General features: G+C 45.9%; 68 protein-coding genes and 1 pseudogene (2 of these 69 only partly in view). 9 read left to right on the top strand and 60 right to left on the bottom strand.

From position 1 onward, the window contains the following. The 18 genes from LKD37_RS00625 to LKD37_RS00540 form a co-directional block, all read right to left on the bottom strand. A protein-coding gene (locus LKD37_RS00625; RefSeq protein WP_302927515.1) for an ABC transporter permease crosses the window boundary here: on the bottom strand, positions 1-434 show its 5' portion. 352 nt of this gene lie to the left of the window's left edge; the window shows 434 of its 786 coding nt (coding positions 1-434); its start codon is at positions 432-434; the stop codon falls past the left edge of the window. After that, the gene (locus LKD37_RS00620) at positions 427-1,353 is read right to left on the bottom strand and encodes an ABC transporter ATP-binding protein (RefSeq protein WP_147574568.1); all 927 of its coding nucleotides are present in this window, start codon (positions 1,351-1,353) and stop codon (positions 427-429) included. The genes LKD37_RS00625 and LKD37_RS00620 overlap by 8 nt, the downstream gene beginning before the upstream one ends. A gap of 134 nt (positions 1,354-1,487) precedes the next feature. Further along, the gene (locus LKD37_RS00615; RefSeq protein ID WP_302927514.1) at positions 1,488-2,405 is read right to left on the bottom strand and encodes a sensor histidine kinase; all 918 of its coding nucleotides are present in this window, start codon (positions 2,403-2,405) and stop codon (positions 1,488-1,490) included. A gap of 5 nt (positions 2,406-2,410) precedes the next feature. Further along, entirely contained in the window at positions 2,411-3,103 is a 693-nt protein-coding gene (locus LKD37_RS00610) for a response regulator transcription factor (protein WP_025529724.1), read from the bottom strand. Continuing rightward, complete coding sequence (locus LKD37_RS00605) at positions 3,096-3,284, bottom strand: helix-turn-helix domain-containing protein (protein WP_025529723.1); 189 nt, start codon at positions 3,282-3,284, stop codon at positions 3,096-3,098. The genes LKD37_RS00610 and LKD37_RS00605 overlap by 8 nt, the downstream gene beginning before the upstream one ends. A 124-nt stretch (positions 3,285-3,408) precedes the next feature. Then, entirely contained in the window at positions 3,409-4,071 is a 663-nt protein-coding gene (locus LKD37_RS00600) for a hypothetical protein (RefSeq protein ID WP_302927513.1), read from the bottom strand. Further along, positions 4,031-6,505: a hypothetical protein gene (locus tag LKD37_RS00595; protein WP_025529722.1), complete on the bottom strand. Its 2,475-nt coding sequence runs from the start codon at positions 6,503-6,505 to the stop codon at positions 4,031-4,033. The genes LKD37_RS00600 and LKD37_RS00595 overlap by 41 nt, the downstream gene beginning before the upstream one ends. After that, positions 6,502-8,619, bottom strand: coding sequence for a hypothetical protein (locus LKD37_RS00590; protein WP_302927512.1), 2,118 nt, complete (start codon positions 8,617-8,619; stop codon positions 6,502-6,504). The genes LKD37_RS00595 and LKD37_RS00590 overlap by 4 nt, the downstream gene beginning before the upstream one ends. Positions 8,620-8,729: 110 nt before the next feature. Further along, on the bottom strand, positions 8,730-10,754 hold the full coding sequence (gene ligA / locus LKD37_RS00585; RefSeq protein WP_302927511.1) for an NAD-dependent DNA ligase LigA: 2,025 nt from the start codon (positions 10,752-10,754) through the stop codon (positions 8,730-8,732). Beyond that, positions 10,754-11,077 carry a hypothetical protein gene (locus LKD37_RS00580; protein ID WP_003501931.1) on the bottom strand — a complete coding sequence of 108 codons (324 nt, stop codon included), beginning with the start codon at positions 11,075-11,077 and terminating at the stop codon, positions 10,754-10,756. Before LKD37_RS00580 ends, ligA begins: the two co-directional genes overlap by 1 nt. After that, positions 11,074-11,331: a hypothetical protein gene (locus tag LKD37_RS00575; RefSeq protein WP_118560436.1), complete on the bottom strand. Its 258-nt coding sequence runs from the start codon at positions 11,329-11,331 to the stop codon at positions 11,074-11,076. The genes LKD37_RS00580 and LKD37_RS00575 overlap by 4 nt, the downstream gene beginning before the upstream one ends. A gap of 66 nt (positions 11,332-11,397) precedes the next feature. Beyond that, positions 11,398-13,584, bottom strand: a complete 2,187-nt coding sequence (locus tag LKD37_RS00570) for a PcfJ domain-containing protein (protein ID WP_215725526.1) — start codon at positions 13,582-13,584, stop codon at positions 11,398-11,400. Between the two features lies 1 nt (position 13,585). Further along, positions 13,586-14,128, bottom strand: coding sequence for a DUF7666 domain-containing protein (locus tag LKD37_RS00565; protein ID WP_006874378.1), 543 nt, complete (start codon positions 14,126-14,128; stop codon positions 13,586-13,588). Positions 14,129-14,153: 25 nt separating this feature from the next. After that, the gene (locus tag LKD37_RS00560; protein ID WP_302927510.1) at positions 14,154-15,104 is read right to left on the bottom strand and encodes a Cas9 inhibitor AcrIIA9 family protein; all 951 of its coding nucleotides are present in this window, start codon (positions 15,102-15,104) and stop codon (positions 14,154-14,156) included. Between the two features lie 306 nt (positions 15,105-15,410). Continuing rightward, on the bottom strand, positions 15,411-17,204 hold the full coding sequence (locus tag LKD37_RS00555; protein ID WP_029465841.1) for a YodL domain-containing protein: 1,794 nt from the start codon (positions 17,202-17,204) through the stop codon (positions 15,411-15,413). 42 nt (positions 17,205-17,246) lie between these two features. Next, positions 17,247-18,404, bottom strand: coding sequence for a hypothetical protein (locus tag LKD37_RS00550; RefSeq protein ID WP_154256118.1), 1,158 nt, complete (start codon positions 18,402-18,404; stop codon positions 17,247-17,249). A 69-nt stretch (positions 18,405-18,473) separates the two neighbouring features. Continuing rightward, positions 18,474-20,747 (bottom strand): SF1B family DNA helicase RecD2, encoded by a 2,274-nt coding sequence (gene recD2, locus LKD37_RS00545; RefSeq protein ID WP_006874383.1) that lies wholly within the window; start codon positions 20,745-20,747, stop codon positions 18,474-18,476. Positions 20,748-20,761: 14 nt separating this feature from the next. Further along, on the bottom strand, positions 20,762-21,829 hold the full coding sequence (locus tag LKD37_RS00540; RefSeq protein ID WP_029465836.1) for a YqaJ viral recombinase family nuclease: 1,068 nt from the start codon (positions 21,827-21,829) through the stop codon (positions 20,762-20,764). A gap of 914 nt (positions 21,830-22,743) precedes the next feature. Here LKD37_RS00540 and LKD37_RS00535 point away from each other — a divergent pair. Further along, entirely contained in the window at positions 22,744-22,944 is a 201-nt protein-coding gene (locus LKD37_RS00535) for a hypothetical protein (RefSeq protein WP_003501914.1), read from the top strand. A gap of 52 nt (positions 22,945-22,996) precedes the next feature. Next, positions 22,997-24,229: a site-specific integrase gene (locus LKD37_RS00530; protein WP_006874387.1), complete on the top strand. Its 1,233-nt coding sequence runs from the start codon at positions 22,997-22,999 to the stop codon at positions 24,227-24,229. A gap of 128 nt (positions 24,230-24,357) precedes the next feature. Here LKD37_RS00530 and LKD37_RS00525 read toward each other — a convergent pair whose 3' ends face one another. The 10 genes from LKD37_RS00525 to LKD37_RS00485 form a co-directional block, all read right to left on the bottom strand. After that, on the bottom strand, positions 24,358-24,834 hold the full coding sequence (locus LKD37_RS00525) for a methionine--tRNA ligase (protein ID WP_148336044.1): 477 nt from the start codon (positions 24,832-24,834) through the stop codon (positions 24,358-24,360). Between the two features lie 185 nt (positions 24,835-25,019). Beyond that, complete coding sequence (locus tag LKD37_RS17810) at positions 25,020-25,772, bottom strand: site-specific integrase (RefSeq protein WP_441447805.1); 753 nt, start codon at positions 25,770-25,772, stop codon at positions 25,020-25,022. Next, positions 25,750-26,274 carry an integrase DNA-binding domain-containing protein gene (locus LKD37_RS17805; protein ID WP_431833255.1) on the bottom strand — a complete coding sequence of 175 codons (525 nt, stop codon included), beginning with the start codon at positions 26,272-26,274 and terminating at the stop codon, positions 25,750-25,752. The genes LKD37_RS17810 and LKD37_RS17805 overlap by 23 nt, the downstream gene beginning before the upstream one ends. A 14-nt stretch (positions 26,275-26,288) precedes the next feature. Then, on the bottom strand, positions 26,289-26,528 hold the full coding sequence (locus tag LKD37_RS00515; protein WP_015518031.1) for an excisionase: 240 nt from the start codon (positions 26,526-26,528) through the stop codon (positions 26,289-26,291). Between the two features lie 10 nt (positions 26,529-26,538). Further along, complete coding sequence (locus tag LKD37_RS00510) at positions 26,539-26,775, bottom strand: excisionase (RefSeq protein WP_015518030.1); 237 nt, start codon at positions 26,773-26,775, stop codon at positions 26,539-26,541. 15 nt (positions 26,776-26,790) lie between these two features. After that, positions 26,791-27,012, bottom strand: coding sequence for an excisionase (locus LKD37_RS00505; RefSeq protein ID WP_015518029.1), 222 nt, complete (start codon positions 27,010-27,012; stop codon positions 26,791-26,793). Positions 27,013-27,109: 97 nt separating this feature from the next. Beyond that, the gene (locus LKD37_RS00500; RefSeq protein WP_015518028.1) at positions 27,110-27,331 is read right to left on the bottom strand and encodes an excisionase; all 222 of its coding nucleotides are present in this window, start codon (positions 27,329-27,331) and stop codon (positions 27,110-27,112) included. A 2-nt stretch (positions 27,332-27,333) separates the two neighbouring features. Continuing rightward, complete coding sequence (locus tag LKD37_RS00495; RefSeq protein ID WP_118670906.1) at positions 27,334-27,885, bottom strand: type II toxin-antitoxin system PemK/MazF family toxin; 552 nt, start codon at positions 27,883-27,885, stop codon at positions 27,334-27,336. Between the two features lie 109 nt (positions 27,886-27,994). Continuing rightward, the gene (locus tag LKD37_RS00490) at positions 27,995-28,579 is read right to left on the bottom strand and encodes an RNA polymerase sigma factor sigma-70 region 4 domain-containing protein (protein ID WP_302927509.1); all 585 of its coding nucleotides are present in this window, start codon (positions 28,577-28,579) and stop codon (positions 27,995-27,997) included. Positions 28,580-29,065: 486 nt separating this feature from the next. Further along, positions 29,066-29,632, bottom strand: a complete 567-nt coding sequence (locus LKD37_RS00485; protein WP_243100309.1) for a hypothetical protein — start codon at positions 29,630-29,632, stop codon at positions 29,066-29,068. A gap of 213 nt (positions 29,633-29,845) precedes the next feature. On the opposite strand from LKD37_RS00485, the gene LKD37_RS00480 reads away from it, so the two are divergent. From LKD37_RS00480 to LKD37_RS00470, 4 genes are all read left to right on the top strand, one after another. Continuing rightward, positions 29,846-30,250 carry a helix-turn-helix domain-containing protein gene (locus LKD37_RS00480; protein ID WP_015518025.1) on the top strand — a complete coding sequence of 135 codons (405 nt, stop codon included), beginning with the start codon at positions 29,846-29,848 and terminating at the stop codon, positions 30,248-30,250. 75 nt (positions 30,251-30,325) lie between these two features. After that, positions 30,326-30,841, top strand: a complete 516-nt coding sequence (locus LKD37_RS00475) for an ImmA/IrrE family metallo-endopeptidase (RefSeq protein WP_227700735.1) — start codon at positions 30,326-30,328, stop codon at positions 30,839-30,841. A 19-nt stretch (positions 30,842-30,860) separates the two neighbouring features. Next, complete coding sequence (locus LKD37_RS17800; protein WP_441447800.1) at positions 30,861-31,271, top strand: DUF1016 N-terminal domain-containing protein; 411 nt, start codon at positions 30,861-30,863, stop codon at positions 31,269-31,271. Next, positions 31,163-31,873 (top strand): PDDEXK nuclease domain-containing protein, encoded by a 711-nt coding sequence (locus LKD37_RS00470; protein ID WP_431833257.1) that lies wholly within the window; start codon positions 31,163-31,165, stop codon positions 31,871-31,873. The genes LKD37_RS17800 and LKD37_RS00470 overlap by 109 nt, the downstream gene beginning before the upstream one ends. Positions 31,874-32,171: 298 nt before the next feature. Here LKD37_RS00470 and LKD37_RS00465 read toward each other — a convergent pair whose 3' ends face one another. From LKD37_RS00465 to LKD37_RS00445, 5 genes are read right to left on the bottom strand one after another with little or no spacing between them, the layout of a single operon-like run. Then, positions 32,172-32,648: a hypothetical protein gene (locus LKD37_RS00465; protein WP_118670908.1), complete on the bottom strand. Its 477-nt coding sequence runs from the start codon at positions 32,646-32,648 to the stop codon at positions 32,172-32,174. A 4-nt stretch (positions 32,649-32,652) separates the two neighbouring features. Beyond that, positions 32,653-32,940 (bottom strand): hypothetical protein, encoded by a 288-nt coding sequence (locus LKD37_RS00460; RefSeq protein ID WP_015518022.1) that lies wholly within the window; start codon positions 32,938-32,940, stop codon positions 32,653-32,655. Positions 32,941-32,945: 5 nt separating this feature from the next. Further along, on the bottom strand, positions 32,946-33,716 hold the full coding sequence (locus LKD37_RS00455; protein ID WP_055056852.1) for an ABC transporter permease: 771 nt from the start codon (positions 33,714-33,716) through the stop codon (positions 32,946-32,948). Continuing rightward, a complete protein-coding gene (locus LKD37_RS00450) occupies positions 33,713-34,438 on the bottom strand; it encodes an ABC transporter permease (protein WP_015518020.1) in 726 nt (241 codons plus the stop codon). The genes LKD37_RS00455 and LKD37_RS00450 overlap by 4 nt, the downstream gene beginning before the upstream one ends. Continuing rightward, the gene (locus tag LKD37_RS00445) at positions 34,435-35,190 is read right to left on the bottom strand and encodes an ABC transporter ATP-binding protein (protein WP_015518019.1); all 756 of its coding nucleotides are present in this window, start codon (positions 35,188-35,190) and stop codon (positions 34,435-34,437) included. The genes LKD37_RS00450 and LKD37_RS00445 overlap by 4 nt, the downstream gene beginning before the upstream one ends. 150 nt (positions 35,191-35,340) lie before the next feature. Here LKD37_RS00445 and LKD37_RS00440 point away from each other — a divergent pair, with 150 nt between their 5' ends. Continuing rightward, a complete protein-coding gene (locus tag LKD37_RS00440) occupies positions 35,341-36,045 on the top strand; it encodes a response regulator transcription factor (protein ID WP_015518018.1) in 705 nt (234 codons plus the stop codon). Position 36,046: 1 nt separating this feature from the next. Further along, a complete protein-coding gene (locus tag LKD37_RS00435) occupies positions 36,047-37,453 on the top strand; it encodes a sensor histidine kinase (RefSeq protein WP_015518017.1) in 1,407 nt (468 codons plus the stop codon). A 42-nt stretch (positions 37,454-37,495) separates the two neighbouring features. Here LKD37_RS00435 and LKD37_RS00430 read toward each other — a convergent pair whose 3' ends face one another. From LKD37_RS00430 to LKD37_RS00350, 17 genes are all read right to left on the bottom strand, one after another. After that, the gene (locus LKD37_RS00430; RefSeq protein ID WP_055194906.1) at positions 37,496-38,119 is read right to left on the bottom strand and encodes a CatA-like O-acetyltransferase, family 2; all 624 of its coding nucleotides are present in this window, start codon (positions 38,117-38,119) and stop codon (positions 37,496-37,498) included. Positions 38,120-38,131: 12 nt separating this feature from the next. Continuing rightward, positions 38,132-38,767, bottom strand: a complete 636-nt coding sequence (locus LKD37_RS00425; RefSeq protein WP_015518015.1) for a GyrI-like domain-containing protein — start codon at positions 38,765-38,767, stop codon at positions 38,132-38,134. Then, positions 38,757-39,266, bottom strand: coding sequence for a GNAT family N-acetyltransferase (locus LKD37_RS00420; protein ID WP_015518014.1), 510 nt, complete (start codon positions 39,264-39,266; stop codon positions 38,757-38,759). Before LKD37_RS00420 ends, LKD37_RS00425 begins: the two co-directional genes overlap by 11 nt. Positions 39,267-39,297: 31 nt before the next feature. Next, the gene (locus LKD37_RS00415; protein WP_015518013.1) at positions 39,298-39,756 is read right to left on the bottom strand and encodes a VOC family protein; all 459 of its coding nucleotides are present in this window, start codon (positions 39,754-39,756) and stop codon (positions 39,298-39,300) included. A gap of 27 nt (positions 39,757-39,783) precedes the next feature. Further along, complete coding sequence (locus tag LKD37_RS00410) at positions 39,784-40,197, bottom strand: DUF3788 domain-containing protein (RefSeq protein WP_015518012.1); 414 nt, start codon at positions 40,195-40,197, stop codon at positions 39,784-39,786. A 28-nt stretch (positions 40,198-40,225) separates the two neighbouring features. Beyond that, complete coding sequence (locus tag LKD37_RS00405) at positions 40,226-40,849, bottom strand: DNA alkylation repair protein (RefSeq protein WP_015518011.1); 624 nt, start codon at positions 40,847-40,849, stop codon at positions 40,226-40,228. 8 nt (positions 40,850-40,857) lie between these two features. Beyond that, positions 40,858-41,190, bottom strand: a complete 333-nt coding sequence (locus LKD37_RS00400; protein WP_015518010.1) for a DUF3795 domain-containing protein — start codon at positions 41,188-41,190, stop codon at positions 40,858-40,860. A gap of 21 nt (positions 41,191-41,211) precedes the next feature. Next, positions 41,212-41,394 carry a DUF4177 domain-containing protein gene (locus LKD37_RS00395; RefSeq protein WP_243272069.1) on the bottom strand — a complete coding sequence of 61 codons (183 nt, stop codon included), beginning with the start codon at positions 41,392-41,394 and terminating at the stop codon, positions 41,212-41,214. 28 nt (positions 41,395-41,422) lie between these two features. Beyond that, a complete protein-coding gene (locus LKD37_RS00390) occupies positions 41,423-41,818 on the bottom strand; it encodes an SRPBCC family protein (RefSeq protein ID WP_015518008.1) in 396 nt (131 codons plus the stop codon). A gap of 18 nt (positions 41,819-41,836) precedes the next feature. Continuing rightward, positions 41,837-42,487, bottom strand: coding sequence for a flavin reductase family protein (locus tag LKD37_RS00385; RefSeq protein WP_242863596.1), 651 nt, complete (start codon positions 42,485-42,487; stop codon positions 41,837-41,839). 25 nt (positions 42,488-42,512) lie between these two features. Continuing rightward, entirely contained in the window at positions 42,513-42,962 is a 450-nt protein-coding gene (locus LKD37_RS00380) for a hypothetical protein (protein WP_015518006.1), read from the bottom strand. 22 nt (positions 42,963-42,984) lie between these two features. Next, positions 42,985-43,179 (bottom strand): hypothetical protein, encoded by a 195-nt coding sequence (locus LKD37_RS00375; protein WP_015518005.1) that lies wholly within the window; start codon positions 43,177-43,179, stop codon positions 42,985-42,987. 51 nt (positions 43,180-43,230) lie between these two features. Then, entirely contained in the window at positions 43,231-44,808 is a 1,578-nt protein-coding gene (locus tag LKD37_RS00370; RefSeq protein WP_015518004.1) for a hypothetical protein, read from the bottom strand. Then, complete coding sequence (locus tag LKD37_RS00365; RefSeq protein WP_055194908.1) at positions 44,801-45,511, bottom strand: ABC transporter ATP-binding protein; 711 nt, start codon at positions 45,509-45,511, stop codon at positions 44,801-44,803. Before LKD37_RS00365 ends, LKD37_RS00370 begins: the two co-directional genes overlap by 8 nt. Positions 45,512-45,522: 11 nt before the next feature. Next, entirely contained in the window at positions 45,523-45,942 is a 420-nt protein-coding gene (locus LKD37_RS00360; RefSeq protein WP_015518003.1) for a hypothetical protein, read from the bottom strand. Further along, complete coding sequence (locus LKD37_RS00355; protein ID WP_055056835.1) at positions 45,939-46,142, bottom strand: helix-turn-helix transcriptional regulator; 204 nt, start codon at positions 46,140-46,142, stop codon at positions 45,939-45,941. The genes LKD37_RS00360 and LKD37_RS00355 overlap by 4 nt, the downstream gene beginning before the upstream one ends. Before the next feature lie 122 nt (positions 46,143-46,264). After that, the gene (locus LKD37_RS00350) at positions 46,265-46,738 is read right to left on the bottom strand and encodes an SLOG family protein (protein ID WP_015518001.1); all 474 of its coding nucleotides are present in this window, start codon (positions 46,736-46,738) and stop codon (positions 46,265-46,267) included. Positions 46,739-46,881: 143 nt separating this feature from the next. Here LKD37_RS00350 and LKD37_RS00345 point away from each other — a divergent pair, with 143 nt between their 5' ends. Next, positions 46,882-47,214 carry a helix-turn-helix domain-containing protein gene (locus LKD37_RS00345; protein WP_243100323.1) on the top strand — a complete coding sequence of 111 codons (333 nt, stop codon included), beginning with the start codon at positions 46,882-46,884 and terminating at the stop codon, positions 47,212-47,214. Positions 47,215-47,315: 101 nt separating this feature from the next. Here the strand turns inward: LKD37_RS00345 and LKD37_RS00340 are convergent, their stop codons facing one another. The 10 genes and pseudogenes from LKD37_RS00340 to LKD37_RS00295 form a co-directional block, all read right to left on the bottom strand. Then, complete coding sequence (locus LKD37_RS00340) at positions 47,316-48,425, bottom strand: HAAS signaling domain-containing protein (RefSeq protein WP_021950634.1); 1,110 nt, start codon at positions 48,423-48,425, stop codon at positions 47,316-47,318. Then, entirely contained in the window at positions 48,422-48,766 is a 345-nt protein-coding gene (locus LKD37_RS00335) for a PadR family transcriptional regulator (protein WP_015517998.1), read from the bottom strand. The genes LKD37_RS00340 and LKD37_RS00335 overlap by 4 nt, the downstream gene beginning before the upstream one ends. 158 nt (positions 48,767-48,924) lie before the next feature. Next, entirely contained in the window at positions 48,925-50,658 is a 1,734-nt protein-coding gene (locus LKD37_RS00330) for a CHAP domain-containing protein (protein ID WP_118670911.1), read from the bottom strand. 102 nt (positions 50,659-50,760) lie between these two features. Beyond that, positions 50,761-50,934, bottom strand: a complete 174-nt coding sequence (locus LKD37_RS17795) for a hypothetical protein (protein WP_302927547.1) — start codon at positions 50,932-50,934, stop codon at positions 50,761-50,763. A 58-nt stretch (positions 50,935-50,992) separates the two neighbouring features. Beyond that, a pseudogene (locus LKD37_RS17790) lies at positions 50,993-51,127 on the bottom strand (cysteine-rich VLP protein); the annotation flags it as partial. Beyond that, complete coding sequence (srtB, locus tag LKD37_RS00315) at positions 51,099-51,920, bottom strand: class B sortase (RefSeq protein WP_118670913.1); 822 nt, start codon at positions 51,918-51,920, stop codon at positions 51,099-51,101. The gene srtB and the pseudogene LKD37_RS17790, both read right to left, overlap by 29 nt. 33 nt (positions 51,921-51,953) lie before the next feature. Next, positions 51,954-54,287 carry a VirB4-like conjugal transfer ATPase, CD1110 family gene (locus tag LKD37_RS00310; protein WP_015517992.1) on the bottom strand — a complete coding sequence of 778 codons (2,334 nt, stop codon included), beginning with the start codon at positions 54,285-54,287 and terminating at the stop codon, positions 51,954-51,956. Further along, positions 54,280-54,645, bottom strand: a complete 366-nt coding sequence (locus LKD37_RS00305; RefSeq protein ID WP_015517991.1) for a PrgI family protein — start codon at positions 54,643-54,645, stop codon at positions 54,280-54,282. Before LKD37_RS00305 ends, LKD37_RS00310 begins: the two co-directional genes overlap by 8 nt. Continuing rightward, positions 54,646-54,816: a hypothetical protein gene (locus tag LKD37_RS00300; RefSeq protein ID WP_015517990.1), complete on the bottom strand. Its 171-nt coding sequence runs from the start codon at positions 54,814-54,816 to the stop codon at positions 54,646-54,648. It abuts the gene before it with no gap. A 10-nt stretch (positions 54,817-54,826) separates the two neighbouring features. Then, on the bottom strand, positions 54,827-54,892 hold the final stretch of the coding sequence (locus LKD37_RS00295) for a VirB6/TrbL-like conjugal transfer protein, CD1112 family (RefSeq protein WP_302927508.1). 771 nt of this gene lie beyond the right edge of the window; the window shows 66 of its 837 coding nt (coding positions 772-837); its start codon lies off the right edge, out of view; it ends in the stop codon at positions 54,827-54,829.

Genomic DNA, 54,892 nt, shown 5'->3' with positions numbered 1-54,892 from the left:
GCTAAAAACAATTTATAGCCTATTCCATAAACTTCCAATGTTCCAAATCCGCAAAGAATTGTTACAATGGTAGAAGCCACACAAAAAACAATTCCAAAGAGAAACAGGACAATAATTTTTGCAAGCACCATTTGCGTGCTGGTTACGGGAATTGTACGCAGATTTTTGAATGTGTCGTTGTCGCGTTCCATAAAAAACAGGATAGCGGCAATCACACCGATAATGCAGGGCAGTAAAAACTGGATACCATATCCTAACACCATGTTAAATAGTCCGTCGAAAGCATCTGCCTGATCCGTATATCGCTCCATCATAGAGGGCGTTGTCATCAGATAAGTCAGCGGGATTGGAAACAGGAAAGCAGCCAGAATAATCAGCGGAATAAATTTCTTCCGTTTCAATTTCAAAAATTCGCATTTGATTAGTTTAAGCAATTCCTTCGCCCCCTGTCACACGCTTGAAGTAATCTTCAAGACTTTCTTCACAAGTATGCGCCTCTGATACCTCCAATCCGTTTTCTACAAAGGCAGTTACAATTTTCCCCACAGGCAGATCAAGGTTGTGCAGGCGCAGATTGTGGTCGTCCTGTATGGAAAAATGGTTTTCATGGAAAATGCGTTCCAAAATTCTTGCCGCCTGCGCAGTATCAGAGAGTGTAAACCGGATATGCTTACTGCTTTTTTGTTCCAGCTCAGCAAGGCTTTCTTCTTCCAGCAATGCGCCGTGGTCGATAATTCCAATATCGTCAGCCAGCAGGGAAATTTCCGAAAGAATGTGACTGGAAATCAAAATGGTTTTTCCTCTTGCGTCGCAAAGCTCCCGAATAAAGGATCGTACTTCTGCAATACCGATGGGATCGAGACCATTGATCGGCTCATCCAAAATTAAAAGTTCCGGATCGTGCATCACAGCAAGGGCGATGGCAAGCCGCTGCTTCATACCAAGAGAATACTGTGAAAAGAGTTTTTTATCTTTGTAAGGCAGTCCTACCAGATCCAGGGCATCTTTGATAGCATGATTGTTGGGTACGCCCCGCAGGGTAGCAAAGATACGCAGGTTCTCTGTGCCGGTCAGATTTGGGTAAAAGCCAGGGGACTCAATCAGACTGCCAATACGGGGCAACAATTTCTTTTCATTCCCCTGCAAGGGCTTTCCCCAGATTTTGACCTCCCCGGAAGTCGGCTTCGTTAAGCCCAACAGCATTTTCATGGTAGTGGTTTTTCCGGCTCCGTTTCTGCCCAGCAGACCATAAATTCTCCCACGCTTCACATGGATATTTAAGTCAGCCACACTCTTTTGCGAGCCGTATTGCTTCGTCAGATTTTTTGTTTCAATGATTGTATTGATGTCCATATTCAAAACCTCCTGTTCTGTAAGGTATTCTATCACGCCAACCTTGCATTAACCTTGCCGCAACCTTGCATTAACCTTGCAATTTGAAATCCGGCAAAATGACAAAGGCTCCCGCCATAAAGACGGGAACCCGCTTAAATCTCCAAAGGAAAAAGCAACATAAATTCAGTCCCTTTTCCCGGTACGCTTTCAACTGTTATGCTTCCACCCATCTTTTCTACAAGCTGGTGGACAATAGAAAGACCAAGACCGCTGCCTTTCTCAGAGCGTCCTTTATCACACTTATAAAGCCGTTCAAATATGTGTTTCAAATCTTCTTTCTCAATTCCCACTCCATTATCCGCCAGCAACAATTCCATGTTATTTTCCTTCTTTGACAGGACAATTTTGATTTTGTCCGCATGACTGTGAGCAATTACATTTTGAATGAGATTATTGATGATCCTCATATAGCTGTCCATATCCAATCTTACCCGAACAGGCTGTTCAGGAATATCAATGTCATAATCGACCTGTTTATCCTCAAAAATCGGTATCCAGTCGATCAGGATATTTCTTGTCAGCTCTGCGGTCTCAAGACTCTGGATCTCCAAAGCAAACTCGTTGGAATTTAACTTGAACCAGTCAAAGAGCACATCAATATATTCTTTCAGATCATGGGCTTTCCGGCGGGCGGTTTCAATATAATCATCCCGGTCTTTTCCTGTGACCAGTCCTTTGTGTGCAGCGTCAAGATAGCCGATGAGGGTTGTAAGGGGTGTCCGAACATCGTGGGAAAGGCTCGTCATAAGCTGGCGGTTGGTTTCCTCTGTCTGCTGGACAATCGAAAGTCTGCTTTCATAGGACACAACGATCTCATTGATTTCATAGGCAAGAGGTGCTGTCAATTCATTTGTTGCAGACAGAATACGCCGGTTGCCATTTCCATTTTTCACATCAACCAGCGCATCGGTCATTTCTGCGATTTGCTTTTTTACGCGCCGAACGAGAACGATGGAAGTCAGCACAGCCACAACAGCAATCACAATGGACAAGAAAACGATGATTTCCATACCAGCTACACCTCCTTATTAAAGCGGTAGCCAATCCCTTTGACCGTCTGGATATACTTTGGACTGGAAGGATTGACTTCTAATTTTTTACGAAGCCGGCTGATAATCGCCATGATATTGCTGTCATCATAGAAATATTCTTCGCCCCAAACTTCCTCATAAATCTGCTGTTTTGTCAAAATTTTACCTTGATGTTTTGCACAGTACAGGAGCAGATCAAATTCCTTTGGCGGAAGTTCAAAAGTGCCGTTTGCCGTCGTAACAGAACGATTTTCAAGGTCAATCTGCAATCCGTCAAAATCCAGTTTTTGCATGGCTCCGGCTTGCTGATTAAAGCGGGTGTAGCGGCGAATGAGGGACGCAATACGGGCAATCAGTTCGTCCATATCAAACGGTTTTGTCAGATAATCGTCCGCCCCGGCCCGTAAGCCCCGCACTTTAGAAATGCTGTCATTTTTGGATGTAAACATCAAAATCGGCAGGCTGTTCTCTTTACGGATTTCTTCCAGCGTTTCAAAGCCATCCATACCGGGCATCATCACATCCAGCACCACAAGCTGATACTCCTGTTCTTTTAATTTCTGCAAGCCCTCTTTTCCGGTATTACAAAAATCGGCTTCTATATGTTCTGTTTGTACGCTGCGTTTGATCAAAGCGCACAGTTCTCTGTCATCATCTATAATCAAAATTTTATTCATGGTTCAGCTCCTTCCCTTGTTTTGTCCGGCCATCAATCGGCTTCTCTGCGGTTTTAGGGATCAGCCAAACACCAGCCATTTTCACAGCACCGTGGATACGCCCACCGGCACAATAATAATTTACCCTGCGAGGTGTCACGCCCCACTGCCCGGCGGCCTCTTTTAGTGTCATATAGTCCATTTTGTACCTCCATAGGATAGATTATAGTTCTTTATCTCGAATAGTACAAGCTGACTATTGTGATTATGCTTACATAAAGAGCCGCAGATCATCTCCGACCTGCGGCTCCGTTCCTATTAACCTGTTAAGTATGTATCCCGTATTTCGCCGTTTGGATGTCCTCTTCACCATGCAGGATTACTCCGCCGCAGGTCTTTGTGCCCTGTACCATGTAGCCCTCAAAAAAGAAGCTGTAAGGCAGGTAATCATCTGTCAGGACGATGCGTTCGTAGTTGTACCAGTTAAAATGCTGATCCAGAAACTTCCCCAGTTTGTGCCGCAGGATAGGATTCTCCACTACGGCCTTGAGATTTTTCCGGCTGTGAAACTCCAGCTTTGGTCTGCTCTGTTCTGGAATGGACAGCAGCCGCCACCGTGTTCCATCAATGTTTTCTTTCTCACCTGCCGCATATGAGCGGAACGGCTCATAAGGCAGTCTTATTCGCTCGGTATAACCGGAAACGCTGTCTCTGCCAGCATCCTTCAGCCATGTGAAGGAAAACTCCAGCACTTTGGCACCGCCTACGGCATCACACAGCCGCAGTTCTGCATAGGAATGGATATCTTTTGTGATCAAATACTTTTTCTCCTCCAGCCGCTGCAATTCCTTTTTCAAAATAATAAAGTGCTGCGGCGAACAGCCACTTCTGGAACGGGTCTTGAGGGAAATACTATCCCGATCCACATAAACTGTTGTCATTGTCCTATTATTCATAATCCACCTCGTTTCTGTTATGTGCTCCTGCATGATGCATGGCAGTCTGTATGACCAGGAATGGATGCTCTACATACTCCTCTTTTGCCGAGGTATATGCTGCTCCGCCCAGAGAGTCCAGATACTGCCATCCGTTTTTGGATTTTGAGATGTACACATAGAACGGTGCAAGCACATACTCATCCCGTTCATAGCAGCCCAGATACCGTCTTGCAAGTACTGCCACAACACCCAGCTCTGCCGCTTTCTGTGTCGTCAGGGAAACTGCCAGTTTCATTACTTCCTCTTTTTCAATATCATTGAGTCCGAAAGTGTAGATACTCTCCAGGAACAGCACAGGCTTCTCACTGGTGACAGGCTTTCCGCTATCCATGTTCTCCTGCGACAGATCAGCAAAAGAAAAATCGACGGCAGGCGGTTTTTGAAATGCACCTTTTGTCAAGCGGAGACAGGCACGAGCCACCACCGCTTCATCCTTTTTCACAAGGACAATCTTCTTATTAGAGTCAAAGGCAGCTAACAGGCACTCCCTCTGGCTTCCAGTACGGTAAGACAAGCAGGTACTATGAGGAAGTTCACCAAGCCGCAGAGTGTGGTAAAAATCATCCACCTCTTCTGCCCAAAATGCACCTCGCGCCAACGAAAGATTTTTCTTCCAGAAGCTCTCCTGCATCTCGCTGACAGGGTAGCGAATCTCACGCTGCAGGTCACCGGCAAAATATTTGAGTTTATAGAACTGACCCATCAATTCAGCCTGTACGATCCGTCGTAGCGCTTCAACAGCCAGCTCCTGCCCGTCCAGTTCCCCATAGAGAGCGCATACCATAGCCGCGCCGCCCTGCAGTAAAAACTCCGTGACAGTCTCCCGGTTCTGCTCCACAAAATCGTCTGAAAATGCCAGTTTTTCTTTTAGATCCAGCCAGTCTGCATCTGTTGTCAGAATATCCTTGCGCACCTGTTTCCAATCCGTCATTTCCAAAAGAGCCATCATATTATTGAGGGCAAATACCGCATCCGACTCTGTAGTGAAATCCGGTATGAATGCCTGCAGCTGCGTATAGTGTTGCAGCAGCCCCATGGCAATCCGCCGGGTCAGCCCACAGATATGTCCAAATGAACCCCGATACCATTCGCTAAACGGCCTTTCCAGCAGACATTTTCCAAGCTGCTCCAACTCTGCATCTCCTGTATACTGGCTGACCAGATCCCGTTTTATCAGCTGCCGCAGTGTCAGCAAACGCTGATCTATGGAAAGAGGTGTCAGCATAGTGTATAACCGGACATAAACCTCTTTCTGATGCCAAAGCTGATACATTTCCTCAAAGGTGTACTGCTGCCCTTCTTCCAGAAGCGTAAAAAAGCTGTCGCTGCGGTTCACAGAATCGCTGGCTTTCAAATTCTTCAGCGTCAGGGAATTGATGTTACAGTGCTCACAAAAGCCCGGCTCAAACAATAGAGAGTATCGCCCCAAGGACAGGAACACTTCACTGTTCTGATCCACCAATTCCAAAAAATGCTTTTTTCTATGCTCCACCGCATAAATGAGAATTGAAAACTGGAATTGCCGGACAGCATTAAAATCCAGATGGAGCCTGCCGGCATACAGAGCATTCAGATAACTCAGTTGGTTGCATAAAATTTCTTCCCTCCGTTCCTTGCTCAAAGGATGTGGCTGGGAGATAAACCAGTTGAGGTCATATTGTCCGGCATGGTTGTCCAGCCAGAGGTCAAAAAAAGCAGACAAATCCTCTGCGTCATATTCAAATACAGCCAACAGCCGGCGGAATTTTCCCACATCGGTCATTTTCATCCACCGGAGATCTTTCAGGCGTTCTACTGACAGAAACAGCCGCACACCATACCGATAGAGCAAGATGCAGACTCTCTGGAGCGGACGATTCTGTTCCAACAGTTCCAGAGCTTTCCGTTCATTTTGATGCCAGAAAAACAGATACGAGCCAAGAAACGGCTGCCGCATCATATCCCGCTGGTGCTCCGTCAGCATGGAAAGTCCCTTCCACTCCGCAATGGGAAAAGTCTGCAGGTTATCCAATATGACCTGCTCCTCTTCTTCATACATCACAAAGGGAAAATAGTATTTCAGGTATTCAAACCGCAGGGAAGGCAACAGTTCCAATTTCATGACTGCCAGCACCTGCTCTTGGGGATACGCTGTCAGTTTCTCTCCATACCCGTCTGCTGACTCTAAGACTGAAGCAATTTCTTCATCGCCAATCTCCTGCCTGCACAACACACCATAGAGCGCTGCAAAGTTCGGCACCCGAATCAGTTCTTCCTGTATCCGCTTTGTCTTTCGGATGTGCAGCCGTTTCTGTAATTGAAGTGTCTCCACCTGTCCACATGCCTGCTCTATGGCATCCTCTGAAAAGCTGCCTGTAAGCGCCGGGAGCAATCCGTCATCTTTCATTCTGGTCAATAGGGTCAGATGTTTTAATGTATTTCTCATGCTGCTTCACCTCCAATCAGTGTCAGTACCATATTCAAAATCTCATGCCTTGGCCGGGGTTCAGACTTTACCAGTTCACCACACAGTTCAAAAAAGGCATGTGCGCCTTTGGCTTCCATCGTCCGTACACAACCGACAGGCCATTCCACCAGCTTGTCAAACGCCATATTCAGCACCTCGTTCTTCTCGTCCTGATGATAATATCCCCCAATGAATTTAACCAGAGATTCGGCGCTGCCGTTATAAAGTTGCTGCAGCTTTTCCCGTTTCTGTATGGTCCGTTTTTCCTGCTCCAGTCGTTTTTCCTGCTTCTTTCTCTCAGCTTCGGCTCTGCGCTCATCCTCCAACTCTTCCTTGGAATAGAATGTTTCCTTCAGCCGGTTGATTTCATAGCCGTTATACTCGCTGTGGAGCAAAAACTGCCGCAACACCGCTGCCAGCGCTTTTTTATCATAAAGGTGTTGGATCTCCGGTGCTTTTAAGGCACTTAAAACGAAGTCCTCATATTTTTCCGGCTCAGTCTGGAAAACTGAACGCTCCACCCAGTCATAGAGCTGTCGATGCTGCTCTGCAGATAGGAATGAACGGCTGATGTATGTTTTATATTCCCTTCTGCTGTAATACCCCTCACTCCTGACAAAGCATTCGTGAAAGTAAAACCGCTCGCCAAAAATCGTTTGAAGTTGGGAAAAAGTGTACTCAGCCAGTAGCCTCTCTACAAACCGGAAACACCTCCAACTTGAAATTCTCAGGGCATACTCCCGCAGCAGTTTCAGTTGTGGCGCATCTTCACCATCTTGCCGATGCTGCTTGAAAAACTCCCATAGATTGATTTCCTTCTTTTCCACCAGAAAGGCAAATACCCGCCTACCGTTCGTATGCCAACTTCTGAAATATTCTCCATAGTCAGCTCCGGTCAGTTCCTGATATCTGGAAAGCCACTGTTTCAAAGGGATCCTCTGCCTGGAATGCAGCATCTGCAGGGTAAACAACTCCATATAGTTATCCCGCTCCAGTTCCTTCGCCAGATCATCGTACTGAGGATCAAACACATCAAATCGGTACGGAAAATCCTTCTGTATCGTTTGATTCATCCATAACAGTGTTTTCGGTGCTGTGGGGTTCAAACCATATTGAACCGCTTCCCAGAGTCCCTGAAATCCTTCGTACTTGACCGTAAAGCTGTTATAGAACCGAAACAGCCAGCCAAGATACTCATAAAATTCTTCCGAAAGATCCTTTGGAGCATTCAGAAGCATCTGCCCACACGCTGTTGCGATTTTCTCGGCAGTGATGCTCTTGGAACTCAACCGGTCCGGCAGCCTGTCCGCCCATACAGCGAGAGAATTTGCCAAAATGATTTCATCGCAGCGATACCCTGCTTTAGTCAAAACCGAAAATTCGCGGCTGTCGGGCTTCATATTCATATACGGCAGTTTCATTAGCGTGCGCAGCACCAGGTCGGCTTTCCCGCGGTATTTCTTTGCCTGCTCTGCATAGAACCGGATGAACCATTCCAGCACACCAAAATCATATACCAGTGAAAGTGTCCGATTTTGTGTGAATAGATGACTGAGTTGGGTATGCATCACCTCATAGCCGCGTTCCCTATCATCAAATAACGACAGTACAAACAGGGCTTCTTCCGTTCTCGTACACTCCCTTTCTGCCAGTTTCTCCAACAGGGCATGGCGCTGTGCCGCATCTGTTTCCAAAAGATACAGAGCGCCCTGCAGGTACACATCTTCTCCGGCAGACCGCCGCAATTTCTGGAGGAACGCTCCCCGCTGATTGCCCACAAACATATTGTCAGACTGGATCGCACAGGTATTTCCCAGCGCCAGGGCCAGAGCGCGGAGAACTCGGACATCATTGCCCAGTTTTTCCTCAAACCGCTCCAACACCTCGCCAGGATAACGCAGATGATATGGTTCAAAATAGCCGGACACATCCGTTTCCACCTGCCATATCTGCATCGCCCTTGTTTGTCGGTAAGTCCTTCTCGCCGTATCGTCCAGAGAAGTCTGTACTACCAATTCGGCAAAGGCATGGTAAAGCTCCAAATCAATAGCCCTCTGATATACCCGGTAAACCGGTATCCTGTCGATATGCATTAAAATTCCTCCTACTTGAAATCTTCCATAAAAGATATGGGGAGAGAGCCGCAACATGGCTCTCTCCCCATTGATCAACTGACAGCATACCGATGGTATGCTATATTTTCTTACTCAGCGCCGGCCATGCTGAAGAACTCCGCAGGTGACAGCACCGTAACGCCCAAATCCCTGGCCTTGGACAACTTGCTGCCGGCATTTTCGCCGCAGACCAGATAATCCGTCTTCTTGGACACCGAGCTGCCGGCATGGGCGCCCAGTGATTCGATCAGGTCATTGATTCCGTCCCGGGTGTAGGGTTCCACCTTGCCGGTAACTACGATAGTCTTTCCTACAAAGGGATTATCCTGCACCCTGTCTTCGCTGTGTTCTGCCACAGCAGGCTTTTGAATACTCATCATAGTCTGTAACTCCTCCCAAATACAAAAATTATCTTCTACACAGAACCAGTCGTGGATATTGTTATGCAATATCTCCCCGAAATCCGGAAGCTGCCGGAAATCATAGCCGCCATAGACCGCATCCCGAAACTCATCCAAATCATAGTGGAACACACGACCCAATACCTTGCTGGCAGTGTTGCCGATCATAGGGATGTCCATAGAAATCAGATACCGTTCAAAGGTGGTATTCCGGCTCTGCTGGATAGCGTCCCAAAGGCGCTGCCAGGACTTTTCACCAAATCCATCCATGCGGACGATTTCAGCCCGGTAACGATCCAGACGGTAAATATCCAGATAACTATGGATAAATCCCTGACCGATGAATTTTTCCAATGTAGCCTCCGACAGCCCTTCAATGTCCATCGCCTTCTGGCTGACAAAATGGACGAACTTTTTCAGCCGACGTGTCTCGCAGTCAGGGTTATCACAGTACAGCGTCTTGATGATGCGATTCTCGCCATTTTCGCCCTTTCCACTTGATTCATGGATGCGGGTAGGCTGTCCACAGCAGGGACAAACATGGGGAATCGTATCCACCATAGAGAAGCCGCCTCTGTCCAGATTTTCCTCCACGTGGGGGATAATCATGTTTCGTTTGCTTACCAGAATCCGGTTTCCAGCCATCAGTTCCAGATCCTCAATAAAGGACAGGTTGTGCAGACTGGCCCTGCTGACCTCACAGCCATCGATTTCCACCGGCGTAAACACTGCTACCGGAGCAATCTCTCCGGTTCTGCCCGGTGTCCATTCGATGTACTGCAGCAGGCTCTCATGCAGGTCATCTTCAAACTTATAGGCCAGACCGTCCTTATAGTGATGTCCGGTGCGGCCGCAGCTCTGGGCATAGGCGATGTCGTTAAACGAAACCACGATACCGTCAATGGGGATATCTTTGTCAGTGGCATATTGCCGCAGCTGATAGATACCGGCTTCCACATTTTCCAGCGTCAGTTTCTGCTTTGTGACCAGATACTTACAGGGCTGGAACCCCAACGCACGCAATTCCCGTAGCTTATCTGATTTCCGGGTCAGGTGCGGAAAGCCCTCCAGCACACCAAACGGCATGAAAACCAGCCGACGCTCCCGGCATGTCTTGGCATCCATCAGACGGATGGAACCAGCAGCCAGATTGCGGCCGTTTTTATAGGGCTTACCGCTGCTGTCCTGCAGGCTGGTCTTCAGTTCCTCAAAATCACTGGGTCTGATAAAGCCCTCACCCGTCACAACCAGTCTCTCTTTGTAGGTGATGTGGGAAGGGATACCGCTGATGGCTCGGGTGTTATGGGTAATGATCTCCCCTTCGTCACCATCGCCACGGGTAGCCGTCTCCAGAAGTTCTCCATTCTCATAGGTCAACTTTACAGTCAAGCCATCCAGTTTGAGCATCAGCATCACCTGCTGCTCACCCATGAAATTCAGAAGATCCATACTGCTCTTAGTCTTATCCAAAGACAGCAGCGGGATCTCATGTCTGGTTTTCTCCAGCCTGCTCACCGCAGGATAGCCTACTGTCTGGGTTGGCGAATTTGCCATTTGGATTCCCGTTTCCTGTTCCAGCTCTTTCAACTCGTCAAAGAGTCTGTCATAGACCTCATCTGACACGCTGGGAGCGTTGCGGTTATAATACTCATCCCGATAGCGGTTGAGCCGGTCATTCAATTCCCTCTGCTTTTCAAAAATATTCCGTTCCATTATGCTGCCTCCTTTTCAAGTACCCGGAAGGACATAACCAGTTCTTCTTCCGTATGCTTCTGTTCACTGTCGAAAACACTGCAAACACCGTCTGCAAACTGCCAGTGGGCGGCTCTGCCCCACCAAAGGATCGGGCCGCGGCCGCCGTTGCCTCTGTTGGCAGACGCATCCGGCTGATTCGCTACGGTACTATAAAAGCCCTGCGTGTTTACCAGCGTAATGTTCCGTATCTGCCCAATACACTCCGGCCGACAGTGATCCAATATCTCCAACTGTGTCCCTTCCCGAAGTGTCCTGCGCAGCTGATTCAGATTTTTGATCATGCGATTTTCTCCTTTCCCCGCCCCACAGGGCAATCCTGCTGTGCGGTATGAAGCCCATTTCTGCCGGCTGCATACCTGCCAAAATTCAATTCATGGACAATACGCTGAATGGCGTCATCATCATTCCACGCTGCGTGAAGCGTATTCCGCTCTGGCCCGGCTCCCACATGGACACATACCTTTTCACTGCCAACCTGCAGCAGCACATCCTGTCGCCTGGCGCAAACCACTGCCAGATTTCCAATTTGTTTCATGCTCTGCTCCTTCCTTCTTCATCAATGACCGGACGCCCTCAAGGACGCCCGGCCATTCTCATTTTGTCACGCTGCAGCAGCCAATACCGGAGACTGGATGCTATCCGTGTTTTCCATCAGGTCTGCCATCAGCACATCCGCCAAAAGCCTTCCTGCCAAATGACCGGTATGGATGATGACACGATCCTTCTTCAACTGGATAAATTCCTTCTCACGAAGAATCCGGCTTTCCGCAGCCAGCGCCTTGTCGCTTTCTGTCAGCCTGGCAGTAATCACCCGCTGCCACTTCTGCAGAAACTCGGTCGCCTGCTCAATGTCCTTCTTCTGCCGGTCATATTCCGTCCGTTTCTGCCTCACTGTTCCATCCGGCTCCACTTCCAGCGTGTAATAGGCATGGAAAGGATCAGCCGTTTTACGCAGAAACACCACAAAGCTTTCTCGCCGCTCAATCCGGTCCCAGTAGCGGTCACTGCTGCCTGCACAGTGATGGAGCGCACGCCCCTCGGTAATAATGTCCAGAATACCGTCTGGCACCACTACCATGTAATCCGCATCGGCGTACTCATATTTCGCTTTGATTTCCTGACAGATGGCATTAACATGGGGGAATTTCTCCTCCATCTCCTCGGCCTGCAGTTCAATATCCTTCTCCTGACATTTGAGCACCAGATCATCGTGGCGCCGCCGCAGTTTTCTGGTGCGATATACGATCTCATCATATACATTCATGTGCAATTTCTTTGCCATGGAAAGATAATCCTCCCAGGTACGCAGTACCTCATGGCTGTTTCGCCGGAAGGATGGCATCTGACGCCGTACATAGTTATAGACCTGCACCATGCTCATGCGGTCAGCAATGAACTGGACATCCCCAGGCTCAATATCCTGCTGACACATCCACAAAAGGACATTATCCGGGATTTCCCTGCCGATGCCCTTTTCATATTGCAGCCACCGCAGCAGATCACAGCCTCCATTATGGAGTCGAAGTCGCTGAAACCTCCTGCTGTCAAGGCCCAGAGCTTTAATCAGACTCCCGGCACTATGGTTTTTGATTAGTTCGCTGACTGTTCCGCAGGAACTGAAACATTCCTTGGTAAGCTTCGGCAGGTTCACCTTGCTGATCTGTTCCATTTGAGGTATCCGTTCGAGCACAGCCAGATATTTTTCCGGATCAACGCTTTTCTGCTTCCGAATCCAGTTGACGAGCCCTGTGCATCGAAGTTCCTGCTGTTCCAAAGTTGGCAGTGTTTTGCCATAAACCCGTCCATCATGCGAACCAGACCAACTATAAGAACAGGGGCTTCCGGAAATCCAGCGCATATTTCGCTGTTTATACAGACCCCAATAGTAGGTTCTTGGTTTTCTTTCCCGGTCATAAATCGTGCGCCGGATTTCCTGACAATAAAGCTTGGAGTTTGGAAGGCTTTCTTTCCCATATGTCCGGTCAGCCTGAAATTCACGAACTACAAAGCCGTCTTTGCATCGCTGGATCAGGTAGGCAAAATGTTTTTCTGTCTGCATATACCCCGCTCGTCCATAGGCTTTGAATACTACCGGATGCCGGCAGCAAATACAGCGGCCCTGTTGATTGTGATGGGGATGTACTTTGATCGGCACTTCCTTTTCGCAGTAGGTACAGTAACCTGTTTTGGCGCCGCCCTTTTTATAGTGGTAGTAAATGTAATTTTGCCGAATGGCAACCTTATCCACCCAGCGGCTCCAGTCCTTTGGAAGCTCCGGCACCTGTTCCATATCCTTATCCCATGGGTCAGTTTCCCGCCGGTGCCGCTGTTCGAGCTGTTCATCACGCACATCCCGCTGAAACTGCCGGATTGCCTCTACCGCTTTTTTATTGATGTTCAGATATGCCTGTATAGATGTCTCATCTTCATCACTAATCCAGTAGGCTTTGGTATACCAGTATTGCCGCTTCCAGTCCAGTCTGTCCAGCTTGGATTCGCTCCATTTCTGTATCAGGCTGTTATAGGTAATAAACTGCCGATTTTCTTTATCCAGATACACTTCATAGGCCGGATTACTCCCATCCAGGCGAAGATGCTCCGGGAAAAAGAAAGCCACCTTCAATATCCCATCCTGTTTGATACATCTTAGATAGGTATAATACTCACAGACTTCCCGAACATATCCGTAGTCAGTTTTTTCCTTTCTTGGCAGGTCTGAAGTCGCGATTTGCTTCATTTCATCCGTCGCTGTCAGCTTGGGAAGTGCCATCAGGGCTCTTTTTTTCATCTCAATTCACCATCCTCTTTGTCAAATCTACGCTATACCACACATCAGGCAGTAATGTAACGCCGTCAATCCGGCCCACTGCAACCTGTACGATACTTTCCGAATCCGGTGCTTCCTTCGCAAAAGCAAGGATGTCTCCCAGTCTGCCGGTGGCAACGGGGTCTTTACCCCGTACCACCGCATAGCCGCAGTTCGCCATTGCCCGGTTGGCTGCCACATGGGAGCTCCACACCCTGCGCGGATGATCTGCCATGTAGGCCAAACCATGTAAAAACAGCTCCTCTTTGGTGAGCCGCTTAATCACAGTCAGCTCCGTACAGGCGATTTTGGAGTCATGCTCATCTTCATCGATGTCGCCGCCGGCGTTGACAATATAATATTCCGAATGCTCCAGGCTGGAATAATAACTAAGGCAGTCCAGCGGGTCTTCCGCGCAGTGAAATCCATTTTCCCTGCAATTTGCTTTTTCAGTCGTATTGAGCCCCATCACAAACTGATAGCCACGGCATATCAGCCCGGGGCGAAAACCCTTATAAGCAATCATTCTTCATTTTTCCTCCTTTGCCGGCTCAGCCTGCCTTTGCCATCCCAAAATCCAGCAGCGACATCTGCCCATCCTGAGAAGGCTTTTTTTCCTCCTGCTTGGGTGCCGCCTTGGGTTCCGTCTTTTTCTTCTCTGTCACCTTCTTGGGTTTGCTCTTTGCAGAGGACTTCCCAGCATACGGCTTGGGAACAAACTTCTCCTCATCCTCATGGTCTTCCTTGGCATCAGGGTCACGGAAATAATCTTCTGCCCACTGATAGCACATATCATCCGGCACATCGCAGCCATATGTCTGCTGTCCGGGACCAGGGCGGGTTCCGCTTGCTTTTAGTTCATCCTGCACATAATCCCATGCCTTTCGGTTGATGTACTGGAAACAGCGGATCATGTTCTTTTTCGGATGCATCGTCAGACGGGCAAACGCCGTATCTTCCATACAGAGCATCTGGATATGCTCGGACACACATTCCTTCATATTTCGCCGTGTCAGTTTTTCCACATCGGTACTCACCCTCTGGGTAGAGGCCGCGATTACTTCTTCATCACTCATCGCTTCCAGACGGGCGATCTGCTCCTGCTCCGCGGCTTTCTTCGCCTGCTGTTTGGCGTCAAATTCCGCTTTGCGCTGGGCTTCAGCCGCCTCATGCTCCGCACGCTTTTTTTCTTCATCTTCTGCGGCGGGCGGTTGTGCCGAATTCCCCTCCTCAGCAGACTTCTCTTCCCCATCAGACGCTACTTCATCCACAGGTTCTTCCTCTGCATCAGCCGAAGCAGTCTCACCGGCAGGAACCGAAGCAGCCGATACCGTGACAGCGTCTGTACCTACAGGCGGCACAGGCAAAGATTCCATCTCCTCCAGCTCAAAGGCTTCATCATCCTCAAAGGCTGCAGACGAATCGAACATACTGTTTTGCTGCTCCATTGCTATTTCTGAAAAAACACCCATTGTAAAATCTCCTTTCGCAAAAAATGGCATGGAGCAGGCCGTTATGACCCTTTCCATGCCATTGTGTGTTGCTCACAGCACATATAAAAGTGTGCTGAAGCTGTCAAAACAGTAGCAGACCACGCCAGTATACTGCCTTGACCATTCCTTGATTTTGTCCTGCACCTCCTGCGCAGTCTTTTGATTGCTCATATTCCAGGGTGGAGGTACCGTTACGGTAAAGTAGCCATTCTCCAGACAACTTCTGACATCTACCGGAAGATTGGAACACTGCTCATACAGTGCTGTAATCTGGCTTTTCTTCTTTTCTGCAATACGCATCTGACCCCTATCCCTTCATTCCTGTTTTTGAGCAGGCTCCGGAAGTCTTTTACACAAGAATGGGGAGAAGCGTACCGGCGCAAAATCCCGGCAGTCATTCACATAGAAGTATGTGCGTTTGCCTTGGCAGTCCAGTTCCACCACATCAGATGGAGCCAACGGACGACCTCTGTAATCTTCCGGCAAATGCTCATTAAAGTCCAGGAACAGGCGCCCCAGCACTTCCATGTCATTCTGCCCCTTTGGGCAACAGACCTCTGCGCTCCATACCGTCTGATAGGCGGCGGCAGGCGGCTGTTCATATCCAGCCTTATGTAGCGCATCCAGTCGCTTGAATGCGAATGGTACTGTCTGTGTCTCACTTAGGCAAAGCTGGTAAATGCAAAACCTCCGGAAAACTCTCTGGCTGTCCAGAATATCCTTCAGCGCCCGATTGCCCTGAGCAAGAAATATCTGATACTCTTCCTTTGTAAGCCCCAGATACTCTGTCAGGTCCAAATCTTTCTCCGCTCTGGTGTGCCAAAGCTCGACGCAGCCATCTATATAGGTAAAGTCACACTTACCGCACAGATATTGCTGCTTAAAATTCATTCTCTGCACCTCCTTTTCCTTCTGTTCTTTCTCCCGAAGGGCAAGCTGCCAATCATCAAACCCTTTATAATTCGGATTCCAGGTCAGCTGACGACATGCCATTCCATTTTTCCGGGCCATCAGATAGATCTTAGATGCCCCGTTGGAGGTCATTTGGTTACTGTACTTATCCATATCATGAGCCTCAATGATCTCCTCAGTGCCATTCTGTGCCAGCAGTGCAAACAGCGTATCCAACTGGCTTGTGTTGTTTGCGCCGGCAATCGCCGCAAAAGTCCGGTTTGTCAGGCAGTGCGAGATGTCTGCTTTCAGCAGTCCCTCAATGACATAGACCACCCGAGCAGATGGATTGCCGATAAAATGTACCGGGCTCCCGGATGTGACACCCATATTTTTGGACGAGGACGAAAACCAGATGTATTTGGCTCCTGACTTATCCGGTGGATCATCTTTTTGCTTGAGCGGACTATCCAAAAGTATCTGCAGGCCATGTATCATACCGTCGTATCCCACAGCCGGAATCAAAATCCCTGCGTTTTTTCGGTAGAAGTTCATGGTCCAGCGCCCGCTGTCATCCAGATAAAAGCCGGGCACCCCCTCCACCTTGCATCCCTGTTTCATCAGCCGCTCGGTAATGGAGCGGCAAAGGAATGGGGGTGGAGTACTCTTGAACCCAATCCGGTCGATCTGTTCATCCGACAGTCCCCGTTTTGGGGAGTGCAGATGGTTGCGGTGGGCAGGCTGAAGAGGCAGCATAGCGAGCAGCAGCGAAAGCGTTTGATGAATTTCCTGTCCGCTGGCCCGTTCTGCTTGCTGCACTGTTTTTAGTTCGCCCCTCCTCTCATATCCCGCAAGGTCGGTCTGAGTCCCCGAAACCGGGGACCCAGTGCCAGCCTGCTGGTTTCCTGCCATCTCATATCCAGAGTTCGGCCGTTCCCTGTGAAAATCGTTGCACAGGGCTTCTCCTATTTCCCAATACGCATCGGATGTAGTCGTATTGTTTAGCCGCGCATAAAGCGCAAGCATACCGCCATGCTCATCACAATAATTGCACCGCCAGACATTTTTGACGAAATTCACATTCATCTTACCGCGGCGGTCACCACAAAACGGGCAATCCACATATACACTGTTTGCCTGTCGGCGTCTGATTCGTAGATGTAGAAGTTCCACTACATCCATAATACCGAACGGAAAATCTCCTGGATATGAGTCCATCTGTTCTCCCTCCCTTCTTGGCCCCATAGATGGGGCTGCTTATCATCCGGCTTTCTGTGCGGCCATACCATCGAGCATGATCTGCGCCGCAGCACGAACGATATTGTTGGTGCTCTTGTTGCCGGGGGTGAGGTAGAATTTCAGACTCACCGGACGCTCCTTGGCAACTGTTGCCATGGTCTTTCCTTTGCTCAGACCGCTATCCACCACCACATTCTGCGCTTCTTCAAAGGTCATTACCTTCAAGATGTCTTCTACCGGAGTGCTCTCCGTATAAGAAGGCGCCATAGGCTGATCGGGTGCTTCCTGTTGGACAACAGGCGCCACAGGCAGTTCTTCCGGTTCATCCGATTGGAATACGGAGGCGGTCGGCTGCTCAGACACATCATCCTGTTTTGGACTGCTATCCAATGTAACCTCGCGGCTCGGTACCGGCAGCTCCATATTGGGAGCATTCTCCTCTACCTTGCCGGCAGGCAGTGTATCCATATTCTCCTTCTCTTCTGCAACCATCTGTTGGACAACTGGCTGTACCGGAGAAACCGGGGACTGTTCATTCTGAACCGGCTTTGCCGCAGGTTTCTGAATAGGCGCCGGACGAGCAGGCGTATTACGGCCCTCTACGGCGTTCTGAGGCGCTCTTTCCGGCCGGGCATGAACTTCCCCACCAGATTGCCGCAGCGCCGCTCCAGGGGCTTCTACGGGCCTCTTCGCCGCATTTGGCATCGGTTGCCGGATAGGAGCCGTCCCGGAAAGCGGAATACTGCTTCCAAACACCTTGCCCGTACTGTCAACAGCAACATCGGCAAACTGCAGACCGAAACCGGCATCCGACAGCGCAGCACTCAATGCCTCATCCTGGGCAGCCTGTACATAGTCAGTACCTTCTTCTGCACTATGCTGCGAGATGTAACTGCTGATGGGCTCTGCATCACTGCGGTCCAGATAGACTCTGGCCTCCATAATCGCAAGCTGTTCCGTGATTCGCAGGGTAGTCAGTTTCATGCGGCCCTGTGGGTGACGCAGACGGAACCACAGTTTCTGATAAGGCAATTCCAACTGCAGCATTTCCTCATTGGTCTTTCTGGATACCTTATGGCGCAGAAATTTGAGCGGGTCAAAGCCCGGCACCTTGTTCAGTTCTGCCACTGCCGGAATTGTTTTGTACATCATAGGCATCGGATTACTTTTTTCGTTCATGTTGGAAACTCCTTTCTGACATAAAAATAGGAGACGCCAAGTGCTATTTCTGCATCTGACCTCTCTTTTTTAACTTGCGTTCTTTAATTGTTCTTCCAACGCAGCCGGAATGGGGATACCGGCTTTCTTTGCGTAGGCTTTGAAATACATCTGAATACGCATACCCAGCAGCGTATTCCGCTTGCCGATCTCATTACGATGGATTGCCATAAACAATACCTGTTTCTGCCCAATCAGAACCACCCGCTTTTTGGCACGCGTGATTCCGGTGTAGAGCAGATTACGGTACATCATGATGGTGTGCGCTTTGAGCAGCGGCATAATAACGGTCTCATACTCAGAGCCCATAGCCTTGTGGATCGTAGTAGCATAAGCCAGATCCACATTGCTCAAATCATCTACGCCGTATTCCAGTGTTCTGCCAGCGCCAAAATCCATGCCGATTTTTTTACCCTGGTCAGTGTCCTTAATATACCGGATGAAGCCCAGATCTCCATTAGAGACCTTTTCTGTGTTCTTGGTCTGCATGATGCGGTCATTGACCCGGAATATCCTGGGGCCAAACTTGATTTCTTCCTCCGCAGAGCGGAATGGGTTGACCAATTCACGAATGGTTTCATTCAGCTGTTCCGACGATGCGGCGCCTTCTGAACGGAAAGGTGAAAGAATCTGCACATTCTCAATGCCACTCTCCTGTATCTCCAAACAATACCGTTCTGTAATCTTTTCAGCGGTGTCTTCCTGACTATCACCAGACACGAAAACAAAGTCCGGTCCATAAAACAGTTTGGTATTGCCCTCGTTGATAAATTTGGCGTTATAGGCAATCAGACTGTCCTTCGACTGACGGAAAATCTGATCCAGCACCGTTACCGGGACGATTTGGGTCTCGATGATCTCACGAAACACATTTCCGGCTCCTACGCTCGGAAGCTGATCTGGGTCGCCTACCAGTACGATTCTGGCATTTGCCTTCATGCGCTCAAAGAATTTCTCGGCAAGCCACATATCCACCATGGAAAACTCATCCACAATGATTAAATCGGCCGACAGTGGCTCTGACTTTCTGTTCCGGCTACCCTCATCCTCTTCACTGGTCAGTCCCAGACCACTGTGTAATGTTCGGGCATCCTCAAAGCCGGTACTCTCCGACATCCTGCGGCTTGCCCGACCGGTAGGCGCCATAAGAGCAATTTTGCCATCAGGGTGCAGCCGCCGGTAAACCTCAAGTATCGTCCGCAGCACTGTTGTTTTACCAGTACCAGGAGAACCCGTAATCACTGACAAGCCATGCCTAAATGCAGCATAGACCGCAGCCTCCTGCTGTGCAGACAGGCGCAGTCCCATTTCAACCTTGACCTGTTCCAGCACCGGCGCAATATGCTCTACTGGCATCTGGGTGACCAGACGCTGGGCGATCCGGCGCGCCGTTTCATCCTCTTGGGCAAACACTCTGGGAAGATAGATATTATCCTTCACGGAAACGATTGCTCCATTCAGGATCATTTCCTGCATCATATCCCTGACTTCCTGCTGATGCAGGCGAAGCTCCGGTACAGGTATCTTCTCATTGAGCAGTTTCAGCGCTGATTTCTCCAGTTCTTCAGAACTGATGTACAGATGGCCTCGTTTACTCTTGCCCTCATCCAGCGCACAAAAGACAGCCCCTTTGATACGCATGGGGTCATGGAGATCGCCCCCGCTCTTTTGTACGATTGCATCTACCCGCCGAAATCCAAAGCCGGAGATCTGGCAAAGCTCAAATGGGCTCTTTTCCAAAATCTCTACGCTGGTCGGGCCGAAATATTGATATATTTTCAATGCCGTCTTGGGAGTAATCTTAAACGGTGCCAGCAAGGTCATAATTCCTTGGAGCATACGGTTTTCTGCATAAGAAGCTTTGATGTCCTCCAATTTATTTTCCGTAATGCCCCGGATCTCCAACAACCGCTCCGGCTGGTGTTCCAGAATATCCAATGTGTCCACACCGAACCGCTCCACAATGTCTGCGGCAGTTTTGGGACCAATCCCTTTGATAAGCCCGGAGGCAAGGTAGCCCTCTACGCCGTTTTTTGTTCTGGGCACAATTTCACGCCACTGCTCCACCTGGAGCTGGACACCATACTTGCCTTTTGCCCATTCACCATCCAGTTCCAACTCTACCGCATCTGTCCGTGGAATCTCATACCCCACAGCTGTAAAGCGGATCAAATGGTCTTTGTACCGCCTGTTTGACCTGGCCTCAGCTGGCACACTCTGGTCTGCGGTTTTTACACTGATGATACAAAACTTATTGGCAGGATTATAAAAAATCGTCCCGTCGTAGGTACCAATACAATTCATCCTTTTTCACCTCACTAAGCGGCCTCCATAATCGAGGCTCTAACACTGAACCGTCTGGATTCGGATACTGTAACAAACTGCTCGTAAATATCCGGATGCTCCAGTTTCAACCGAAGCAGGTTATCCTTGTCGATGACGGACTTGCGAACAGGGGTATAGGTAACCGTATAGTTCACTCCCTCCTGCTCACAGACTGCAGTGCAGCTGGTACCCATTTCCGCAATCAACAGCGCCTTCAGACGCTGAATATCCTTGTCGATTTCTTTGGAGTACACCTCTGCATTTTTCTTTTCATCCAGAAGCCGCAAATACTGCATAAGTTTTGCAGTCATATCCAGATCGAGTGCAACGGCCGGGGCATTTTTATCTGCCGGGCCAAAGTGTTTGCGTGCGCTCTCAATAATCAAGGCCCCACTTTCTGTATAGGGCGGCGGCACATGGCGCTGGACATGGTTTTCCCAGAAATACTGCTCCAAAAAGACCATCTCAGCCTCATACTCGAAATCACGCTTGACCTCCCGGATAATAACTTCCTCCTCGTTGTTACCATACAGGCAGCAAAAGAAACATCGGTCAAGATCCGTTACTGCCATATAATGACGCCCCTGAGATTCATAGTAGACTGGAACAGTCTCCTTCCCATTCATCCACCAGTTATCTCTGGCATTATAGTTTGTGGTCTTGATCTCAAGGATCGCTGTGGTGCCATCCGGCAGTTCCACAAAGTAGTCCACATCAGCCAGCATCCAAGGATACTGTGGGTGCTGGAACATCTTTTTGATTTGGTAGACCCGATATCCGGTTTTCCGCTCGAATATCTTTGCTACCAGAGGCTCCAGCAAATGCCCCATTTCCATGGCAACCCAGTTGCCCTCATCATCTTCCACTGACGCTATGTTCAGTTTGTCGTAGTACAGATCCCTGGCTGTCCGGAATGGAGAAGTGCCAAAGATTGCTGATACATCGCTGCCGCCGATTCCACGGCGCCGGTAATCCAGCCAGTCTTCTTCTGAAAGATCTGCCGTTTCTACCAGCACCAGCGGTTCATGCCGCTTTCGTTCAGCACTATTGCTGCCAGACATATCAAATCCCCCTTCGTGATCTTCGGGGCAAAATAACTGCCCTCGCCATTGGTGCAACATTTTGGGGCCGGAGCGAAGATACTGCCTGTCTCTTCATCTTCCAGTCCGTGGAGTGTGCCGGCTTGACCCGCCGACCATTCTGCTTTCTTTTCTGCTTCACATTCATGTACATGACCTGCCTTTCTCAGTTTTGATTTATCCTTAAAGCCCTTTCAGGCTTACAGGCAATAAAAAAGCGAGAATGACAGACGGCATAAAGCCTGGCGTCCATAGTTGCCTATGAACCGATGTCATTCTCGCAATGGTGGGTAAATCCCGTAAAATAAAAAAAGCCAGCAATATACCGGCCTGAAAAGGCGCAGTGATACTACTGACACAAGTACAAAATTAACAGCGTGTGCAATGCAGTCATTACTCCGCAACACAAGCCCTAAAGCCTATGTACCCTGACGGGCAACGCACAAAAATCAATTACATTGCAATTCTAACACAATATATAGTGCTTGTCAATTCAAACATTCTATATATTGATTTTGGATTTTCTTTAAATTTTCTTTCCTCTTTGCAGAAGTTCTTTCTTCCCCGCCTATTTATAGGATGTATCGGATCATTTGGTAATACCGGATGATCCCTACGCTCTTTTAGTACCTTGACAAGTTCATAACCTCTATGGGGAGTTATACAGGAATTCTGGACAGTGTGCGATGACCACAGAAGCGCGCCCATAATCGAAGTGTTGCACAGCAGCAGCCTGAAATACACGGCAGAACCGTTCTGGCGTAGGAAATGGCCCCATTAGAGTTCTTTTGTTATTTCAATACTTCCTGACCTCAAGACCGTTTTCATTGTTTTTGTTGAAAACCTTCTTCTACAAATCGTAAGGGATCATTGTAATCGAAAAAAGGAGGACGATTATGGAGAAAAGAAAACCGAATGACCTACCGCCGGAGCAGTGCTTGGCTGTTGATACCGATACCCTTTGCAAACTGTTGTGCTGTGGAAGGCACACTGCAGTACAGATTGGGGATCTTGCCAATGCACGCATTACCATGAACACCCGTGTCCTATGGAGTGTCCAGCGTATCAAAGAATATCTTTATGATATTTCCGGCTAAATAACCATGCCAGTAAGGCGCACTACACTTTTATAATCAGGAGGTACCAGTAATGGCAAAAGTGAGAAAAGACAACAAAGGACGAAATCTTCGGCCCGGAGAAACACAACGGGCAGATGGCAGCTATATGTATGTCTACAAATTAGGCACTAAAAAGAAATATCTCTACGACTCCGATCTCGCAAGTCTTCGTGTCAAAGAAAAGCAGATCAACAAAGATAAGGATGATGGCATCCGTACTCAGGAAGCCATGAAGCTTACCCTGAATGATATGTTCAAGGTCTACATGAATAACAACATCAAACTGAAGCCCTCTACCAGAGCAAATTATCTTTACCTGTGGGACTTCTATGTGAAAGAAGAGCCTTTCGCTAACATGCCTCTTCCACAAATCCACAGAAGTGATATTCTCGCGTTTTATACCAAACTGCTGAAACACGGCTTTGCTATCAACTCACTGGAGAGCATCAACACCATTGTTCACCCTACGCTTGAAATGGCCGTGGACGACGATTACATCCGCAAAAATCCCAGCAAGGGCATTTACCGCAAGCTCAAGACGGATGGCAGCGCTCCAAAGCCTAAACGGCGGATCGCACTCACTAAAACGCAACAGCAGAATTTCCTGCGTTTTATTGCCAAGTCCCCTACATACAGCCATTGGCTCCCCATCATGACTGTGCTCCTTGGAACAGGAATGCGTGTAGCAGAATGTACCGGCATTACCAAAAGCGATATTAACTTGAGCGAAAACACAATCTCCGTCAACCACAACTTAATCTACCGGGTCATTGACGGAAAAGCCGGATTTCACATTACCACTCCCAAAACTGAGAGCGGTACACGAATTATCCCTATCCTCTATCCAGAGGTGGCCGAGCAGCTTCGCCTCCAGATTGAAACCATCGACGCATTGTATCCAGACGATCAACTGGTGTTAGGAGGAGTTCACGGTTTTGTTTTCCGCAACAGAACCGGCTCATTCATGAGCGCCCACAATATCAATCGGGCGATTGAGAGAATCAGCGTAACTTACAACATGGAGGAAATGGATCAGGCTGAACTGGAAGACCGTGAACCGGATCTGCTCCCTCATTTTAGTGTTCACAACTTGCGGCACACCTTCTGTACCCGGCTCTGCGAAAGCACCAACGATGTTAAATTCATTCAGCAAGTCATGGGGCATGCCGATTTCTCTACTACAATGGACATCTACACCCATATCACACAAGAGAATATGCAGGAGAAGGCAAAAAACATTAGTGTGAACATGAAGCTGATGTAAAAAGAAAGGCGAATCTGCATTTTATAAGCAGATCCGCCTTTCATATTGCTTCATCCGGTTTCGTAGGGTCTCGCGCAAAAGTTGTAGAAAAGTTGTAGTAACGCGATTTTTTGTAGTAAATGACCTCTTTAGTACAGCTTTGCTCCTGCCGGAATACTGTCATCCAGCATCAAAAGATTTAAGCCTTCCCGTCCGTCATACTCGTACACTGCAGAAATCAGCATACCCTCGGAATCAATACCCATCATCTTTCTCGGCGGCAGGTTTGTGATTGCCACACAGGTCTTACCAACCAGCTCTTCCGGCTCGTAATACTCGTGAATACCGCTTAAAATGGTGCGTTTCCGGTCTGTTCCGTCATTCAGTGTGAATTTCAAGAGCTTCTTGGACTTCGGCACTGCCTCACAGGCTTCGATCTTAACCACTCTGAAATCAGACTTGCTGAATGTCTCAAAGTCTACATCATCTGCAAACAAAGGCTCGATTTTCACCTTGGAAAGATCAATCTGTACGCTTGGCGCGGACACAGTTGCATCCTCTGCAGAACCATTTACCGCTGCTTTTTCGGCTTTGTTTTCAGCCCGCTTTGGTTCCAGGGTCTTCATTGTCGGGACGAAAGCAACCATCTTTTCAATCCGTCCTAAACCTCCTCATATCTCATAACAGGTCTAAACAGCGTTTCTTCCGGAATCGCTATATCCCTATAAATTCGTGCTGTTTTTCGGTGGATTGGAGTACAAATTGGTGTAAATGGTGTATAAGCTTTTTATCATCGTCTCCGAAATATTCCTTACTCGTCTGACACTTTATTATACTCGCTTTTGAAATATGAGTCAAGACCTTCAAATTCGGACTGCCGAAGCTCCTTCGTTACATCGGTATAGATATTAAGCGTTGTTGAAATATCCTTATGACCAAGCGTGTCTTGAATGACCTTGACATTCACGCCCGCTTCGCACATTCTCGTCGTAAATGTATGTCTTAATGAATGGCAGCTAAAATGCGGAAGCAGCACTTCGGGATTTTCGTTCTTCAAAAACTGCTCATCATTACAGTCACGAATTATGCGGCGGATTGCTTTATTGAGCGTTCCCTGATGTTGTGGATTGCCGAAGCGATTGATAAAAATGAAATCTGTGTATCCGTCAATGGTAGCGGTACAATGAAGATCGAGCAGCTCCTGCCTTTCCTTTTCCATTATAATTGCCTCTTTCACAAAACTGAGCATTGGCACTTTTCTTTTTCCAGCCGGAGTTTTCGGCGTATTGACATTAAAATAGCAGCCTTTTTTGCTTCCATCGGTGCGGTGGTCATAGTAAACCAAAGTATGATTTACATCAATAACACCGTTCTCAAGATCGACATCACACCATCTTAATCCGGTAAGTTCTCCGACTCGAAGCCCTGTTCCTACCAAAACCGCAAAGATTGGATACCAATATTGTGCGGCGGGAGTATTTTTCAAATAGCTTAAAAGCAACTCCTGTTCGGGACGGGTTAAAGCTCTGCGCTTTTCTGTCTTAAAGCAATGTGCTTGCTTCAACTCTAAGTACATTATCTGACGGATTATTCCTTATGTAATCATCGTCAACAGCCATATCCAAAATCTGATGTAAAACCGTATGGATACTGTCAATGGTCGAAGGTTTTAACTGGCGCTCGTCTGTAAGGTAATTATAAAACCTCTTTATGTCTGTTTTTTTCAACGATGAAACTGTCTTTGAGCCTATTTGATGACGGACAAAGGTTTCATACATATATTTATAATTCTCAAAGGTGTTGTTCTTCAGCCCTCGCTTCAGCTCCTTCCAAAGCTCATAGACCTCGTTGACCGTCGTATATCGGGCTTCGGTTTTAATGCCATCGCTCTTATCCTTTTTAATCTGTTCTTCCTTATAGCGCAATTCATCAAGCGTCTTGGCATATACGCAAAACCTCTTATGATTACTGTCAGTCCACCGGAATTGATAAGTTCCGTCAGCCCTTTGCGATTCGCCTGTCCGAAGCACGGCTCTCGACTTGTCTTTTCTTTTTGTTCTCGGCATAATTCTCTCTCCTCCTATATGCGAAACTGCTTATCAAGATAATCAATGAACGCTTCTCGGATCACACAGATTTGTGTGCCGTTATTTACCGTGAAAGGACAATTCCCTTGTGAAATGATTTGGCGGATTTTTGCCCTTCCGATTCCGGTGTATGCGGCAGCTTCTTCAACGGTTAAAATCGTTTTCGTCCAAAACGGTGTGTTTTCCGACCTCTTTTGGAGTTCACTTCTGTAAGCTAAAATTTTTTCGTCCATACAACCTCCATCATATTGAATACATTTGCTCAATGTATTCATCAAAAATCCTGCGCTTAATCATTCTCCGATTGCCTACCCACAGTACAAACGGACAATCGGCAAGGCTCGTCATTTCATAAAGCTTATCCCTGCCTATTCCCGTATACTCTGCCGCTTCTTCTATCGTCAAATAAGGTTTTACCCAAATTGGAACAGCAGCTACACGCCTGTTGGAACTGCCTGTTTCAGTCAGTTTATTATCCATTAGCTTGTCCTCCTCTCAGACGGAATATTGTGTTTCGAGATAATCCTCGAATTGTTTTCTTTTAATCAACCGCTTTGTTCCATTCCATAGGACAAAGGGACAGTTTTTTTGATTTGAAATTTCTTTAATTTTAGATACGCCTATTCCTGAGTATTCGGCGGCTTCTTCCACCGTTAAATTCATTTTCTTCCACAACGGGACTCTCGACATATCCGGATCGTTCTTTTTGTTGAGCATATTGCTGTACCTCCTTGCTTTTGGTAGTTACAGCATAGCCAATGTCCTGCGATAAGCCAATTATGCGAATCGGCTCATCGCAGGCTTGACTTTTTCATTAAATTGAGTATTGCCGCTCTATATACTCATCAAAAACTTTTCGCTTAATCATTCTCCGGCTACCTATCCATAAGACAAATGGGCAATCCTCACTTTCTGTCATCTCATAAAGTTTCGCCATTCCAATACCGGAATAGGCTGCGGCTTCTTCAATCGACAGATTTGCCTTGCACCATATAGGAATGTCAAACTTCCGTTTCCTTTCCCTGTTTTGCGACATCCCTATACCCCTTTCCCTTTGAAAGAGGTGCGTTTGTCATAAACGATATAATCCCAACCTCTATCATTGCACTTATCACAAGTGCCTTTACTTTTAGCGAAAGGATCAAGGCGTCTGACAACATAGTTCGGATTGCGAAAATAGTCGTTTAAGCATTTCGGACACAGGCAGCGAATGTCGCCGATCCTGTCAGTGTTGTAAAGCCATAGACCAAATGTTTTTTTCAAGGCTGCGTTAATCTGTCTCCAAAGGCGCTCATCATCAACAAAGCCAATATACTCTGTCAAATCATCTTTATTCACAGTCTGTATTTGCTCAAGCAACACCATTGAAGGCTTCATCAGACCAAAACCCTCGCCTAAAATAATGTGGGACGGCAAATACCTCTTTTTTATTACACTCGTAATGGACGCAACAATAACAGTAGGCGCATTCGCATTGAAATTGTCTGCCTGAATTACCAGCACAGGTCTTACACCTGATTGGATAGAGCCGATTCTTGTGCCAAAATCGTAGGAAAATATATCTCCACGCCTGATTTCTGTTTTCTTCATTTTATGTATAACCTCTCTGTTCATTGAGTTTTGAAAGCGCATTTCATATCCGGAATAGAAATACCCCTTCACTCATTTGGACAAAGGGGTGCGAAATGCACACCCAAAATCAGAGGTTTTCATAAAATTTTTTGAAATTATTTATTGCGGCAGCGATTGACTTGTCTACGGAGCTATAATTTATGCCCTCCTCTTTCGCAATTTTCCTTGAACTAATCCCAAGCAAAACGGATTTAAGAAGGCGCTCCCTTTGAACAGGTTGCAGCATACTTAACGCTTGTATTACCTTAGAAAGTTCTAATTGTCGTAGCTTTTCTTTTTCTTCCTCGATCTGTTCCTCCTCCGCTTTATCAAACGGATCAATAAATGGGGCGATAGATTTCGGATGGAACTGCTCAAAAATATCATCTTCATAACCGTATACATCTATCGTCCTTTTGCTGCGCTTTTCATATTTATCATTATTTCTATGTGATTCACTAATCACTTCTCCCTGTGCCATTGACAGAAGTATAAAAGGCGTATACCTGCTGATGACATCAGGGTACTTATCCCACAATGCTTCTTCGGACAGCTCCGTTATAATTGCCCATTTTTCCATTCCAGTGAAACCACTATACTCATACCGAAGGTTGATGAGTTTACAATCCTGTGCAAATAATTCTTCCTGCTTGTTTACTGTAAGTTTTTTCATTTCCGTAATCTCCTTAAATTTGGAATTTTTGATATATAAGGTCACAATCAAAAACTCCGGAGATCACGGATACCTACATACAAACGCCTGCCATACTGTGATAGACATAAAGCTCCCTTTCCGCTTGACAAAAGCGAAAAGGGCTGCACAAAAAAAGCAGCTATAACATTCAAGCCCGAAGGCTGAAAGCTATAACTGCTTCTTCAAAACACATATTCAATTCGTTTTGCCTAAGCTGCTGTATTGCCGCCTAAAAGATATTCAACCAGCATTTGAAAATCAAGAAAAATTCTCAAAGCTTTAGGCATACTAATTGTAACAGATTTGCTTTTTCGTATCATCGGCAAAACTGCGCCAATTTTCTGCCATTTTGTTTTCAGCCTCGTTCCGTAAACGAAAGCCGTTCTTCGGGCAGCATACACAGTGTAGCATACGCAAGGTCGGACATTCAGTAGGGATTTCGTCGGACTTTAGTCGGACAAGCCTTCATTTGAAAAAATCGGGAATATCGTCGCTTTCATCAGCTCCCTTCATATTGAAGATTCCTTTGAAGCACGGAATCGCATATCCCCACAGGGACACGCCAAGGAGCAAAATCGCTTCCCGTTTCCGGTCGTAAAAGGTACTGCGCTCCATATTCAAGAGATCGAGCAGCTCGCTCTCTGTATACCGAAACGCCGTTAGGTAGCTTTTCGATATGATCTCGTGGTACAGCCTGCCGTTGTTATGGTAGTCATATATTTTCGCCATAGCGGTATCAATCAGGTCAACCATCCACTTGTTCTCAAATAAAGCACTGATACGGCTCTCAAACTCCTGCTTCTCGGTATCCGGCGCAAACAGCTCCAAGTAGACAAGGGCGCTGTCCAGTTCCTCTCCGTAATATACCAGCTCCTCATTCACACGGGCAGATTCGCTCAGTGTGATCCAGACCACATCACGGTATACACTGAGAAGCAATTTTGTTTTAGAGAATATATCCGATTGATTCAAATTAAGCTGCTCGTACATTTTGCGAATGCTTTTCGCAGCGAGTGTATCTTTCCGTCCCATCTGTTCGCCTCAATCCTTAAAACGGGTATCATTTGTTGGTAGATAAAAGTTCAAGCTAATTTTTTGAACTCCCTTGACAAAACACGCAAGTTAAGGTATTATGTATACGCAACTTACTTGCGTATTGACATTATACGAAATTTACTTGCGCTTGTCAATACAGATACGCAAGATATTTTCAAATCAGGTCGAATAATTTGGAGGTCAGATGAAATGAAATTCTGTGAAAAGGTAAAAGAAGCCCGCACGAAGGCAGGCTTAAAGCAAGATGAGTTTGCAAAAGCAATCGGCGTTTCTCTGCGGACAGTATCGAATTATGAGGCTGGCACCCGCTATCCGAAAAAAAGGGAAACCTATTATAAGATGGCGGAAGTCCTGAAGGTCGATGTCAACTATCTGCTTACAGATGATGAGGAATTTTTGCTGAACGCCGAATCTAAATATGGACGCAATGGCGCAAGACAGGCAAAGGAGCTTATGGCAGAAGTTACAGGACTTTTTGCAGGCGGCGAACTTGCAGATGAGGATTTGGACGAGATGATGAAAGGCATTCAGGAAGCGTACTGGATCGCCAAAGAGAAGAATAAAAAGTACACTCCCAAAAAATATAGAAAATAGCGCTTGATGTCCTCTTTTTCGGACAGTGCATTTGATAAGATATACTTACCGACAGTAGAATGGGGGTGTTTGCTCTTGGATATTCAGACTTTGGAGATTGTTAGAAAGGCAAATCGGCTGACAAATGAGCTTGGCACAAACGATCCACATAAAATCGCACGAGAACTGGGGATAGAAGTTATCCCGTTATCGTTCAAGAAGCAGCGAGGGGCATACAAGGTTTTAATGCGTAACCGCTTTATCTTTATAAAAGACGATCTGCACCCTGTAATGGAGCGTATCGTAATGCTGCACGAGATCGGACACGACGCATTACATAGAGAAGAAGCGGTCAAGGCTGGCGGCTTCAAGGAATTTAATATTTTCGATATGCGGCAAAGCCGAATGGAATACGAGGCAAACATCTTTGCTTCTCAAATCTCCCTGCCTGACGATGAAATACTGGAATATATCGAAAACGGGTATGATATTCAGCAGATCGCACGGGCAATGCACTCGGACATAAACTTGGTCGCATTGAAAACGGATACGCTAATTGCACAGGGCTATCGTTTCCGTCATCAGGAATACCGCAATCAATTTTTGAAATAGATAACTGGAGGGTATAAAGATGTTGATGAATAATAACGAGTATCTTGATTTGGTGCAAACTATCAAACAGGAAATTCAGCAGGCGCAGTACAAAGCTACTTTAAGTGTAAATAAAGAGCTGATTATGCTGTATTACAATATCGGAAAAATCATAAACGAGCATAAATCTTGGGGCAATAAATTTATTGAAAATCTGGCGGCTGATATTAAGCTCTTGTTCCCGAACGCAAAGGGCTATTCTGTTCGCAACCTTAAAAATATATGTCAAAATTTGCAAGCACTTATCCTGATGAGCAATTTGTGCAGACGGTGTCTGCACAAATTCCGTGGTCGCACAATGTTGCAATCTTGGATAAGGTTAAAGGAGAAAAGCAAAGAGAGTGGTATATACGAAAGACCGCAGAAAATGGCTGGTCGCATAATGTCTTGATTCATCAGATTGAAAGCGGCTTGTATGAACGGCAGGCTATTGCTGATAAAATTTCAAACTTTGAAAGCCGACTTGCTTCGCCGCAGAGTGAGCTTGCCGTACAAACAATGAAAGATCCATACATTTTTGATTTTATCCCTTTCAAGGAAGATATGGTAGAACGGGATATAGAGCAGGCTCTTGTTCAGGATGTAACGAAGCTGCTTTTAGAGTTGGGAACGGGATTTGCGTTTCTCGGCAATCAATATCATCTCAATGTCGGCGGCGATGATTTTTACATTGATCTTCTGTTCTACAACCTTAATCTTCGCTGCTATGTTGTGATTGAGCTGAAAACCGGAGAATTTAAGCCGGAATATGCTGGACAGCTTAACTTTTATCTCTCAGCCGTTGACGGGATTTTGAAAAAGGATAATGACAATCCTTCTATCGGTCTGTTGCTGTGCAAAAGCAAAAACGCATTAGTCGCTGAATATGCCTTAAAAGATATGTCAAAGCCAATCGGTGTCAGCGAATACAAAGTTACAAGTGAGCTTCCTGAAGCTTTGAGCAAACAGCTCCCGTCTGTGGAAGATATACAAAAGCATATCAAAAGAGACTAAAATATCGAAAAGCTGAAAGCCGCAGAGCTATATATCGAAGTCCTGCGGTTTTCATTCTTTTCACTACTCAATGTTATGCTAAAAAATGGGGAAATAAAATTGATAACGCTTTTATGCTCAATGCGACAATACGGAATGGCAAATTAAATGGCGAGTTAAATGGCGACAATGGCAAAGTAGATGGCGAATTAAATCCAGCTCTGCTTTATCTGAACAAGAGTGAATTAGCGGTTTATCGAACATTCCAAAGTATTAGGCATAGCACAAAGATTTATCGGATTTGTTCTTGCTTTTGCAATCATTCCACAACCACCTTCAATGAGCCGCAAAAATCATTGCCTTCTAAAGTAAGATAGTTGTCGCCTTCATCAAGGGTAACGGAATATGTTCCGTTTTTACTTGTATCGGCAATCACTTTTTCCTCGCCCTTATCAAGCCAGTAAAGCCTTGCCGTGCCGGAATCAACCGTCAACTCGTAAGTTACAGTAAGCTCACTTCCTTTATCCCGTTCTAACGCAGTACCTCCAAAGATATATTCTTTATCATTGAAATCCTCATAATCTGCTGTATAGGAGCCGGTATAGGTATCTTCCCCTTTGGTCTTATCGCCCTGCAAATCTTTTTCGTCCGTAAGGGCATATTTGCTGAAATGCTGGAGCATATCATTAAAGCCGTTTATAACACTATCTTTCAGATTGTCGCCGCTGCACCCCGTAATGGTAAAGACTAAACATAAGGAGAGCAGTGCAGCAGTCAGAATTTTTATTTTTTTCATATCATCACCCGCCAATCCTCGTTACAATATTCATACCGATAATTGCGATTGCGCCAACCGCATAAATGCTGTTAATCACGACACATACCTGCATAAGTTTGGATTTTACTTTTCCTTTGGTATAGCTGAGAATGGAAAAGATACCTGAAAAAATCATAAAGGCGGCGTAACTGTAAACCATAATCTCCGCTACCGGGGATTCCAGCGCCCAATCAAAGGTACGCAGTGGCAGGATCGTCCACGGGATAAAGAGCATAATGGTAGAAATCGCAGTTAAAATTTTGTTTTTCATTGTAGTTATCTCCTTTCAGATGCGCCGTATCGCATACAGGATACGACAAGTGCTAAAATAGTGATTCCGACTGCAACAGGCAGCCACGGAAGCCAAGCGATTTGTGTTTCATAAACACCTTCAGCAGCTCTCCCATACGCCACCATTATCAGATAGAACGGATAGCTCATCGGGTAGGCAAACCATATTTTTGTGTTTATCATAAGCACGGAAGGTACAATCGAAGCCAGACCGATACCGACCGAAAAAATGGGAGACTGGATTAAAGTGGAAACCGCAAGGTATACAGCAGCCATTGGGATTGCAGCGGCATAGATACTGCATACATTTTTGCAGACATATAACGGCTCAAGGATAAAATTATAATCCTGCGTATGGGTAACGATTGCCGCACAAATATAGTACGCCCCAATGGACATAACCATCTGAAATGCCGCCAGCAAAATCAGGACTGTGAATTTAGCAAGGCATAGTTTTGTTGTGCTGATCGGCAGGGACAGCATTTTCAAAATTCCTTTATTGGAGCGTTCCGTTTGATTCAGCAGTACCGTACAGATGACCAGCGATGCCGGGATCATAAACCAAACCATACCCATAAAGCCCTGAATGAAAAAATTGTTTTCCGGCGTAATCGGGATTCCTCTCAGGTCGAAGTTCATATCCGCATTGATAATGCTCGGAATCCACATCATAATGACAGGGATCAGCAAGATCAATAAGATTTTAGAGCGGCGGATTTTTTTGAGTTCCACGCCGACTAATGATAAGAAATTCATTCAAAACACCTCCTTGCTTTCAGATAAAGGACTTTTGCAATACCGAACACGACCGTTTCAATCCCGCAAACAGCTAAAAATAAGGTGGTACGGCTATTTTCCACTGCCGCAGAGAGCATTTGATACGGGGAAGCAAACGGAAACAGGCTCAGCACAATATTATCCTGCGGAAGAATGGAAAGCGTAAATACTAAAATCACGCCAATACCGAGGGATACCCACATATTCTTACAGGCAGACGCAATAACCAGCATAAGCATTACGGTCGGCAGCGTAACTACAATCTGGAAACCTGCGGTTTTCAATATTTCGGTCAGGTCAAACACATAACTTGGAAACCAATACTTTGCACAGCCGACTAAGACTGCCATTTCTATGACCACCATTGCGGATAATACCAAAGCGGCAATTAGAAATTTTCCAAAGAACATACTACCTTGACGAATGGGCAGCACCGACATTTTCTGCATACCGTTATCGGCATATTCCGTGTGGTACATCATACAAGCGCCGCAAATGGAAATGAGGATGTTTAACATCGCCATCATCTGCCAATTCGCAGACATCAGTATATTGACTGGATTGCCTGAGAGCGCAGTCATTTCCTCTGCTTTTACCATCATATAGACAACCGGAAAAGCTGCTGCAAGAAAACCGCCTGCCAAAAACGCAGGGAGATAGCCTGTGCGCTTCAGCTTTTTGGATTCGATTAAGAGACTCATACCGTACCTCCTCTCCTGCGGTTATCTTCATCAATCATAGCAAGGAAAGTATCTTCCAGATTATCCGTCGGGAATCCGGCGGCACGGGCGCTTGTTTTCAATTCCTCCTTTGTTCCTTCAAACAGCAGATGACCGTGATTCAGAATACCAATATCGTCAGCCATAAGTTCTACTTCAGGAAGCAAGTGAGAAGAAACCAATACCGTGCAGTCATATTTCTGCGGCAGGGAACGAATCAGGGTGCGTATCTCGTGAATACCAACCGGATCGAGTCCATTGGTCGGCTCGTCGAGAATCAGGATCGGCGGTCTGCCGATCAATGCGCCTGCCAAACCTAAACGCTGCTTCATACCAAGAGAATATTTCTTTGCAAGTCTTTTTCTAAATTCAGTTAAGCCGACAAGCTCCAGAGCGTCATCGACACTGCTTTTTGGAAGTCCAAGAATTTTCCGTATAATTTCAAGGTTTTCCTCTCCGCTCAGATTCCCGTAAAAGGCGGGTGCTTCAATAAATGAGCCAACTTCCTTCAAAATGGGAACTCGGTCTGAAGGGTATGTTTTTCCGTCAATATGAAAACTTCCTTCTGTCGGCTGCGTCAAACCGAGAAACATTTTCATCGTTGTGGATTTTCCCGCTCCGTTCGGACCTAAAAATCCATAAACGCTTCCCTTGCGAATATGGAGATTCAGATGAGATACTGCCGTGAAATCACCGTAGTTTTTCGTCAGATTTTGAGTTTCGATTATATTCATGTTGTGAAATCTCCTTTCCTTTGTTGTCTTTAGTATAAAGGCGCAACCTTGTGTCAACCTTCTCTCTACCTTACATTTACCTTACATTTGAACTGCACTGCGAAAATGCGGGAATGATATGCTATAATATAGGAAAAGGAGAATTGCATTATGGACTACGATTACTTAAAATACAAAAAAATCCTCATCGTAGATGATGAGGCTGATCTGCGTGAAATGGTAACATCTATTTTAGCGCAGGACGGTTTCAAAACAATCAGGACTGCCGGAACAGTAGCTGAAGCTCTGAAAATATGCAGGGACTGGGAGCCTGATCTTGCCATTCTCGATGTAATGCTGCCCGATGGGGACGGCTTTTCTTTGTTTGAACAAATGAGGACTTTTACCGAAGTCCCAGTTCTCTTTTTAACTGCCCGTGGAGAAGATGAGGACAAGCTGAAAGGATTGGGACTTGGTGCAGATGATTATATGGTAAAGCCGTTCCTGCCAAAAGAATTATCCCTGCGTATCGGAATCATTCTGCGGCGGTACTACAAAGGCGAAGATCCTATCGTCCAGCTTGCCGGAAGTCAAATTGACTTTGACCGTGCCGAAGTGATAAAAGAAAATGAACATTTCCCGCTGACTGCAAAAGAACACGATATACTGCTGGCGCTCTACCGCAATGCGGGAAGAATTGTAACCATCGATCAGCTCTGCGAAGCTGCGTGGGGAGATAATCCATACGGATATGAAAACTCGCTGATGGCGCATATCCGCAGAATCCGAGAGAAAATTGAAGCTAACCCGTCAAAGCCGGTATCCCTCATTACGGTAAAAGGCTTAGGCTACAAGTTAGTATTAGCGGGGAAATGATATGAAAGATATTACGAAACTCATCCGGCGGTTTGTAGGCATATTGCTGTTAAGCACAGTCTTGGTCATCGTCCTTAACATTATTATTCTTGCTGCTATTTCCGCAAGTCAAACTGCAAATGGCAGACCGTGGACGACTGCAAAAGAAACTGCTGAAGCTTTACAGGAAACAGAAACGGGATATATCTTATCCGGCGATATGACGGAGCGGTTAAGCGGGGAGAATGCGTGGGCAATCTATATAGATAATGACACATTAGAGGTAAAATGGCACACGGAAAATCTGCCGGATACCGTTCCTCTGCACTATACGATCTCCGACATTGCAAGTCTGACACGAGGATATATTGACGGATACCCTACCTATACGGGAGAATGTGAAAACGGATTGGTCGTTGTAGGCTACCCGAAAGACCGATATTGGAAACATATGTCTCCGAGCTGGGATTATGATTTCATCAAAAACGCCCCGTATACTGTCCTGATTGTAATCGGTGTGAATGTTTTTTTGATTTTCCTGATTTATATGATCGCTAATTCCAAGCTACTGAAATCCGTTAAACCGATTACAAACGGTATACAGGCGCTGCCTTCAGGCGAGCCTGTTTATGTCAGGGAAAAAGGACTTTTATCAGACCTTGCCGCTAAAATCAATCAAACATCGGATATTCTCCAAAAACAGAAGCGAAACCTGCAAAGAAAAGAAACAGCAAGAGCAAACTGGATTTCCGGAGTCTCTCACGATATTCGCACACCACTTTCTATGGTAATGGGATATGCCGGACAGATTGAGGACAATGAAAGCCTGCCGGAAAGCGAAAGGAAAAAGGCACGGATTATCCGTCAGCAAAGTACAAAAATGAAAAATCTCATCAATGACCTGAATCTTGCCTCGAAGTTAGAATATAATATGCAGCCGATCCATCCAGAGCCTGTCAATCTCGTAGCAATCGCAAGACAAAGCGTTGTTGACTTTATCAATTTAGATATGGAAGAAAAGTATCCGATAGAATGGAATACAGATGAAGCATTGACTGCCTGTGTCATAAATGGAGATAAAGAGTTGTTGCGGCGGGCAATCGGAAATCTGATTACAAATTCTCAAACGCACAATCCTGATGGCTGTACGATTTCAGTATGCGTCCGAAAAAGCGATACAGAATATAAAATCGTCGTAGAAGATAACGGCGTCGGCGTTACCGATGAAAAGTTAGAGAAACTCAGGACTACGCCCCACTATATGATGAGTGACAGCGGGACAACCGAGCCACGGCACGGCTTAGGGCTTTTGATTGTCGGACAGATCGTTTCCGCCCATAATGGTACAGTGTCTTTCGATCACGGCAAACAAGGTGGATTTGCCGTTACAATTTCTTTCCCTATTCCAAAGGATAGTCATACTCAATAAATGTTAAAAACCGTAGAGCTTCAATGAAAGCCCTACGGTTTTTTACTTCAGCAGATTGATTTCATCTTGCAAGTTCTTCAAAAATGTGCCTGCGTGAGCGCCGTCCATCTGCGTGTGATGGAACTGGAAAGAGAGAGACAGGTAATACCGAAGCCATTTCTTTTTGTATCTGCCCCAAATAATAAAGGGATTGTTGAAAATGCCGCTGTTCATACCAACAGCTCCGTCGATTTCCGTATCTATGATGGCGGAAGTGCCGATGACCATACTGTTTTCGGATAAGTCCCTGTCCTGACAGCTTGCAGCGACCTGTGTCGTATATTTCAGATACTCCTCGTTGAATTGATTTAACTCGGCTTTATAGGAAAGGTCGCAGGAGCTGACTTCGCCCTCTTTGTTTTTCACGATGGTATTGACTGCTATGGTGTCATACTGTATGAGCTTATCGCCAACCGGAAGGATGTAAAATTCCTTTACCCCTGCGGCAGCTCTGCCGATACAGTAATCCAGCAGCATATTAAATTTCAGGCTTCTTTTCTTACTGACCTTGATCAGATTGGTCACATCAAAGGTCTTAAAAAAAGTTACCATTGGATTGGGCGCTTTCGTCCAAAGCGCATACGCCGCAGCCCTTGTCGTATCTTTGGGATCCACTTCTTTTGGCATACTAACCTCCGCTTACTCAGCTTTCCGGATTGGATGGCGCACGACTGTTTTCAATCGGCTCACATCGCATTTTCTCGGATCGCTCAGATAGATTTCGTGATGGTATCTTGTATCCGTAATATCCAGTTCGTATCCATTCGCTTTCATATAGTCGTGCATTAAATCAACAGTGGCAGGCTCATCGTCATAAGAGCCGATGTGCATACACTGGACGCACATTCCCTCATCATAGGGGAAGAACTCAACCTTAGAAAAATCCTGTTTTTTCTTTTTCGTTGCCTCCTGAACTGCCCACTCAAAATCTTCCTTCGTTACGAAATCCGGCAGCCGGATCATAGAGATAAAGTGCATATCTTCTTTTCTTGCATAATCAAGTCCCTGCGTATTTTCCTGCCACCAAAGACCTTCAAGGGGCGGCACTACATACTCGAAAAATCCCTCGATTTTATGCGTCCCCTTGTAGCTCATCTTTATAGTAAAGGCTATTCCATATAACAAGCCGATTGAGCTTTTATACTCCCCGTTTTCCTCGTTAGGATTGCCTTTCCCCCGGACTGCAATGTAGTTCATTTTTGGAATCTCTATAATTCCGGGCTTGTTCTTCGGCATATAAAATTCCTTGTATTCTTTCTTGTAATCAAAAGCCATTTTCTTCCTCCATTTTGCAAATAGAATTTAGGTCAGCTACCATAATGTATTCCTCAGTCGTTTCTTTGACCGTTGTAAAGCCCGCTTTTCGATATAACTTCACTGCATAATTGTCCTTTTGAACAGATAAGGAAATCTTTGCATAACCAGCAGCTTTTTCTGCTAACAACATTTGTGTAAGCAACAAAGTTCCAATTCCCATACCTCTGTACGCTTTAAGAACAGACATTGCAAGGGAAGGCGTATTCTCATCAATATGTCCGTAGTCGTTCATAATCCTTGCCCATATTGCTCCTACAATATTTCCGTCAACTTCTACAATCAAAGCCTTATCGTGTTTGCTGTTTCCAAAATCTGCAATGTATACTTGCAATTCGGGACAAGTTATCACTGATTTAGGCGGCGCAGCCGTACCATCCGGAATATAAATTGCTTCGTACAAAAAATCACTGAGCAGACTATATTCTTCCTTTCGCATTTCCCTTATAGAGTAGCTCATATTTTACTCGTTCCTTTGTCAAAAAATAGCCTTACCGCATACAGGCATTAACAAATTTCATAGGTACATCCATTCGCTTTGCAACCTGTTCCGGCGTCATTCCACTATCCAAAAAGCGCTTGCATACGACCTTCATATTCTCTCCGACTTCGATAATATGCTTATCCGGATCATAGAAGCGAACGACTCGCTGCCCCCAAGAATGTTCCATAATCGGGTGGACATATTCAATATCATATTCCTTCAGCTTATCAGCAAACTTGTCAAAGTCATCTTCCTCAAAATAAAGCTCAAAGTTGTTGCCGCCAAAAGAAATGTCACTTGCACCAATAAATTCCTTATATGTTTCAGCCGTTTGCAGGGCTAAGCCACCTGTCAGTGTCTTATTTGCTCCAAAGTCCATAATGATATGAAGTCCAAAGACTTTTTTATAAAATTCAACTGATCTGTCTATATCGGTCACTACCAACATAGGATTTTTCAACTTCATTCTAATTTTCTCCAAAACACAGTATCGTTATTTCCGATTAGGCTTTCTTTTAATAGCCAACAGTTTCATATAGTCATCGAACTCATAAGTATCAGTCGGCTCAAACATTACCCATTTCCCGTCACGATAAGTTGTTGCTTCATCATATTGCCTGCAAACGGGATCAGAAAGAGTTTCCCTTATCTCCTCAAATTTTACTCTTTCATCTTTTCCAAAGATAATCATAAAACCAAGGCTATTCTTTTTCGCATATAGACTGCAAAGCGTTTTACCGCCTCTGCGGTACTTATATTCATAAACCCAGTTCTTACCGCCTGTATTCCATAGCCGTTCCATATCGTATTTTTCATCAATCGCTGAACACAGCTCTTGCCAGACTGCAAACAAAGGTTGTCCGAGCAACTCAGTCATAGTTGACTGAGTAGGAGTATTTTCAAGCATTGTGTTCCCTCCGCATAACAGTATTTGTTTATGACTTGTTCAGATAAGCACTTGCTAATTTATGTACCTGTTTTATTTCTTTTGACGATAAATCCCATTGCTTCAGTTCATTGGAAACCAGTTCAGGATATTTTTTGCTTATATCTTTCAAAGCATTTCCTATTGATTTTCGTACATACTCGCTTTCATCATCTTTGAGAGAAGATAAAAACTGTATTGCCATCTGCGGATGCTCCTTAAAATAAGGGCGGCTTGTCCAAATTCTCAATCCTTCTGATACAGCTCTCCTTGTATTAGCACAATCACTTTTTAGCCATTCCTTAATAACCGGAATCGCTGTTTCATATCCAATAATTTTGCAGTAATTATCAAATGCCATTGCAAGAATTTCCTGCACCTTCCAGCTTTTGTGCTGACTCACGGTATCTTTCAGAAATGATAATGCGCTTGTATTTTTGCAGGCTGCATATCCTACCAAGAAAACACCGACTTCCTGTATCTGAAAATTTTCCGACTGATATAATTCCAATCCCGTAGCAAAACATTCATCAAGCGAATGCTGCTTGTAATAATTTTCAGCTTCCTTTTTCACGAGTTTTAGACTATCTTTTTCAGGTATAACTTCTTTCAAATGTGCTATGAAATTTTCCATTATGTATATTACCCTTTCAAATTATCCAAAGCAGCCGGATTATTTTCGAGGATTGCCCCAACAGTCGGGCAGGTTTCTAAATCCGGGCAGTCTCCGCAGGTGGAAACACCTTTATTTAACGCACACTTCCGAATCCCGCACAGGCTATCACAAAATACCGTTTTTGCCCCATTCATACGGCAGCCTTCGCAGTTAATATGCTCTGGAAGAATCGGGGCGTTGTTTAACTCTGCCCACAGCTTCGCAGTTTTCTCCCGCAAAGCCTGATCGTCATTGACGGTCGCTATGTATGCGTCGCATTTTTCGCAGTCCAGTCCGCAGTATCCGATCATATCTTTCATAGGTTATACGCCTCCTGTCTATTATTCTTCATCATCAATTTCTCGCTCAAAGATCGAATACTTCCAGTCATCAGTTCCGGAAATCAAACGCCAACCCTGTTTTCCATATTCGTTGAGTTTCTCAATATACCGAACCAGCTTAATATGAACATTAAATGATGGCTCTGCGCTTAAATCAACTGTCATATACTCATACTTCTTCATAACAAACCGCCTTCCTATATATAAGTCTTTATGAAAAATTTTTCATTATATCCGCAACAAACTGTGTCTGCTGCTTTCTCAAATACGATTTCACAAAAGGCTTCAGCAGCCATTTCTTCGCTTTCACTTGTTCCGTAAAATCTATCTCTGTTTCATCGCCTTTGGCAGTGAAAATGCCAGTCCAATGACCTGTCATATTGCTGTTTTCCATATCAAATTCCCATCGTCTGTATGGCTTAACAAGCGTCACGGTAAAGGTCGTAGGGTAGCCGTTTTTGGTATATTCGATAAATTGCTTGTCGCTTATCGCTTCTGTTTTACTCAAGTCGCTTCTCCAAGCAGCGTAATTCTCCGTATTCAACACCAGCTCCCACACTTTTTGAAGTTCGCCGGGGATCAGCGCTTTTATATTTGAAACCGCCATTTTTGCTCTCTCCTTAAATCAGTCGTATTTCTCAATATGCACGGTGGCAATCGCCGACTGATTTGGCTCTCCGGTAACAAGGTCTTGCGGCGCAGGCACGAGCAGCATAAATCCGTCCTTGCCATATCTTAATTCATACCCTTGTGCATACGCTTCTTCCACAGAGATGTGCTGTACCTGTCCGATGACCATAGCCGTAATACCTGCACCGCTTAAATCCTGTATATCTTTCAGGGTACATTCCATCGTGAGAAACGCTTCGCTGATCGCAGGTGCGTGAATGGTTTTGGCGTTGGAAACAGTAAAGCCTCCTGCTGCAAATTCGTCATTGTCCCATTCATTCTGATGAATGGTATTTACCAACCTGTCATAACAGCTTATCGGGAGAAAATTAATGCAAAAGCATTTTTCTCTTTGGATATTGGCATAGGTGTGGGTATGCTGATACAGGTTGCCCATCACAGCGAAAAAAGCGGTCTTATCTCCGTGAAAGCAACTCCACGAATGAAAGCACACATTCGGTTTCCCGTTCTCTTTCCAAGTCGTGACAGCAAAGAGAACGGTCGGTATTCCTGCTGTTACTTCAAAGTGAGAGAACAGCTCAAATTCTTCCGGATAGGCTGGCTTAAAATACTGGGGAAAATCCTTTTCAATCTCGATCTTCATCATTATGCCTTTCTCTAACCTGAGTAGATTACGACTCATTTGGGATAAAGTATAAGGAATAGCCATCTATATTGATTGGTAGTGTTGGAATCTCTGAGCCATCATAGTATTCCGTAGGAGCTACGGTAGCATAGCCGTTTACTCCGTCAATGATAATCTCGTAGTCCGTTCCCTTCGGCGTTTTCTGCATTACCTCATAAGTTCCGTTATATGTCTTGCCGTTTGTGGTATCCGTTATCGTGATTTCTCCATCTTTAGCAGTCAAAGTCATATCCACGATTTCAGCGTCAGGATACAGCTCGTCGGCTTCTCCTACGGCAACCACAAGTTCATCCTGATATTGGGCAGATTCCGTATCATTGCTCATAACCGTTCTCATTTCCCACTCATAATCTTCAATCTTCACGACATCAGCATTGCAGGCAGAGAGAGCGAATACGATGAATGACATCAAAAACACAGATAAAATCTTTTTCATTTCAAACAGCCTCCATATACCGTCACAGCTTCTCTACATCTTCCACATAGATGGAGACTTCGCCACACTTCGGACAGATTGCCACCTTCGGCTTGCCGATCCTGCCGCCGAACAGCTTGTTTTCGTCCGATGACATTATAATTCCGTATCCTGCGCCTTCTACCTTGATGGCGCAGTTTTCTTTCATTTCCGTTCCACATCTGAGACACTTTCTCATAAATAAATCCTCCGTTTCTTTTTATGGATTTCCGGCAGTAAAGCCGCCCCGTTATGTTCTAAGTCTAAAGGTTTTCGGCGCAAGGCGGTATACCAAAATGCTGGCGACAATGCTGTAAAGCACACAGAATACGATAGTCATTATTCCAAATATCATAATCGGCATACGCAGCCGCATAAGGGCAAAGCAGATGACATAGGTTACTGACAAAACGATCCGGTATGTGCCGCTTTTCAGCTCCGTCCCTGCGTTATAAGGCTGGAGCAGATAGTAAATCGTCAGGTAATGAATCGAGAAAAACAGGCTCATACACAGGATGGAAACAACCAGCACTACATAGTTCAGCGGATTGTCCGTCCCTCCGGTGGCAAACAGGATCAGCGCCAGTCCGATACCGATCACGAGCGCCGGAACAGCGTTGATTTTCATAATCTCACGCAGGCGAATCTGAAACAGCCGCAGGATAAAGCTCGGCTGCTTATAAAACGAATAGGTCAGCAGGCTGTGATCGCAGTTCATAAAAAGCGCCTGTGTAAAGTTCGTGCCACGGTTGATAGCGTACATTATAAATACAAAGTATGGAAGCCAAGTCATCACGATTTCGTTAATGACGGTTTTTTCTTCGGGCAGCAGATAGACGCCTGCCAGCACGGCGGCGACAAGGAAAGCGCACACATAGGAAATCTTCTTTGTCGAGTTCCAGAGTATCTTTTTATGCCTTTTGATAAACAGCTCATTCAGATACTCGAAGCCCTTGCGGTTGCTGCTAATGGAAGTATCTGCGGATATTTTCTTTTCATTTGCCTGTTTGATAAGCTTTGTCTGTGCCGTGCTGTCCATCTGATTGGTCAATCCGGCTAATAATTCCTTGTTGATTGCGTAATAATCACGGAAGGTAGTGAGCCTTGTGATACTTGCCATACCAAGGGGAATACACGCTAAAAATATAACCATTGGTACGACCGCAGGCAAAGCAAAACCAAAGGCGGGCGGAGCATAGGCTGCGGCTAAAAGCAGGGCGATACAGCACCACACATATTTGGACAGCTTATTTTCGTTGTAGCCAAATCCCCTTTTCTCATAATCCCACAGGGTAACAGCCGCCGCAAACAGCTTCATACCCGCTATGCAAAGGGGCAGGAGCAGACAAAACCACAAAGGTACGCCTCTGTCCATACCGAACAGAATCGTAAAGGGCAAAAAGCCCACAACGACCTTCAGGATGGAGTAGAAATAGTTTACAAGCGTATATTCTCGTGCGTCCATTTTCATCAGGATCATCGCATAATATTTATCCTTTGTCGGATTGAAAAGGTGTGTGTTTACAAAGCTGCCGATTACCGTGAGAATCAGCAGGATATGCAGGAACACCTCATTCTCCGGCAGTCCGTTATAAAGGATACCGATACCGCATACCATCGTGATAAAGTAAAGGAACTTGCCGAGGAATACAGAAACGATTTCCCACAGCACGGACAAAATGTTTGCAAAGATTTTCAGCCCCTTTACCTGATACAGCGTTGCCGGAAGCAGCCGCTTTACGAGCGGTATCTGCTTTAAGGAAAACAGGACACCGTTGACACGGTATGTATTTTTCAGGGAAAAAGATATTTTAAGCGTCTTATTCATTTCCTTCCTCCCTGAGTGCCGCAATGATTTTATCCTTAAATTCCCTGCTGTCCAGATCGGTTTTCTCCACGACCTCCAGTTCGCCGTGATTAAGCAGCACAATCTCATCGCAGAGGTCAAGCGCCAAATCCATAATATGAGTGGAGAAAATGGTAATGCGGTCTTGTTTCAGTGAACGGAGCAGTTGTTTCATTTCTTCCGCCACAACCACATCAAGGGATGTCAAAGGCTCGTCGAGCAGCAGGATATTCGGCTGAGCGATGATATTGATGAGCATTTGCATTTTGTTTTTCATACCGTGGGAGTAGTCCTTGAGCAGTTTATCCCTGTCCTCCGGCTCAATACTCATATAATCGAAATACTCGTCAATGCTTTTCGGATTATTGATAGACTTCTCGTTGATGTCCATAAAGAATTTCAAAAACTCCCTGCCTGTAAGAAACTCCGGCACGGTCGGGGTAGAGAGTACATATCCGATGTCCTCTGCGGACACCTCACGGCGGACGCCGTTTTCATCTTCTATATAGAAATTGCCGCTATCCGCCTTCAAATCCCTGTTCAGGCAGTTAAACAGCGTTGTTTTTCCAGCGCCGTTTCTGCCGAGCAGCCCATAAATTTTCCCTTCATCAAAAGTAAAATCAATATCTCTGAGAACTTCCTTTTTCTCAAAGCTTTTTGACAAATGCTCAATTACAAATTTCATAATATCCTCCGTCACATCTTATGCTGGTAATATGCCATCAAAATAAAATCAAGGATTGTTTTAAGCAGGAAAGCGCCTACAAGAGTAAGAACAATCCATAGTGGTGCGTCGAAAAAAATACATACCCAAGCGCCTGCCATCAGCAGCCAGTGCAGTATCTCGCCGGATATTGCCTGTGCTTTGCTTCGAATGAGCTGATTGCGCTCGTCTTTTTCTTCAATTTCATTGATTTTCATCAAATCAGGATTTTTTGCGCCCCACAGACCGACACACCATTTCGCAATCCCATAGCCGAACAATCCGGCACCTATCCCGATCATCGCTCCGCTTTGCGAATCACTTAAATAGTCCTGTAAAAGAAACTTTGCGATCAGAGCTAAAGCAATGCCGATAATACCGATTGCAAGATACATTCCGGTTTTCTTTTTCATTGCTTTCCCTCCTCGTAAATAAAAATATCTTCAATACTCATATTAAAATACCGTGCAAGCTTAAACGCCAATATAATCGAAGGATTATATCGTCCGTTTTCCAACGAGCCGATAGTCTGCCGAGATACTTCCAGTGCGGCAGCCAGTTCTTCCTGCTTGATTCCCCGTTCTTTCCGGATTTCCTCTAAACGGTTTTTCACGGTGCGCCTCCTTTCTATGGAAAGCCAGCTTTCCATATCTCTATTATAGCAAAGAGGGCACAAATGTCAAGTATACTTTCCATTCGGAGATGAACTTTTTTCAATCTTCCCATTCTTCACATCTATTGAGCAGCTAAGTTTATCACTTGCACATTGTTTTGCCGAGCATAATTTACCGTATATGCAGTCCCGCCTTTCTCCTGTGTTAAATAGGCTATGCAGACACTGCTGCCATTTACCAAATGGCGGTTTCTTTTGAACATACAGCCCCGAAAATAGTCGTGAGAAGTATATACTACCTTATCCGCCTGACTTTTGATCTCCTCATAAACCGCTATATCATCTTTGCTCCAGCCTTTTGTCTGTGTGGTACACGGAAGGACTAAAATCAGCTTGATATGTGAATATCGCTTTCTCAAGGATAAAACGCATTGAGCAGCCAGCGTATCAAAGCCCAATGCGCCGCCTGCGCCAAAGTACATATATCCTTCTTCTATCAGTCGAAGCAAGGTGTTTTTTAACCGCTGAGAGAGTTCCGGTATGCTCTCCGGCGGTATTTTTCTATGTCCGGTAAAGCAAGCCGTTTTTCCCCTCATTAAAGTTCACCAGCCAGTTCAAAGCCTAAAAGCACAAAAAATCTAATTATAATACTCATAGTATATCAAAGTCAACAATAAATATCAATAGTCTGTGGAACTACGGAAACAATATTTATAGACTATGAATGGAGGCTGGAACTATGAGTGAAATTGCAAAAACAATCGGACAGCGTGTCCGCAATTATAGAATTGATAAGGGATTGAGCCAAGAGAAGCTTGCTGAGTTATCCGGTTGCCACCCTACTTATATCGGGCAAGTGGAACGAGGGGAAAAGAACGCTACTCTTGAAAGTATTGAAAAGATTGCTTCAGCTATGAATATCTCGCTTGCTCAGCTTTTTGAGAAGATAGGCGAAAGCAGCACCGACAGCTATCCTATGAAATGTTACGAGCTGGTCGCAGCAAAAAGTAAATCCGAGCAAGAACATTTATATAAGATGTTAGTTGAAATGGATAAATATAAAAATCAATAAAAGCGGGAAAAAATACGGTGTTACCCCAAATGGGTAGCACCGTATTTTTGTTTCATCATAAACTATTTCCATAATCAAAATATTCTAAAAACTACAATTTTTTATGTATTGGAATTTATACCGTTTTTTACGGAAACCCCATAACGGAGCGTTTTGTAAATCGTCACACCAATCTCAAACAGAGTAATAACAACAATAAACGCAAGCAGTCCATTGGATACCATATCAGCGTTCCAGTAAGTGAAAAAGTTTGCGCTTGAATCTGCATTAGCACCCAACGCCTGTTCAATCTCAAGTACAAAATTCGGATTCCAGATAGGTAAAACTTTCAGCACAATGGCGCTTAACACAATCTGAATTACCCCACACAAAATATTGCTGATCATTACCAGCTTACAATAAACGCCGATGATCAGACGCAAAATCTCATCTATAAGACCAATCAGCAGACTGATTACAAAGACAGGCAGAACAATTCCCCATTGTTCCAAATTGAAAACGGGTACGGTTGTTATGGCTTCGCCTTCCGTAAAAATCGCAGCAAAGAAATGAGGGGCAAAAATTAGCAATACACTGAAAATAACGATAAACACAATGCCCACAATACTATCTCCACGACTTATAATTGCTTTTTTATCCGGTACAGGCTCCAAAATCTTTGGCGTCCATCTGGCGGATGGAATTTTTCGTTCTTCAGACAGGCTTTCTACTGACCATTTCTCTGCCTTCTTCATTTCGATCTGAATCTTTTTCCGCTCCATAATGGCAAAAGTCAAGGTTACTGCACCGAAAGCGGATATGCAGGACAGCATAGCGTCGGTAATTCCGACGATCAATCCGTCCACAATAGCTCGAATAATAACAGAGGCGGCGTTCTGCGAAGTGATTGCGGGTATTTCTCCTATCGCATTTATCAGCGAAATAATCAAAATTGGTACGGCAGCACAGATTAAGACAACTTTTACAAACCACAAATAAGTGTCAAAATATTCAGGTCCAATCAAATATTTCTGTTCGTTTTGATATTGCTTTGCAAATTCAGCAGGATCGCCAAGTTCAGTCAGCACTTCTTCCATAGAGCCTCTATCAGCATACATATCACTGATCAGTTCTTCCAACTCCATACGAACTTCCTCTCGTTGTGCTTTGGGAAGCCGACGAATTACCTGATAAATATATCGATCCATATAATCTTTCTCATTCGGTGTCATGCTTCTTCCTCCTCTAATAACCTTTCGATTCCGACAGACAGATTCTTCCAATATATTTTCATCTTTTCATAGACCTGTGTTCCATACTCTGTTCGTTGATAATACTTTCTCGGCTTTGTTCCGCTGGTTTCCCACTTGCTTTCTAAAAGCTGCTGACTCTCCAGACGCCGAAGCAGCGGATAAAGGGTATTGGGATCAATGGCAACGCCTTTTTCTTCCAAGCTCTGCACCAAAGCATAACCGTATTTCGGCTTATTCATCTGACTGAGTACACTAATTGTCAATGTCCCTCTGCGAAGTTCCAAAAGCAAAGTAGATAATAAATCTTTTTCTTCTCCCATCAGCGTTACCTCCTGATGTTATTATACTGTATGTCATACTGTATTGTCAATACAAAAATGAAGTGCATTCAAAAATATACGCCTATCTCAGATTCAGTTCGTTTATATGTAATCAAGCCGCCTGCATTTAAGCAAGCGGCTCGTTTTTTGCATTCCGATCAATAGGCAGGCGCACCGTAGCCGAGTATCTCATAATACCCAACCGGATAGCTGTTCTGACGAACAGAATCCCCAGAGTTTCCCTCGACCGTGTAAACCCTGCCATTTTCCACCTTTTGAACGATACCTGTATGGTCGGATAGTCCGTCCTGTCCGCCACTCGCCCAATCGAAGAAGATAATCATACCCGGCGTAGGCTCTGCGCTGTTATCCAGCCATTGCCCTCTGTCCTTAAACCATTGTACGCCGTTGACGCAGCCTGCGTATTTCGGAATTACGCCAGCGTCGATATACCCGCACTCGTTAGCGCACCACGAAACGAAGCAAGCGCACCACTCGACACGGGAATTAAAACCGTACCAAGACCAGTACGGATCGCCGCCCATCGTCCCGATTTGGGAAAGCGCAACGGTTACGATCTGATCGTCTGTACCCGTAATCCCGTAAAGTACCTGCGACCACAGCGAATTATTTTCATCGGCAAGCAGCTCTGCGAGATACTCTTTCTGTTCCTCGTTAAATCCATACTGCGCCGCCATCTCATCGGCGGTCTTATGGCTGACCGTGATATACAGATAAGTTTGCGTGACTGTGCTTTCCGTCTCCACGATATTTCCGTGACCGTCATCGGTTTCAGTAATGACCGTCTCCGTTTTGGTGTCGGTGCTGGATCTTATTTCGTTCATCTCCCAAAAGATGTCCGTGAGAAGCTGCTTTTTCGATTCGTCCATCGTCGCAACCTCTTGGGGATTATCCGGATCGGTGTTGACTTTGACGGAATACACCGCAAGCACCTCTTTCCAAACGGCACGGCTGCCGCTCATTTCAAGGACATCATAAGATACCGAGGTTTTTTCGTCCTGCAATTTGGTATCGTATTCTATATTGATCTCCTGCACAACGGTCTGCATACTCATTCCAGTCCCAGAATCTTCGCCTGAGAAAAAGATACCGAACACGGAGCCGATAATCATACCGATCAGGCAAATCACGATAATGACCAAAACCGCTATCCAGCCGCCTGCGGCGATTGCGGCGATCAACGCTTTTGTTCCGGCGATAATCGCCTTGACCGCAAGCGCTATCGCTTTTGCGATTGCTTTCGCCGTAACAACGGCGGCACGAGCCGCCGCCCGTGCCGCCTGAACTGCTCTTTGAGAAGCCTTGACCGTAGCCTGCGCCGTTTTCTGCGCCGCCTTTGCGGTACGCTGCGCTGTCTTGACGGTCGTTTTAGCGGTGCGCTCTGCGGTTTTTACCGTTTTCTGCGCTGTTTTCGCCGAGCCTTTCCCGACCGTCTTAATCGTCTTTTTTCCTGCGGAACGGGCAGACTCTTTTACTGCCTTCTTCGGCTGTTCCACCGCCTTGATACTCTGACCGACGCTTTTTCGTGGAGCTGCCGCCTGCGCCTGTTTTTGAAGCGACTGCGCCGCCCGTTTTTCCTTGAATTTCTGAATACCGTCCTTTGCTTTGACGATATTCTGCTTTGTCGCCTGAACGCCCTTGCGCCCCTGCTTATCAAATTGGTGTACGGCTTCGTGAGAAACTCGGTCGATACCGCTTTCCAAACGGTTGGAAGCGTATTCCTCCGCACTGCTTTCAGGGACATCAACGGAGTGTTCCGCTTTTTCTTTGGTCTGGATAAAGGCGGATTTCATACGCTCGGCGGCAACCGCCGATTTATCAATCGTTTTTATCGTGCCTTTCGCTATATCCCTTGTCTTAATATCCGGCATAGAAAACCTCCTTTCCAAGCGCCCGTGGACGCTTTGAAGTAAAAAAAGAGGGGAAAAGGTATCAACACCTTGCCCCTCAAAGTGCGAGGGCTGAAAAGCCGCTTAAATCAAGGACTTTTTACCCTCTATTTTTCGATTCTGTGCGCCTTTTTCTTGCGTACTCTGCCTGCTGCCTTTTGTATTCGATACCGGCGCATTTCTCACAATACTTTTTCCTGTTGCCACGCTTGATAATGGGAGCGCCGCAGAAAACGCACCTGTCAGGGTGCATTCCAAGTATCTCCGCTTCCAACGCCGGATCTGCCGGAAGCACCGCATTGCGGAAATACCTGCATAAAAGCGAGTAGGAGATACTCTGTACGCAGACGCAGCCTTCCCCCTCATCAAGAAGCAGACAGTTCCCGTCATCATAATTGGCGCACAGCTTCTTTATCAGGGCATTAGCTCGGTATCTCTGCCGCCCCGTCATTTGCGGGAGCATTTGCACCACTGCTTTCTGTTACTTTTTTCGCCACAACGACAATCCTTCCGTTTGTACGGGAGTATTCACAGGTGGAAAGCGTTATCAGCTTGTCGCCGTACTCCGCCGATACGCCCGTGTCGTAAAGGGAAAGCTCCTTGCACTTATCAATATAAGCGTCAAACTCCTCCGGCGACTGAGCGTCCGTAAAGCGGTAATATTTGAAGGCTTCAGGGCTGTCGGTGTAGACAACGGTTTTGAAAACCGCAAGGATTTCATACTCATTTTTCTCTGTCAGGGTGTGAAAGGCAATCGTTTTATGTCCCCGCCAGAAATCCTCGTCCTTGAATTTTTCAAGGTCGGCGAACATCGAGCCGTTGTTCATATGATGACCGTAGATCACTAAATTGTCCGAGGGCTTTAAAACATCGCAGTCCTCCTGCACATACGGGCAGCCGTAAGAACTGTATTCTTTATCAAATCCACGCTTCAAATAGTAGTTCGGATTATCAACCGTCTGCATAACGGGATAATTGATATTCGTATCCTCCATGCAAATCCAGCCGACCAAATCATTGTTTTGACGGTACAGCTCGGTAAGCTCCGGCAGTATCGTCTTATCTTCCGAATAGATGATCGGCTCGACAGGCTCGGTTTCGCTGTCCTCTACGAGCTGTACGAGAGAATCGTACATCTGCTCCTGATGTTCCGCCTCCCTGTAATGGTCGATAATGAAATAGCTGCTGACGCCGAGCAGGACGGTAAACGCTGCCATCAACGCAATACAAATCTTTTTTCTCATTGCCATATCCTTTCTGAAACAAGGGGCGGGAGCTTATGCGCTCTCGCCCGGTTTGGTTGTCATCAGCTTATACAGCTTCGTATTTTTCGGGAATTTATTTGCGAACGGTACAAGGGAGCTGCCCACCTTGATAAGCCCGTGTCCGGCTTCCACATTCGTAATATACGACATCTGAAGGTCGGAGATATTTAAGAGCTTCGCCAGCTCCAGCCTGTCCGTGGAAGCCTGATTGAGCATAATGATAAATTCGGAGTTTGCGAGCATTGTCCTTGCCGTATGGCTCTGCAAAAGGTCGTCCACATTCTGCGTAATACCCGTAGCATAAGCACCGTATTTACGCACACGCTTCCAAAGGGTAAAAAGGAAGTTAGCGGAATACTCGTGCTGGAACAGCAGATAAATCTCATCAATGAAGATGAAGGTATTTCTGCCTTTCGCCCTGTTCTGCGTAATGCGGTTTAAGATGGAGTCGAGAACGACCAGCATACCGATAGGCATAAGCTGTTTGCCGAGGTCTAAAATGTCATAGCAGATCAGGCGGTTATTGGTATCCACATTCGTATGCTTCGCAAAGGTGTTCAAGCTGCCGCTTGTAAACAGCTCGATGGCAAGGGCGATTTCCTGCGCCTCCGGCTCATCTTGTTTAAGAAGCTCCTCCCTGAAATCCTGCAAGGTCGGCACTTCGCCCTGATAGTTATTCTGCTGATAGGTGCGGTACACGCTGGCGGTGCAGCGGTCGATAATGGATTTCTGCTTTGCGCCGAGGTTACTGCCGCCGATGAGCTGCTCGCACAGGGACATAATAAACTCCGACTTCAAAATAACCGGATTCGCCCCGTCGCCGTATTCCTTCGTCATATCCATAGCGTTGATATGATTTTGAGAAGTAGCGGAGATATGGATAACCTCTCCGCCGAGCGCCTTCACAAGCTGTGAATATTCCCGCTCCGGATCAATGATGATAACATCGGAATCCGAGGAAAGAATCACATTCTCGATCTCGCCCTTTGCGGCAAAGGACTTACCGCCGCCCGATACGCCGAGAATAAAGGAATTACCATTGAGAAGCTGCTTGCGGTCGGCGATAATCATATTTTTGCTAATCACATTCTGCCCGTAGTAGATACCATTCTCGTGAAAAATATCCTGCACTCGAAACGGGATAAACACGGCAAGGCTTTCGGTCGTAAGGGTACGGAAGGTATCAATCTTCCGCACGCCAAACGGCATAACCGTATTCAGCCCGTCCACCTGCTGAAATTTCAACACGCCGAACTGACAAAGGTGCTTTCTCGCCGTGGTAAGCAGCGCTTCCGTGTCGTTATCAAGCTGTTCTTTGGAATCCGCCGTATGCACAAAGGTAATCACGGCAAACATCATTCTCTGATCCCTCGTCGTTAAATCATCGAGAAATTCTTTCATTTCCTTTTTCTGCTGTTCCATATCGTAAGGGACAGTCGCCGAAAAGTTATTGTTGGAGTTCTGCCGCCTCTGCCAGTTGGTAATATTCGTCTCAACGCCAAGCAGACGGTTTTCCGCTTCCCGTACCGCTTCGTCTGTCGGCACGGGAACGACATCAATCGACATCATCAGATTGCGGTTGAGATCTGTCAGCTCCGCCACCATACTGTCCTTGATATAGGAAGCATACTCACGCAAAAAAAGGACTCTCCCATAACGGTCGCCCATTTTGAAGTAGTCCTTTTCAAATTCCATTGAATCAGGGCAGATATAGTCCTTGAAGCTGTGTCCCTTTTTGCGGGTTTCCTTTATATCAAAGTGGAAAGAGGATTCCTCGCCCACACGGTAAAAGTCGTGGAAGATACGCAGCCTTTCATCGGTTTCCAGCTCCACGCACTTGCTGCCGAGCCTGCCGAAGTGAGCGATCAAGTCAGCGCCCACACGGGCAAAATAATTCCTTGCGTCCTCAATATTCTTCTTGTTGACGGAAATCGTCATATACTTATCCTGCACGATGGCGTTTGCGCCTGTGGCTTTTTCCAAAAGGATTTTATTATACTCCTCACGGTATTCATCAAGGCTGTCGCCTTTCATCGGAATAAGAATGTTGTTCTCAAAGTCCAGCCGATTTAAACGGCGGTTGTTGATTGTGATTTTTGTCGTTGCTCCGGAGTCGAGGGAATTGAGCAGTTCCGAGTATTCAAGGAACATTGCTTCCTTGTCCTCACGGCTGGCAACAGCGTAGTTAATATCGGAAAATTTATAGGTCTTGGAAAACTTGTCTTTCCCAATCTGAAAGATACCGTCATCATAAATGGCGGTAATGGGGATCACATCCTGAACGCCCTTCGGCACGACAAACTTTTCCTTTTCCTGTTTGCGGAGATTGGTAAGTGTTTTAATCATTCGATTTCATAGCCTCCTTTGCTTTTGCTTCGATACTCGGCTTGAACAGCTCATAGTAGGTATTCGTTGAACGGAAAGAGAGCTTCTTCGGCATTAAAAACTCCGACTTAATCCACGCATAAATGAATTTCTCAGCGGTCATTCCGTTGTATTTGACAAAACCAAGAGCCGCAAAGGGTGCGGCTCCCAAAATGCACATCCACGATACGGTTTCCGTGCCGACATAGGGCTTGAGCAAAAAATAAATGCCCACCGCCACCACGCAGGCACAGGCAGAAAAAATGAACTGCCGCAGTGACAGTCCGAAAAACATCGCTTCTGTGTAATTCCTGATTTCTCTGTTGATTTTGACTTCCATTTAGGAACTCCTTTCTTTCATTTTTTTCGCCTGCCGGATTTCATCGGCGCAGACGCACTCGTCCGAAAGACAAGTAACTTTGCCTTTCCGCCGCCCTCCGTAATACAGGCAGTATCTGCAATCGCAGTCCTCAAGGGTGTAGCCCTTGAATTTGTTGTATATTCGTTTCATTCTGTTCTCCTTAAAGTCCCATCATCTCACGGATAATCCGGTCACTCATTCGCACTGCACCGACCAAGACAAGCAT

It is taken from the genome of Brotocaccenecus cirricatena, assembly GCF_020687045.1.
GTDB lineage: Bacteria > Bacillota > Clostridia > Oscillospirales > Oscillospiraceae > Vescimonas > Vescimonas cirricatena.
The sequence above is the reverse complement of the archived record's forward strand: the minus strand, read 5'-3'. Positions and strand labels throughout refer to the sequence as shown.

What these genes read in the sequence shown, in the direction of transcription:
- LKD37_RS00410 (WP_015518012.1), bottom strand. Translation starts at nt 40,197, where the DNA reads ATGCTTGAAAATACTCCTACTCAGTCAACTATGACTGAGTTGCTCGGA.
- LKD37_RS00510 (WP_015518030.1), bottom strand. Translation starts at nt 26,775, where the DNA reads ATGGATAATAAACTGACTGAAACAGGCAGTTCCAACAGGCGTGTAGCT.
- LKD37_RS00575 (WP_118560436.1), bottom strand. Translation starts at nt 11,331, where the DNA reads ATGAAACAAATTGGAAATCTGGCAGTGGTTTGCGCCAGGCGACAGGAT.
- LKD37_RS00375 (WP_015518005.1), bottom strand. Translation starts at nt 43,179, where the DNA reads ATGAGAAAGTGTCTCAGATGTGGAACGGAAATGAAAGAAAACTGCGCC.
- LKD37_RS00525 (WP_148336044.1), bottom strand. Translation starts at nt 24,834, where the DNA reads ATGAAGACCCTGGAACCAAAGCGGGCTGAAAACAAAGCCGAAAAAGCA.
- LKD37_RS00385 (WP_242863596.1), bottom strand. Translation starts at nt 42,487, where the DNA reads ATGATGAAGATCGAGATTGAAAAGGATTTTCCCCAGTATTTTAAGCCA.
- LKD37_RS00565 (WP_006874378.1), bottom strand. Translation starts at nt 14,128, where the DNA reads ATGATTGCTTATAAGGGTTTTCGCCCCGGGCTGATATGCCGTGGCTAT.
- LKD37_RS00530 (WP_006874387.1), top strand. Translation starts at nt 22,997, where the DNA reads ATGGCAAAAGTGAGAAAAGACAACAAAGGACGAAATCTTCGGCCCGGA.
- LKD37_RS00605 (WP_025529723.1), bottom strand. Translation starts at nt 3,284, where the DNA reads ATGGACTATATGACACTAAAAGAGGCCGCCGGGCAGTGGGGCGTGACA.
- LKD37_RS00600 (WP_302927513.1), bottom strand. Translation starts at nt 4,071, where the DNA reads ATGCAGGAGCACATAACAGAAACGAGGTGGATTATGAATAATAGGACA.
- LKD37_RS00580 (WP_003501931.1), bottom strand. Translation starts at nt 11,077, where the DNA reads ATGATCAAAAATCTGAATCAGCTGCGCAGGACACTTCGGGAAGGGACA.
- LKD37_RS00380 (WP_015518006.1), bottom strand. Translation starts at nt 42,962, where the DNA reads ATGAAAAAGATTTTATCTGTGTTTTTGATGTCATTCATCGTATTCGCT.
- LKD37_RS00350 (WP_015518001.1), bottom strand. Translation starts at nt 46,738, where the DNA reads ATGAGGGGAAAAACGGCTTGCTTTACCGGACATAGAAAAATACCGCCG.
- LKD37_RS00415 (WP_015518013.1), bottom strand. Translation starts at nt 39,756, where the DNA reads ATGAAGTTGAAAAATCCTATGTTGGTAGTGACCGATATAGACAGATCA.
- LKD37_RS00405 (WP_015518011.1), bottom strand. Translation starts at nt 40,849, where the DNA reads ATGGAAAATTTCATAGCACATTTGAAAGAAGTTATACCTGAAAAAGAT.
- LKD37_RS00400 (WP_015518010.1), bottom strand. Translation starts at nt 41,190, where the DNA reads ATGAAAGATATGATCGGATACTGCGGACTGGACTGCGAAAAATGCGAC.
- LKD37_RS00615 (WP_302927514.1), bottom strand. Translation starts at nt 2,405, where the DNA reads ATGGAAATCATCGTTTTCTTGTCCATTGTGATTGCTGTTGTGGCTGTG.
- LKD37_RS00485 (WP_243100309.1), bottom strand. Translation starts at nt 29,632, where the DNA reads ATGGGACGGAAAGATACACTCGCTGCGAAAAGCATTCGCAAAATGTAC.
- LKD37_RS00420 (WP_015518014.1), bottom strand. Translation starts at nt 39,266, where the DNA reads ATGAGCTACTCTATAAGGGAAATGCGAAAGGAAGAATATAGTCTGCTC.
- LKD37_RS00590 (WP_302927512.1), bottom strand. Translation starts at nt 8,619, where the DNA reads ATGCATATCGACAGGATACCGGTTTACCGGGTATATCAGAGGGCTATT.
- LKD37_RS00555 (WP_029465841.1), bottom strand. Translation starts at nt 17,204, where the DNA reads ATGGACTCATATCCAGGAGATTTTCCGTTCGGTATTATGGATGTAGTG.
- LKD37_RS00480 (WP_015518025.1), top strand. Translation starts at nt 29,846, where the DNA reads ATGAAATTCTGTGAAAAGGTAAAAGAAGCCCGCACGAAGGCAGGCTTA.
- LKD37_RS00425 (WP_015518015.1), bottom strand. Translation starts at nt 38,767, where the DNA reads ATGGCTTTTGATTACAAGAAAGAATACAAGGAATTTTATATGCCGAAG.
- LKD37_RS17800 (WP_441447800.1), top strand. Translation starts at nt 30,861, where the DNA reads ATGTTGATGAATAATAACGAGTATCTTGATTTGGTGCAAACTATCAAA.
- LKD37_RS00455 (WP_055056852.1), bottom strand. Translation starts at nt 33,716, where the DNA reads ATGAATTTCTTATCATTAGTCGGCGTGGAACTCAAAAAAATCCGCCGC.
- LKD37_RS00365 (WP_055194908.1), bottom strand. Translation starts at nt 45,511, where the DNA reads ATGAAATTTGTAATTGAGCATTTGTCAAAAAGCTTTGAGAAAAAGGAA.
- LKD37_RS00620 (WP_147574568.1), bottom strand. Translation starts at nt 1,353, where the DNA reads ATGGACATCAATACAATCATTGAAACAAAAAATCTGACGAAGCAATAC.
- LKD37_RS00495 (WP_118670906.1), bottom strand. Translation starts at nt 27,885, where the DNA reads ATGAAGAAAACAGAAATCAGGCGTGGAGATATATTTTCCTACGATTTT.
- LKD37_RS00360 (WP_015518003.1), bottom strand. Translation starts at nt 45,942, where the DNA reads ATGAAAAAGAAAACCGGAATGTATCTTGCAATCGGTATTATCGGCATT.
- LKD37_RS00445 (WP_015518019.1), bottom strand. Translation starts at nt 35,190, where the DNA reads ATGAATATAATCGAAACTCAAAATCTGACGAAAAACTACGGTGATTTC.
- LKD37_RS00535 (WP_003501914.1), top strand. Translation starts at nt 22,744, where the DNA reads ATGGAGAAAAGAAAACCGAATGACCTACCGCCGGAGCAGTGCTTGGCT.
- LKD37_RS00550 (WP_154256118.1), bottom strand. Translation starts at nt 18,404, where the DNA reads ATGAACGAAAAAAGTAATCCGATGCCTATGATGTACAAAACAATTCCG.
- LKD37_RS00300 (WP_015517990.1), bottom strand. Translation starts at nt 54,816, where the DNA reads ATGAAACGAATATACAACAAATTCAAGGGCTACACCCTTGAGGACTGC.
- LKD37_RS00515 (WP_015518031.1), bottom strand. Translation starts at nt 26,528, where the DNA reads ATGGACGAAAAAATTTTAGCTTACAGAAGTGAACTCCAAAAGAGGTCG.
- LKD37_RS00435 (WP_015518017.1), top strand. Translation starts at nt 36,047, where the DNA reads ATGAAAGATATTACGAAACTCATCCGGCGGTTTGTAGGCATATTGCTG.
- LKD37_RS00450 (WP_015518020.1), bottom strand. Translation starts at nt 34,438, where the DNA reads ATGAGTCTCTTAATCGAATCCAAAAAGCTGAAGCGCACAGGCTATCTC.
- LKD37_RS00490 (WP_302927509.1), bottom strand. Translation starts at nt 28,579, where the DNA reads ATGAAAAAACTTACAGTAAACAAGCAGGAAGAATTATTTGCACAGGAT.
- LKD37_RS00460 (WP_015518022.1), bottom strand. Translation starts at nt 32,940, where the DNA reads ATGAAAAACAAAATTTTAACTGCGATTTCTACCATTATGCTCTTTATC.
- LKD37_RS17805 (WP_431833255.1), bottom strand. Translation starts at nt 26,274, where the DNA reads ATGCCGAGAACAAAAAGAAAAGACAAGTCGAGAGCCGTGCTTCGGACA.
- LKD37_RS00440 (WP_015518018.1), top strand. Translation starts at nt 35,341, where the DNA reads ATGGACTACGATTACTTAAAATACAAAAAAATCCTCATCGTAGATGAT.
- LKD37_RS00610 (WP_025529724.1), bottom strand. Translation starts at nt 3,103, where the DNA reads ATGAATAAAATTTTGATTATAGATGATGACAGAGAACTGTGCGCTTTG.
- LKD37_RS00540 (WP_029465836.1), bottom strand. Translation starts at nt 21,829, where the DNA reads ATGTCTGGCAGCAATAGTGCTGAACGAAAGCGGCATGAACCGCTGGTG.
- recD2 (WP_006874383.1), bottom strand. Translation starts at nt 20,747, where the DNA reads ATGAATTGTATTGGTACCTACGACGGGACGATTTTTTATAATCCTGCC.
- LKD37_RS00570 (WP_215725526.1), bottom strand. Translation starts at nt 13,584, where the DNA reads ATGAAAAAAAGAGCCCTGATGGCACTTCCCAAGCTGACAGCGACGGAT.
- LKD37_RS00330 (WP_118670911.1), bottom strand. Translation starts at nt 50,658, where the DNA reads ATGCCGGATATTAAGACAAGGGATATAGCGAAAGGCACGATAAAAACG.
- LKD37_RS00335 (WP_015517998.1), bottom strand. Translation starts at nt 48,766, where the DNA reads ATGGGAGAAGAAAAAGATTTATTATCTACTTTGCTTTTGGAACTTCGC.
- LKD37_RS00340 (WP_021950634.1), bottom strand. Translation starts at nt 48,425, where the DNA reads ATGACACCGAATGAGAAAGATTATATGGATCGATATATTTATCAGGTA.
- LKD37_RS00395 (WP_243272069.1), bottom strand. Translation starts at nt 41,394, where the DNA reads ATGAAGAAGTATGAGTATATGACAGTTGATTTAAGCGCAGAGCCATCA.
- LKD37_RS00560 (WP_302927510.1), bottom strand. Translation starts at nt 15,104, where the DNA reads ATGCCATTTTTTGCGAAAGGAGATTTTACAATGGGTGTTTTTTCAGAA.
- LKD37_RS00370 (WP_015518004.1), bottom strand. Translation starts at nt 44,808, where the DNA reads ATGAATAAGACGCTTAAAATATCTTTTTCCCTGAAAAATACATACCGT.
- LKD37_RS00310 (WP_015517992.1), bottom strand. Translation starts at nt 54,287, where the DNA reads ATGATTAAAACACTTACCAATCTCCGCAAACAGGAAAAGGAAAAGTTT.
- LKD37_RS00500 (WP_015518028.1), bottom strand. Translation starts at nt 27,331, where the DNA reads ATGTCGCAAAACAGGGAAAGGAAACGGAAGTTTGACATTCCTATATGG.
- LKD37_RS00465 (WP_118670908.1), bottom strand. Translation starts at nt 32,648, where the DNA reads ATGAAAAAAATAAAAATTCTGACTGCTGCACTGCTCTCCTTATGTTTA.
- ligA (WP_302927511.1), bottom strand. Translation starts at nt 10,754, where the DNA reads ATGGAACGGAATATTTTTGAAAAGCAGAGGGAATTGAATGACCGGCTC.
- srtB (WP_118670913.1), bottom strand. Translation starts at nt 51,920, where the DNA reads ATGAGAAAAAAGATTTGTATTGCGTTGATGGCAGCGTTTACCGTCCTG.
- LKD37_RS00595 (WP_025529722.1), bottom strand. Translation starts at nt 6,505, where the DNA reads ATGAGAAATACATTAAAACATCTGACCCTATTGACCAGAATGAAAGAT.
- LKD37_RS00345 (WP_243100323.1), top strand. Translation starts at nt 46,882, where the DNA reads ATGAGTGAAATTGCAAAAACAATCGGACAGCGTGTCCGCAATTATAGA.
- LKD37_RS00390 (WP_015518008.1), bottom strand. Translation starts at nt 41,818, where the DNA reads ATGGCGGTTTCAAATATAAAAGCGCTGATCCCCGGCGAACTTCAAAAA.
- LKD37_RS00305 (WP_015517991.1), bottom strand. Translation starts at nt 54,645, where the DNA reads ATGGAAGTCAAAATCAACAGAGAAATCAGGAATTACACAGAAGCGATG.
- LKD37_RS00430 (WP_055194906.1), bottom strand. Translation starts at nt 38,119, where the DNA reads ATGCCAAAAGAAGTGGATCCCAAAGATACGACAAGGGCTGCGGCGTAT.
- LKD37_RS00505 (WP_015518029.1), bottom strand. Translation starts at nt 27,012, where the DNA reads ATGCTCAACAAAAAGAACGATCCGGATATGTCGAGAGTCCCGTTGTGG.